Below are 53993 nucleotides of genomic sequence, written 5' to 3'. Positions count from 1 at the left end.
AGCAACAACCAGGATCGCGCCGTCCATCTGCGCAGCACCGGTGATCATGTTTTTAACATAGTCGGCGTGGCCTGGGCAGTCTACGTGTGCGTAGTGGCGAGTCGGGGTGTCATATTCAACGTGGGAAGTGTTGATGGTGATACCACGTGCTTTTTCTTCTGGTGCGTTATCGATCTGGTCGAATGCACGAGCAGAACCACCGTAGGTTTTAGCCAGAACGGTAGTGATTGCAGCAGTCAGGGTAGTTTTACCATGGTCAACGTGGCCGATAGTACCAACGTTGACGTGCGGTTTTGTACGTTCAAATTTTTCTTTAGACACGGCTATATTCCTTACTATAGTGCTCTCCCCTGTGGAGAGAGCACGGGACTTAGGTTTTAATCCTGTGGATTACTTACCACGGGCTTCAATAACGGCCTGAGCAACGTTGTTAGGCGCATCATCATACTTCAGGAATTCCATGGTGTATGATGCACGACCTTTGGTCAGAGAACGCAGCTGAGTTGCATATCCGAACATTTCAGACAGCGGAACTTCAGCGTGGATCTTAACGCCAGTTACTTCGGATTCCTGACCACGCAGCATACCGCGACGACGGCTCAAGTCACCGATAACGTCACCGGTGTTCTCTTCAGGAGTTTCTACTTCAACCTTCATGATTGGCTCAAGCAGAACTGGTTTTGCTTTCTTAAAGCCTTCTTTAAAGGCAATAGACGCAGCCAGTTTAAACGCCAGTTCAGAGGAGTCAACGTCGTGGTAAGAACCGAAGTGCAGACGAACACCCATGTCAACAACCGGATAGCCAGCCAGAGGGCCCGCTTTCAGCTGTTCCTGGATGCCTTTATCAACGGCTGGGATGTATTCGCCAGGAATTACACCACCTTTGATGTCGTTGATGAACTCGTAACCTTTCGGGTTAGAGCCCGGCTCCAGTGGGTACATGTCGATCACAACGTGACCGTACTGACCGCGACCACCAGACTGCTTAGCGTGTTTACCTTCAACATCGGTAACTTTCGCGCGAATCGCTTCGCGGTAAGCAACCTGAGGTTTACCCACGTTCGCTTCAACGTTGAATTCACGCTTCATACGGTCAACGATGATGTCCAGGTGCAGTTCACCCATACCAGCGATGATGGTCTGGTTAGATTCTTCATCAGTCCATACGCGGAATGATGGGTCTTCTTTCGCCAGACGGCCCAGAGCCAGACCCATTTTTTCCTGGTCAGCTTTGGTTTTTGGTTCAACTGCGATGGAGATTACCGGCTCAGGGAATTCCATACGCTCCAGAATGATCGGGTGATCCGGGTCACACAGGGTGTCACCAGTGGTCACGTCTTTCAGACCGATAGCTGCAGCGATGTCGCCCGCACGAACTTCTTTGATCTCTTCACGTTTGTTAGCGTGCATCTGTACGATACGGCCAAAACGTTCACGCGCCGCTTTCACGGAGTTCAGGATGGTGTCACCGGAGTTAACCACACCAGAGTAAACGCGGAAGAAGGTCAGGTTACCCACGAATGGGTCGGTAGCAATTTTGAACGCCAGTGCAGAGAATGGCTCTTCGTCGCTTGCGTGACGCTCAGCCGGAGTATCTTTACCGTCGTCCAGGATGCCGTTGATCGCAGGAACGTCAACTGGGGATGGCAGGTAGTCAACTACCGCATCCAGCATCGCCTGAACACCTTTGTTCTTGAACGCAGAACCACAGGTTACCAGGATGATTTCGTTGTTCAGAACGCGCTGACGCAGAGCTTTTTTGATCTCTTCTTCAGTCAGTTCTTCACCACCCAGGTATTTCTCCATCAGCTCTTCAGAAGCTTCAGCAGCGGATTCGATCAGGTTCTGGTGCCATTCGTCAGCCAGGTCCTGCATTGCAGCTGGGATATCTTCGTATTCGAAGGTAACGCCCTGGTCTGCATCGTTCCAGTTGATGGCTTTCATTTTCACCAGGTCGATAACGCCGGTGAAGCCTTCTTCAGCACCAATTGCCAGCTGCAGCGGAACAGGGTTCGCGCCCAGACGGGTTTTGATCTGGCCAACAACTTTCAGGAAGTTAGCACCCATACGGTCCATTTTGTTAACGAACGCGATGCGTGGAACTTTATATTTGTTCGCCTGACGCCATACGGTTTCAGACTGTGGCTGAACACCACCAACTGCGCAATAAACCATTACCGCGCCGTCAAGAACACGCATGGAACGTTCTACTTCGATGGTGAAGTCAACGTGCCCTGGGGTGTCGATGATGTTTACGCGATGCGGTTCGTACTGCTTAGCCATACCTGACCAGAATGCAGTAGTCGCTGCGGAGGTGATAGTGATACCACGCTCCTGCTCCTGTTCCATCCAGTCCATGGTGGCTGCGCCGTCATGAACTTCACCGATTTTATGGTTTACACCGGTGTAGAACAGAATACGTTCGGTAGTAGTGGTTTTACCGGCGTCGATGTGCGCACTGATACCGATGTTACGGTAGCGTGCGATGGGTGTTGTACGAGCCATTTGATTCCTCGTTTATATCTTTAGGCGTTCAGTTAAGTTACCCAGAGCGGGCGGCTTCTCTGAAGCGCCCGCCTGGTGACTAATACTCCGAAGGGATTACCAACGGTAGTGTGCGAACGCCTTGTTGGCTTCAGCCATACGGTGAACGTCTTCACGTTTCTTAACTGCAGTACCTTTGTTGTCTGCAGCATCAGAAAGTTCGTTCGCCAGACGCAGAGCCATGGATTTATCACCGCGTTTACGAGCAGCTTCAACGATCCAACGCATTGCCAGAGCATTACGACGAACCGGACGAACTTCAACTGGAACCTGATAAGTAGAACCACCAACGCGGCGGGACTTAACTTCTACGGTTGGGCGAACGTTGTCGAGAGCGACTTCGAAAGCTTCCAGTTCATTTTTACCAGAACGCTGAGCCAGGGTCTCAAGCGCGCTGTATACGATTGCTTCTGCAGTAGATTTTTTACCATCTACCATCAGGATATTTACAAATTTTGCCAGCAGTTCTGATCCGAATTTCGGATCTGGAAGGATTTTACGCTGACCAATGACGCGACGACGTGGCATGGGAATACTCCGTTGTTAATTCAGGATTGTCCAAAACTCAAAGAGTTTAGTTTGACATTAAGATAAATCAGTTTGGCCTTACTTAACGGAGAACCATTAAGCCTTAGGACGCTTCACGCCGTACTTGGAGCGAGCCTGCTTACGGTCTTTAACACCTGAGCAGTCGAGCGCACCACGAACGGTGTGGTAACGAACACCCGGAAGGTCTTTAACACGACCGCCACGGATCAGGATCACGGAGTGCTCCTGCAGGTTGTGACCTTCACCACCGATGTAGGAAGTCACTTCGAAACCGTTAGTCAAACGCACACGGCATACTTTACGCAGTGCGGAGTTTGGTTTTTTAGGAGTGGTGGTATATACACGAGTACATACGCCACGTTTCTGCGGGCAGGCTTCCAGCGCAGGCACGTTGCTCTTTGCAACTTTGCGTGCGCGTGGTTTGCGTACCAGCTGGTTAACTGTTGCCATTAAATAGCTCCTGGTTTTAGCTTTTGCTTCGTAAACACGTAATAAAACGACCTCATACAATATGAGGACGCGAAATTTTAGGGCTACGTCGAAAAGGTGTCAAGAAATATACAGCGATCTCAAATCACCAGTTCATTTGACTGGCGTGCGTCACAGTAAGATTGACGAAATCAGTATAGCCAACCACGTCAATTTTGGCTGAAATTTGACCAGAAAGACCCCGCGCATCCAGATCGTCCTTCAGCGCAGAGACTGTTATGGGGGCATTCGTGAGAATTTCAACGAAACGACTGCCGTCCAGTGCGGCAAGCACACCATCCTGAATCAGCAGCAGGTCATCACCTTCGCGCAGCATGCTCAGTAACGCATCGATATCACATTGCCACGGTGAATGGCTCAGAGTATGGAGCATGTCAGCCTCAGAAAGTCAGAACGGTGTCGTAGTGGGAAAGGTGTTCGCGCAGTGCAACAGAAGACAGGACTGTCACATCCAGCACGAAAGGCGTTGCCTCGTTTAAACCGCGCGCGGCCAGGGAGTCGGCACAGACATAGAAGGTTTCGATATCGTAAAGCGGTAATACTTTGAACGTCGCGATGTAATCACGCGCCAGAATGGCCTGAGGCTGTTGCCCCGCCAGAAGCTGAAATACGCCGTCGCCCAAAAAGAAGACACCGATATCTTCGGTCAATGCTGAGGTCGCGAGCAGCGCATCCAGCCCTTCTCTGCCGGACGCATTGCCGTGCGGTGCGGAGGAAAAAACAAACGCGACACGCTTCATCAGAATTGCACCACTCTGTCGCAGGTTAATGCCGCCTGTGCCAGTTCACCCAGACCACTCAACGAAAAGCCGGGCTGCAGGTTAGAACCCGATAAACCAAGACGCGCGGTTTCGGTTGCATCGGTCACGCCGCGGCGCAGTGCCGCCGCCACGCAGATGTGCAGTTCTACGCCCTGCTTTTCGTTTAATGCCTGCCAGGCGCGCACCAGATCGAACTCGTCGCTCGCCGGTGACGTAAACTGATTCGCGTTATACACCCCTTCCCGATAGAAGAAGACGCTCGCCAGCTCATGCCCGGCCGCCAGTAGCGCATGCGCAAACTGCAGCGCGCTGCTGGCCTGCTGAGTGCCGTACGCCGGGCCTGTCACCATTAACGCAAAACGCATTACTTGTCTTGTCCCTGGAAATCGCCGCTTTTGAACTGGCGAATATAGAGGTAGACCGTGTGCTTGGAGATGTTCAGACGATCGGCCACCTGGTTGATGGCGTCTTTAATATCAAAAATCCCTTTTTCGTAGAGATTGAGCACGATCTGGCGATTCTTGGCGTTGTTCGAGACGTTGCGATCGGCATTCACCTCTTCAATCGTAAACTCAAGCGTCTGCGTCACCAGATCTTCAACGGAGGAGGCAAAGTTAACAGAAGAGCCAACGTCCGGCGTTTCTGGTGGAATAAAGGTGCTCATGATTTGCGAGAATGGCACATCAAGGTTCATGTTGATGCACAGCAGCCCAATAACACGATGCTCGCGGTTTCGAATCGCGATGGTTTCTGATTTCATCAGCACGCCGCTTTTGGCGCGGGTGAAATAGCATTTTGAGACGCTGCTGTCCGCGCCGGTCATGTCATGCAGCATACGCAATGCAAGGTCGGTAATTGGCGAACCAATTTTACGGCCAGTATGTTCACCATTCGCAATGCGGATGGCGGAACACTTCAGATCTTGCAGGGAGTGCAATACGATTTCGCAGTGGGAGCCAATGAGCATCGCTAACCCGTCCACTACCGCTTCGTAGGATTTCAGAATATCGAAGTCGGTCTGATCGAAAGGACGTTGATCCAGCAAATCAAGTTCACTGGTTTCGTTGGTTAAAAGCGACCTGGACATGAAAAAAACACTCCTTTTCAGGAGCCTGTCGTTAGGTTTTCAGGGCAGGCTCATTATCTACACGGACAACTAAATTAATACAGCGTGCGTAGCGCTTTCCAGTGTTAATTATATCTGCCCCACAATAAAAAAACCGCCGCCTGAAAGGCGGCGGTTTTTTTCAACATTACTTCTTAGCAGCAGCGGCTTTATCGTCAGCCGGTGCGTCTGCTTTCGCATCCGCTTTCGGTGCCGGTTTGATATCCAGCAGCTCTACGTCAAAGACCAGCGTAGAGTTAGCAGGGATACCCGGAACGCCGGTTTTGCCATAGGCCAGATCCGGTGGGATAACCATCTTGATCTTGCCGCCTTTCTTGATGTTTTTCAGGCCTTCAGTCCAGCCAGGGATCACACCATCCAGACGGAAGGAGAGCGGCTCACCGCGGGTGTAAGAGTTATCGAACTCTTTACCGTCGATCAGCGTACCTTTGTAGTTCACAACCACGGTGTCGCTGTCTTTAGGCGCATCGCCGGTGCCTTCTTTCTCAACTTTGTACACCAGGCCGGTAGAAGAGGTTTTCACACCTTTCTCTTTGGCAAAGGTATCGCGGTAGGCTTTGCCTTTCGCTTCGTTGTCTTTAGCGTCCGCGTCCATCTTGGTCTGCGCGGCACCCTTCACGCGCGCTTCGAACGCCTGCAGAGTCTGTTCAATTTCCTGGTCAGACAGCTTGCTCTTATCTGCAAATGCGTCCTGAACGCCCGCGATCAGCTGAGCTTTATCCAGTTTGATGCCCAGTTTCTCTTGTTCTTTCAGAGAGTTTTCCATGTAGCGACCCAGAGATGCGCCCAGTGCGTAGGCGGATTTCTGGTCGTCATTTTTGAACGCCGCTTTGCTGTCTGCAGTGGCAGCAGGCTTCGCAGCAGTATCAGCAGCGAATGACAGCGGCGCGTTCAGCGCAACAGCCATCGTCGTCGCCAGCAGCGTTACTTTAAACAGTGATTTCATCCATATCTCCAGGGCCTGGGGACTCTCACCCCAGCGTTAAACGTAAATGAGTTACGTACTATAAAACGTTGCGGAAGAAATCTACAGACAGACACTTCCAATTCTCGCCACTTTTCAGACTATTTTTGTTTAAATAAGTTTCCTGCCAAGGGGATGCGGACTGTACTTAAGGATAAACTCAGTTAAACTGCGCCGCCGCAGGGCCATTATGGCGAATCTGAAATAAACGAGGTGAATGATGAAGGATACAGCAATAGAAGCGAGAATGGCTGAGCTGGAAAGCCGCCTGGCTTTTCAGGACATCACCATCGAAGAGCTAAACCAGACCGTGACCGCACATGAGCTCGAAATGGCAAAACTGCGGGATCATATGCGCCTGCTGACGGAAAAGCTGAAGGCCACGCAGCCGTCAAACATTGCCTCTCAGTCAGAAGAGACGCCACCTCCTCATTATTGAGGCGTAAAAAAAGCGGGATTATCCCGCTTTTTTTGTGCCCGGTGGCGCGAAGCTTACCGGGCCTACATACCAAATACCCTATGGATTTCGAGTCGCAGGAAGGCGGCAAGCTTGAAAACCCCCGGGAGCATAGATAACTATGTGACCGGGGTTTGAAAGCGCAGCCAACGCACCTGCGGCTTGAAAGACGACGGGTATTAGTGGCAACCGCAGCCGCCGTTACCGCAACCACCTTTACCGTGGTCGTGACCATGGTCGTGATCGTGGCCGTGACCACCGCAGCAGCCGTCGTGGCCGTGATCGTGGTCATGGTCGTGACCATGCGCACCGTGAACGTGGCCATGAGCCAGCTCTTCTTCGGTCGCTTCACGGATCGCAACAACTTCTACGTTGAACTTCAGGTTCTGGCCAGCCAGCATGTGGTTACCGTCAACCACGACGTGGTCATCTTCCACTTCGGTGATTTCAACAGGAACCGGGCCCTGGTCAGTTTCAGCCAGGAAGCGCATGCCAACCTGCAGTTCGTCAACGCCCATGAACACGTCTTTAGGAACGCGCTGAACCAGGTTGTCGTCATACTGACCGTAAGCGTCGTTCGCGCCTACAGCAACGTCAAATTTGTCGCCAACTTCATGACCTTCCAGCGCGTTTTCCAGGCCGGAAATCAGGGAACCGTGACCATGCAGGTAGTCAAGCGGCGCACTCACCGGAGACTCATCAACCAACACACCGTCTTCTGTACGTACCTGATAGGCCAGGCTGACCACCAGGTCTTTTGCTACTTTCATGATATCTCCTGAGCGTGGGAAAATTGCTGGCGCAGATTGTAGCGGAAATCTGCACCCGTGTACCCTTTAGCTTAAAAAAACTCAGGGCATATCGCTAGTCCGGATGAAAAATCCCGATAACTTGCTCTTCTTTGCGAACGTGATCGCGGGCCTCTTTATCGGCCTCACGCATCTGGTGACCGCACTTAACACACTCAACAACATCAACATTATTTTCCCGCCACATCGCCAGGGTATCTTGCGCCTGGCAGGTCGGGCATTTTGCACCCGCGATAAAGCGTTTACGTACAGCCATCTTTCGTTACCCTTTATTCAAATTCATCCCAGCCATCAAGCTGGCGTCGTTCCTGTTGCATCTCTCGCTGGAAGATCTCCTCCAGCTCGCGACGCGCTTCCCGCACGCGGGAGATCTGCGCCGTATCGGTATGTACCGGCATCAGCTCGCGCAACATCCGCATATCCAGCCGGCGGAAGTGCATCTGGGCGCGCTGCGCCTGATGCGGATGCATGCCGAGCGAGATCAGCGCCTTACGGCCCAGCTCCAGCGCACTGGAGAACGTCTCACGGGAGAAGTGTTTCACACCCGCCTGCAACAATTCGTGAGCTTCAACACGTCCCCGCGCACGCGCCAGAATATGCAGATGCGGGAAATGCTGCTGGCACAGATCCACCAGCTTCATCGTGTCTTCCGGATCGTTACAGGTAATCACGATGGACTCTGCCGCTTCCGCCCCCGCCGAGCGCAGCAGCTCGAGCTGGGTCGCATCGCCGTAGTAAACCTTGTAGCCATATTTACGCATCAGGTTGACCGCGCTGATATCCCGCTCCAGTACCGTAATGCGCATTTTGTTCGCCATCAGCAGGCGTCCAATCACCTGTCCAAAACGGCCAAAGCCCACCACAATCACCTGCGGCTTATCGTCTTCCACCCACGGCGCTTCGTCTTCATCGTCATTTGGGTTCAGGCGGCGCGACAGCAGTTTATCCACCAGCTTCATCAGCAGCGGCGTGGTCATCATAGACAGCGTGACCGTCACCAGCAAAAGCGCCATCTGATCGTCTTTAAACAGCTTCTGGGAGGATGCGGTCGAGAACAGCACAAACGCGAACTCGCCTCCCTGGCTTAACACGCTGGCAAACTGCATGCGTTCCGAACTGCGCAGCCCGTAGATACGTGACATCACGTACAACACCAGCATCTTCACCGCGACCAGAATGGCGACGCTCACTATCACCCACAGCAGATGGGTATAGAGGACGCCAAGGTTAAGCGCCATCCCCACCGAAATAAAGAACAGGCCTAGCAGCAGCCCTTTGAAGGGATCGATGGCAATTTCCAGCTCGTGCCGATACTCGCTCTCCGCCAGCAGCACCCCGGCGATGAAGGTCCCGAGCGCCATCGACAGCCCCAGCGCGTCCATAAACAACGCAGATCCCAGCACCAGCAGCAGCGTCGCGGCGGTAAACACCTCGCGAACGCCCGACGCGGCTATAAAGCGGAACACGGGACGTAGCAGGAAACGACCGCCAATCAGCATGCCCGCGAAGGCCAGCACCTTCATGGCGATTTTAGCCCAGTCGAAGTGATCGTCCCCGGACCCCGCCAGCAGCGGCACCAGCGCCAGCGCCGGGATCACCGCCAAATCCTGGAACAGCAGCACTGAAAAGCCCAGCTGACCGGCTTCGTTGCGATTCATCCCTTTGTCGCGCATCAGCTGCAGCGCCATCGCCGTCGACGACATCGCAAGCCCTATCCCGCCAATCACCGCCGCCTGCCATGAAAAGTTTGTCAGCATTAACAGGCCACCCAGGATCGCGGCGCTGAACAACACCTGCGCGGCGCCCACGCCAAAGATAGAGCGTCGGAGCTGCCACAATTTCGAAGGATTCAGCTCCAGGCCGATGATGAACATCAGGAACACCACGCCCAGCTCGGAGAAATGGAGGATCTCATCGACATCGCTGATGAATCCCAGCCCCCATGGCCCAATCGCGATCCCCGCCAGCAGATACCCCAGCACCGCACCGATACCAATACGGGCTGCAAGCGGCACCGCGACGACGGCCGCAAATAAAAACAGCACCCCGGCGAGGAGTAAATTCGATCCTTCCATTAACGACCTCCTGCCGGAATAGGTGACGCCAGCCATTCACCGTAGGCTCTGGCGTGGCTTGCCAGCTCTTTCGGATCCTGACGCCGCGCCCAGTAGACAATAATCGGGCTCATCCAGTGCATACGGCACATCGCCGCCGTCAGCTCGAATGGCCTGAGGATATCGCTCATCGGATAGCGGTTCAGCCCGTCGTGGCGGTAAGCGCTTTCGGGTTCACCGGTCGTAATCACACTACGCCAGTACTTTCCCGCCAGCTGGTTGCCCCCCACCCCGCTGGAGAAGCCCCGGCTCAACACGCGGTCCAGCCACTCTTTGAGCAGCGCCGGACAGCTATAGGTATAAAGCGGATGCTGGAACACAATCACGTCATGCTGACGCAGCAGCTCCTGCTCGTAAGGGATATCAATAAAGAAATCAGGATAGTGCGCGTAGAGATCGTGCACCGTTACGTTACTAAGCTGTGTGGCCGGCTTAAGCAGCACCCGGTTTGCCACCGAGTCCTGAGATTCCGGATGGGCATACAGCAGCAGCACTTTTGCTGTCTGAGACATCATTCCCCTCCCGGTCTTGTTTCTGTTTTTGTGTATCGTCGCTGTTTTGGGCTACCATGGCGGCCCGGTGCGGAAAATGGCCCACACCTTACATTATCATAATGACAAATTAACATAGTCGGAACATACGGCGCTTCTATGATTGTTTTCTCCTCGTTACAAATTCGTCGCGGCGTGCGCGTCCTGCTGGATAACGCCACTGCTACCATCAACCCGGGCCAAAAAGTGGGTCTGGTCGGCAAAAACGGCTGCGGTAAATCCACCCTGCTGGCGCTGCTGAAAAACGAGATTAGCGCGGATGGCGGTAACTTTACCTTCCCGGGAAACTGGCAGCTCGCCTGGGTAAACCAGGAGACGCCTGCGCTGAGCGAACCGGCACTCGACTATGTTATCGACGGCGACCGTGAATACCGTAAGCTCGAAGCGGAACTTCATTCTGCTAACGAGCGCAACGACGGTCACGCCATCGCCACCGTTCATGGCAAGCTGGACGCCATCGACGCGTGGACCATTCGCTCCCGCGCCTCCAGCCTGCTGCACGGCCTGGGCTTCAGCAACGAACAGCTGGAACGCCCGGTCAGCGACTTCTCCGGCGGCTGGCGTATGCGCCTCAACCTGGCGCAGGCGCTGATCTGCCGCTCTGACCTGCTGTTGCTCGACGAACCGACCAACCACCTCGATCTCGATGCGGTTATTTGGCTGGAGAAGTGGCTCAAGAGCTATCAGGGCACTCTGATTCTGATCTCCCACGACCGCGACTTCCTTGACCCGGTGGTGGATAAAATTATTCATATCGAACAGCAAACGATGTTCGAGTACACCGGCAACTACAGCTCCTTCGAGCGCCAGCGCGCGACGCGTCTCGCCCAGCAGCAGTCCATGTACGAAAGCCAGCAGCAGCGCGTGGCGCACCTGCAGAGCTTTGTGGATCGCTTTAAGGCCAAAGCCTCAAAAGCCAAACAGGCCCAGAGCCGCATCAAGATGCTGGAACGCATGGAGATGATTGCCCCGGCGCACGTGGATAACCCGTTCCACTTCAGCTTCCGCGAGCCGGAAAGCCTGCCGAACCCGCTGCTGAAGATGGAGAAGGTCAGCGCGGGCTATGCCGACCGCATTATTCTCGATTCCATCAAGCTCAACCTGGTGCCGGGTTCCCGCATTGGCCTGCTGGGGCGTAACGGCGCCGGTAAATCGACGCTGATCAAACTGCTGGCGGGCGAGCTTAACCCGATCAGCGGTGAAATCGGCCTGGCGAAGGGCATCAAGCTGGGTTACTTCGCCCAGCATCAGCTGGAATTTTTACGCGCGGATGAATCACCGATTCAGCACCTTGCGCGTCTGGCGCCGCAGGAGATGGAGCAGAAGCTGCGCGACTATCTCGGCGGCTTTGGCTTCCAGGGCGATAAGGTGACTGAAAACACCGAGCGCTTCTCCGGCGGCGAAAAGGCCCGCCTGGTGCTGGCGCTGATCGTCTGGCAGCGCCCGAACCTGCTGCTGCTCGATGAACCGACCAACCACCTGGATCTCGACATGCGTCAGGCGCTGACCGAAGCGCTGATTGAGTTCGAAGGCGCGCTGGTGGTGGTTTCGCACGACCGTCACCTGATCCGCTCCACCACGGACGATCTCTATTTAGTGCACGGCGGCAAAGTCGAACCGTTCGACGGCGATCTGGAAGACTATCAGCAGTGGCTGACGGACGTGCAGAAGCAGGAAAACCAGCCGGAAGAGTCAGCGAAAGACAACGCCAACAGCGCGCAGGCGCGTAAAGACCAGAAGCGCCGTGAAGCGGAGCTACGCACCCAGACGCAGCCCCTGCGTAAAGAGATTACCCGTCTCGAAAAAGAGATGGAAAAACTCAACGCCACGCTGGCTATCGTTGAAGAGAAGCTCGGCGATAGCGGCCTGTATGACCAGAGCCGCAAGGCTGAGCTGACCGACTGCCTGCAAACCCAGGCGAAGACCAAATCCAGTCTCGAAGAGTGCGAGATGGCGTGGCTCGACGCGCAGGAACAGCTGGAAGCGATGCTGCAGGCTGACTGACTTATTTACCCCGTTTGAAGAGCAGAATCCGTACCGGGTTCGGAAATCCAGCTTAAACGGGGTACAATTCGGAAAGTATCGTAAATTTCCGACAAGAATCAGCATCGCGCTTATGACCCAAATCATTCCATCAGACTTCGACATTGCGGCCGAAGACAGCACTGAGTTCGTGCCTATGCGCGGCGTGGCCAATCCGCATTTGCAGACCATGCTGCCGCGACTGATCCGCCGCAAGGTTCAGTTCACCCCGCACTGGCAACGGCTTGACCTGCCAGACGGTGATTTTCTGGATCTCGCCTGGAGCGAAGCGCCTGAACAGGCTCGCCATAAGCCGCGTCTGGTGGTTTTCCACGGTCTGGAAGGCAGCCTGCACAGCCCGTATGCGCATGGGCTAATTGAGGCGGCAAAAGCGCGCGGCTGGCTCGGCGTGGTGATGCATTTTCGCGGCTGCAGCGGTGAACCGAATCGTCAGAAACGCATTTATCACTCGGGTGAAACCGAAGACGGGACGTGGTTTTTACACTGGCTGCGGGAAAATTATGGCACCGTGCCAACGGCCGCCGTGGGCTACTCGCTGGGCGGGAATATGCTGGCCTGTCTGCTGGCCAAAGAGGGTGAAAGCGTACCGCTGGATGCCGCCGTCATTGTCTCCGCGCCGTTTATGCTCGAGCAGTGCAGCTACCACATGGATAAAGGCTTTTCCCGCGTCTACCAGCGCTACCTGCTCAACCTGCTGAAGGCCAACGCGGCGCGTAAGCTGAAGGCCTACCCGGATACCCTGCCGGTAAGCCTGCGCCAGCTGAAAAAGGTGCGTCGTATCCGCGAGTTCGACGACCTGATCACCGCGAAAATCCACGGCTTCGCCGATGCGATTGACTATTATCGTCAGTGCAGCGCCATGCCGCTGCTCAGCAAGATCACGCAGCCGACGCTGATTATTCATGCCAAAGATGACCCGTTTATGGATCATCACTCGATCCCCGCTCAGGAATTCCTGCCCGACAACGTTCACTATCAGTTGACGGAGCACGGCGGCCACGTCGGGTTTATCGGCGGCACGCTGCGCCGCCCGAAAATGTGGCTTGAGGCGCGTATTCCTGACTGGCTGACCCCTTATCTGGACGGTGCAAAATGATTATTCCCTGGCAGGATCTGGCTCCCGAAACGCTCGATAATCTGATTGAAAGCTTTGTATTACGCGAAGGCACCGATTATGGTGAACAGGAACGCTCGCTTGAGCAAAAGGTCAACGATGTTAAGCGCCAGCTGAAAAGCGGCGACGTGGTGCTGGTGTGGTCAGAACTGCATGAGACGGTCAATATCATGCCCCGCAACGCGTTTCACGGCTGATCTTCCACCCTTTTCAGTCAGGGAGTTGCTATGTCTGCCAGACATCCGGTTATTGCCGTTACGGGGTCGAGTGGTGCGGGAACCACCACCACCAGCCTCGCATTTCGCAAGATTTTCGCCCAGCTGAATCTCCGTGCGGCGGAGGTCGAAGGCGACAGCTTTCACCGCTACACGCGTCCGGAGATGGACATGGCCATTCGTAAGGCGCGCGATTCGGGTAAACACATCAGCTACTTCGGCCCGGAGGCCAATGACTTCGGCCTGCTGGAACAAACCTTTATAGAGTACGGTAAGAGCGGCAAAGGGCAGTCCCGCAAGTATCTGCACACCTATGATGAAGCCGTACCCTGGAATCAGGTGCCGGGAACCTTTACCCCGTGGCAGCCGCTGCCGGAACCCACCGACGTCCTGTTTTACGAAGGATTGCACGGCGGCGTGGTCACGCCTCAACACGACGTGGCGCGCCACGTGGATCTGCTGGTCGGCGTGGTCCCTATCGTTAACCTGGAGTGGATCCAGAAGCTGACGCGCGACATGAGCGAGCGCGGCCATTCGCGAGAGGCGGTGATGGACTCCGTGGTGCGCTCCATGGAGGATTACATTAACTTCCTGACGCCGCAGTTCTCCCGCACCCATATCAACTTCCAGCGCGTGCCGACGGTGGATACCTCGAATCCGTTTGCCGCTAAAAGCATCCCGTCGCTGGACGAGAGCTTTGTGGTGATCCATTTCCGCAATCTCGAAGGCATTGATTACCCCTGGCTGCTGGCAATGCTGCAGGGCTCGTTTATTTCGCACATGAATACGTTAGTCGTGCCGGGCGGGAAAATGGGGCTGGCGATGGAGCTCATCATGACGCCGCTGGTGGAGCGACTGATGGAAGGGAAGCAGATCGCGTGAGCATGTTCCCTCTCCCTGTGGGAGAGGGTTAGGGTGAGGGCATCAACACGCACGATGCCCCATCAATCACGCCTCGATCACTTCATACGAATGCGTGATTTTTACCGCTTTCTCCAGCATTAACGCCACAGAGCAGTACTTCTCCGCAGACAGGTCCACCGCACGCGAGACCGCCGCGTCTTTCAGCTCTTTACCGGTGACCACAAAGTGCAGGTTAATATGGGTGAACAGGCGTGGCGCCTCTTCGCGACGCTCTGACGTGAGTTTAACCTCACAATCCGTCACGTCATGACGTCCTTTTTGCAGAATCGACACCACATCAATTGCGCTGCATCCGCCTGCCGCCATCAGCACCATTTCCATTGGGCTGGGTGCTTTATCGCCGGAGTTACCGTCCATCAAAATCTGGTGTCCTGACGCGGACTCGCCCAGGAACGTTAAACCTTCAACCCATTTCACGCGCGCTTGCATATTCATTAACTCCAACGTTGCATTTTTGGTGACAGATTACGTGTGCGTTACATTTATCGCAATGGAAGGCGACCTGCATCATGCTGAAGCGAGACACCAGGAGACACGCGGCGAAAGCTATGCTAAAACACTCAGGATGCTACAGTAATACATTGACGTTACACGTGTATGCAGAGGACATCAAACTTTACTGGCTGCGAAACGTTACGGTAGCCGACTTCCCAGGGTATGGGTAAGAATTCGATTGCAACCCCAGAGTCCGGATGCATCTGATGACTCTGGTGACAGCTTATAACAGAGGATAACAGCGCATGGTGCTTGGCAAACCGCAAACAGACCCGACTCTCGAATGGTTCTTGTCTCATTGCCACATTCATAAGTACCCATCGAAGAGCACGCTGATTCACCAGGGTGAAAAAGCGGAAACGTTGTATTACATCGTTAAAGGCTCGGTGGCAGTGCTGATCAAAGATGAAGAAGGGAAAGAGATGATCCTTTCTTATCTGAACCAGGGCGATTTCATCGGTGAACTGGGCCTGTTTGAAGAGGGCCAGGAACGTAGCGCCTGGGTTCGAGCAAAGACAGCATGTGAAGTGGCTGAAATTTCTTACAAGAAGTTCCGTCAGCTGATTCAGGTTAACCCTGACATCCTGATGCGTCTTTCTTCCCAGATGGCGCGCCGTCTGCAGGTCACGTCAGAGAAAGTGGGTAACCTCGCCTTCCTGGACGTTACCGGCCGTATCGCACAAACCCTGTTGAACCTGGCGAAACAGCCAGACGCCATGACCCACCCGGACGGCATGCAAATTAAAATTACCCGTCAGGAAATTGGTCAGATCGTCGGTTGCTCCCGTGAAACAGTAGGCCGTATCCTGAAAATGCTGGAAGATCAAAACCTGATCTCCGCCCACGGTAAAACCATCGTGGTCTACGGAACGCGTTAATTCCGCTTAAACGGCGTGCCATCGCAAGGTGTCACGCCGTTTTTGTCTCTACTCCCCATGTGGCGCAGGCTGATCTATCACCCGGAAGTTAACTACGCACTGCGGCAAACGCTGGTGTTGTGTCTTCCTGTGGCCATAGGCCTGATCCTCGGACATCTTCAGCAAGGCCTGCTGTTTTCCCTCGTGCCCGCCTGCTGCAACATTGCCGGTCTGGACACGCCGCATAAGCGCTTTTTCAAACGCCTGATCGTTGGTGGCTGCCTGTTTGCGGGCTGTAGCCTCGCCGTACAACTCCTGCTTGCCCGGGATATCCCGCTGCCGCTGATCCTGACCGTGCTGGCGATGACGCTCGGCGTCACGGCGGAAATCAGTTCGCTGCACGCCCGCCTGCTTCCCGCCTCGCTGATTGCGGCCATTTTCACGCTGAGCCTCGCCGGGAACATGCCGGTGTGGGAGCCGCTGCTGATCTACGCCCTGGGGACATTATGGTACGGGCTGTTTAACTGGTTTTGGTTCTGGCTGTGGCGGGAGCAGCCGCTGCGTGAATCCCTGAGCCTGCTCTATGTGCAGCTTGCGGATTACTGCGAAGCCAAATACACCCTGCTCACCCAGCATACCGACCCGGAAAAATCCTTACCGCCGCTGCTGACGCGCCAGCAGAAGGTGGTGGATCTCATAAGCCAGTGCTATCAGCAGCTGCATATGCTCGCCGCCAACAAGAACCACGAGTACAAGCGGCTGCTGCGCACCTTCCAGGTCGGGCTGGATCTACAGGAGCATATCTCCGTAAGCCTTCACCACCCGCAGGAGGTGCAAAAGCTGGTCGAGCGCAGCCACGCCGAAGCGGTGATCCGCTGGAACGCGCAGACCGTATCGGCACGTCTGCGGGTGCTGGCCGACGATATTCTCTACCACCGCTACCCCACGCGCTTTAACATGGAAAAACAGCTGGGCGCGCTGGAGAAAATCGCCCGTCAGCATCCCGATAACCCGGTCGGCCAGTTTGCCGCCTGGCACTTCAGCCGCATCGCCCGCGTGTTGCGCACCCAGCGCCCGCTTTATCCCCGCGACCTGATGGCGGATAAGCAAAAACGGCTTCCGCTATTGCCCGCGCTCAAAAGCTATCTTTCTCTTAAATCGTCCGCTCTGCGCAACGCCGCAAGGATTAGCGTGATGCTCAGTACCGCCAGCCTGATGGGCATGGCGCTGCACCTGCCGAAACCCTACTGGATCTTAATGACCGTGCTGTTTGTCACCCAGAACGGCTACGGCGCCACGCGGGTGCGCATTCTGCATCGGGCTGGCGGAACGATGGCCGGGCTGATCATTGCGGGCGTAACGCTGCACTTCCACGTGCCGGAAGGCTATACCCTGGCAGGGATGCTGGCGATTACGCTGGTGAGTTATCTGATTATCCGCAAAAACTACGGCTGGGCGATGGTGGGCTTTACGGTGACGGCGGTATATACGCTGCAGTTGCTCACGCTCAATGGCGAACAGTTTATTGTCGCCAGACTGATTGATACCCTGATCGGCTGCCTGATTGCCTTTGGCGGCATGGTCTGGCTGTGGCCGCAGTGGCAGAGCGGGCTGCTGAGGCAGAACGCCCACGACGCGCTGGAAGCCGACCAGCAGGCTATTCGCCTGATCCTGAGCGACGATCCGCAGCCCTCCCCGCTGGCCTATCAGCGGATGAAGGTCAACCAGGCGCACAACGCCCTGTTTAACTCGCTCAACCAGGCGATGCAGGAGCCGGGCTTTAACTCGCACTATCTGGCAGACATGAAGCTCTGGGTGACGCACAGCCAGTTTATCGTCGAGCATATTAACGCCATGACCACGCTGGCGCGCGAGCACACGATGCTAACGCCGGATCTGGCGCAGCGCTATTTGCAGTCGTGTGAAATTGCGTTGCAGAGGTGTCAGCAGCGTCTGGAGTATGACGCGCCGGGCGAGTCGGGCGACTCAAACATTCTTGAAGCGCCGGAGACGTTGACCCACGGGCCAATGAGCACCCTGGAGCAGCATTTACAGCGCGTTCTGGGGCATCTGAACACCATGCACACCATTTCGTCGGTGGCATGGCGTCAGCGTCCGCATCACGGCATTTGGTTAACGCGCCGGCTAAAGCGAACCGAGTATTAGCCTTTTACGATCTTCTCGACCGCCGCGGCAAAGCGAGTTAAACCGTCTTCGATGTCTTTGTCTTCTACCACCAGCGACGGCGCAAAGCGCATCACGTCCGGCCCGGCATTAAGCACCATCACCCCTTCGTGTGCGGCGGCGTGCAGGAAGTCGCGCGCGCGGCCTTTGTACTGCGGCTTCAGTTCGGCGCCAATCAACAGCCCCATCCCGCGAATTTCGCTGAATACATCGTACTGTTCATCAATCTTTTGCAGGTGTTTTACGAACAGCTCGCGCTTCGCGCTCACGGCGTTCAACACCTCCGGCGTGTTGATAATGTCGAATGCGGCACCCGCCACGGCACTCGCCAGCGGGTTACCGCCGTAGGTGGAACCGTGAGAACCGACGTGGAACGCGGAGGCGATCTCCTGCGTCGTCAGTACCGCACTCACCGGGAAACCGCCGCCGAGCGCTTTGGCGCTGGTCAGGATGTCCGGCGTCACGCCGTAGTGCATATAAGCGAACAGATCGCCGGTACGCCCCATCCCGCACTGCACTTCATCAAAGACCAGCAGCGCCTGATGCTCGTCGCACAGCGCGCGCAGCCCTTTCAGGAATTCCGGAGTTGCCGCCGTCACGCCGCCTTCCCCCTGGATCGGCTCGACAACAACGGCGCAGGTATGGTCGTCCATGACCGCTTTCACCGCGTGCAGATCGTTAAACGGCACGTGGACAATGTCGGCCGGTTTCGGGCCAAACCCGTCGGAATACTTCGGCTGGCCGCCAACGGAGACGGTAAAGAAGGAGCGTCCGTGGAAGGCATTGTGGAAGGCGATGATTTTGGTTTTGTACGGGCTGTGGCGCGTTGTCGCGTAGTAGCGTGCCAGCTTAAACGCAGTTTCGTTGGCTTCAGTGCCGGAGTTCATAAACAGCACGCGCTCGGCAAAGGTCGCATCGATGATCTTGCGGCCCAGGCGCAGCGCCGGTTCGTTGGTGAACACGTTGCTGGTATGCCACAGGGTTTCGCCCTGGGTTTTCAGCGCCTCAACCAGCGCGGGATGGCAATGACCCAGCGCCGTGACCGCAATACCGCCCGCGAAATCCACATACTCTTTACCCTGCTGATCCCAGACGCGGCTGCCTTTTCCCTTCACCGGGATAAACTCAGCCGGTGCATAAATCGGCAGGATCACTTCATCAAATGTCGCGCGGGTAATTGCTGGTTGTTCAGTTGCCATGTCATGACCATCCATTTTTATGTCACAGTGATTGTGAAAATATAATCACAAAATATGCATAAAAAATCACAGCAAGGCAACAGATATTCAGCGATTGAGGAAATTTGCCAGCAGCGCGTGCCCCTGCTCGCTGAGGATGCTTTCCGGGTGGAACTGCACGCCTTCGAGGTCCCATTCGCGGTGGCGAATCCCCATGCTCTCCTGCGTATCGCTCCAGGCGGTCACCTCAAAGCAGTCGGGCAGCGTAGACGGGTCAATCACCAGGGAATGGTAGCGCGTCACGGTTAACGGGTTATTGAGCCCCGTGAATACCCCGGTGCCGGCGTGGGTGACCGGAGAGGTTTTACCGTGCATCACTTTCGCGGCGCGCACGATGGTGGCACCAAACGCCTGAGCAATCGCCTGATGGCCCAGGCAGACACCCAGTATCGGCAGCTTGCCGGCAAAGTGCTGGATCACATCCAGAGAAATACCCGATTCCGACGGCGTACACGGCCCCGGAGAAATCACGATTTTCTGCGGAGCCAGCGTCCCGATATCGGCCAGTCCGATCTCGTCGTTGCGGCGGACAACCACCTCTGCACCCAGTTCACAAAAATACTGGTAAAGGTTCCAGGTGAAGGAATCGTAGTTATCAATCAGCAGAATCATGGCGGCTCCCGAAAAAAATGCCGCCCTATTCTACTCAGATTCCCGCGCTTCGCTCACTACTTTGGCAAAGATAGCGTTGAGCGCGGTTAAATCTCCCGTTGCGCCGCTTCGGTTAGCCGTCACCCACTGGTCGGGATCGATATCGCGCCAGTCCAGCGAGTAGCCCGCGTGGAGCGCCAGCTGCTCGAAGAAAACGCGCTGGGCAATACCGTTGCCGCGCATAAACGGATGCAGCATGTTGATTTCGCAGTAATAGTGGCTAACCCGGTCAACAAACGCCGCTTTCTCAAGACCCACGAGATACTTTTCGCTTTCCAGCGCCGCCATCAGCTCGTTGCCCATCTTCTCGATGTATTCGAAATGGCAGAAAGGAATATCCCCTTTAAAAATATCGTCGGTACGGAGCTCGCCTGCCCGCTTCATCTCGCTGCGGTACAAATGACGATGAATGAGGCACAGATGGGGCAACCCGGGCGCGGACGGCCCAAGCTCCAGCGTCTCAATATGGGGCTCTGAGGGACCATTACCTTTTTCAAGGAGACAACTGGCCTGTAAATTGACGTTACGCTGCTGTTCCCAGAGACGGGATTTTTGCTTGTCGGTGAGCTTTTTCACTTAACGCCTCCCTGAATAGTCCGTTTGCCACAAGTATAAGCAGCAAAACGCGCTTTCGCAGGGAGGGTCATATAACGCGGGCAGAAGAAGCCCGCGCTCAGAAGAATTACGGCAGAACTTTTGCGGAGAGGATAACCACCGGTTTTGTCGGCACATTCTGGTACGGACCGACGTCGTGAGTAGGCACCTGAGAAATTTTATCGGCCACGTCCATGCCTTTCACAATCTTACCGAAAACGGCATAGCCAAAGTCGCGCTGACCGTGGTCGAGGAAGGCGTTATCCGCCACGTTCAGGAAGAACTGGCTGGTCGCGCTGTCTTTGTCTGCGGTACGCGCCATGGAGATGGTGCCGCGCTTGTTCAGCAGGCCGTTGTCCGCTTCGTTTTTGATTGGCGGGTTAGGCTGCTTCTGCTGCATCTGCTCGTTGAAGCCGCCACCCTGCACCATGAAGCCTGGGATCACGCGGTGGAAAGTGGTGTTGTTATAGAAACCACTGTTCACATAGTCGAGGAAGTTTTTTACGGAAACAGGGGCTTTCTGGCTATTCAGTTCCAGCTCAATATTCCCGGCAGAGGTGGTCAGCAGAACGTGAGGGTCCCCTTTGGCTGCCAGCGCAGCAGGGGAAACGGCAGAAAGAGCAAACACAGCTGCGACAGCCGCCAGTGTTGATTTGAGCATGAGAATTCCTTAACAAAGCGCAGTATAAAAAGCGAATGGCTTGATTCTAAAGAGCAGTATGAACGGAGACCAGCCTTTTACCTAATTTTACGAAGTTGAAACAATTATTACCGCGCAAACGATTGGTTACGCCGTCAATTAATGTGATTTAGATCACACTAAAACCTGCAATGACGTAATCATTGCCCTTAAAAGATAGGAATAGATCACTTTAGCGACTAAAATCTGCCCGCTCTCAGCGCCCCCGGGCGCTTTTCTTTTTCTGAACAGGCCAGACATGACTAACAGCAATCGCATCAAGCTCACATGGATCAGCTTCTTCTCCTACGCCCTGACCGGCGCGTTGGTGATCGTCACCGGGATGGTGATGGGGAATATCGCAGACTACTTCCAGCTGCCCGTTTCCAGCATGAGTAACACCTTTACCTTCCTCAACGCGGGGATCCTGATCTCTATCTTCCTGAATGCCTGGCTGATGGAAATCGTCCCGCTGAAAACCCAGCTGCGCTTTGGCTTTGTGCTGATGGTTGCCGCCGTGGCGGGCCTGATGCTGAGCCACAGCATCGCCCTGTTCTCCGCAGCTATGTTCGTGCTGGGTCTGGTCAGCGGGATCACCATGTCGATCGGTACGTTCCTGATTACCCACATGTATGAAGGCCGCCAGCGCGGCGCGCGTCTGCTGTTTACCGACTCCTTCTTCAGCATGGCCGGAATGATTTTTCCGATGCTCGCGGCGGTTCTGCTGGCGCGCAGTATTGAGTGGTACTGGGTCTATGCCTGCATCGGCCTGGTCTACGTGGCGATCTTTATTCTGACCTTCGGCTGCGACTTCCCGGTGCTGGGCAAGAAAGCACAAACCACCGCAGAGCCGGTTGCGAAAGAAAAGTGGGGCATCGGCGTGCTGTTCCTCTCCATCGCCGCGCTGTGCTACATCCTTGGCCAGCTGGGCTTTATCTCCTGGGTACCGGAGTACGCGAAAGGTCTGGGCATGAGCCTGAACGATGCGGGTAAACTGGTGAGCGATTTCTGGATGTCTTACATGTTCGGCATGTGGGCGTTTAGCTTCATCCTGCGCTTCTTCGACCTGCAGCGCATTCTGACCGTGCTGGCGGGGCTGGCGACCGTGCTGATGTACCTGTTCATCAACGGTTCACCGGAGCATATGCCGTGGTTCATTCTGACCCTGGGCTTCTTCTCCAGCGCCATTTATACCTCTATTATCACCCTGGGCTCCCTGCAGACCAAAGTGGCCTCGCCGAAGCTGGTTAACTTCGTCCTGACCTGCGGCACCATCGGCACCATGCTGACCTTCGTGGTCACTGGCCCGATCGTCGCCCACAGCGGTCCGCTGGCGGCGCTGCACACCGCAAACGGCCTGTATGCCGTGGTGTTTATCATGTGCTTCGTTCTGGGCTTCGTGACCCGCCACCGCCAGCACAACGCGGCAGCAGCGTCTCACTAACCCCTACGCCCCTTTGCGCTCGGCAGAGGGGCTGTTTCTGGCAAAGCTTACCTCTTCTCCTCCGATATCCATCTGGATCCACGTCTGCGCCAGCTGCGTCGTGGCGATCACCCGTCCCTGACGAATCGACCAGCGCACCGGCACCTGACAGCGCACTGCTTCAAACCCGCTCTCGGCAGGCAGAATAATCAGGTTCGCCGGGTTCCCCGTGGCAATACCGTAATCGCTCAGGCCGAAGGTACGGGCACTGTTATGGGTGATGAGATTCAGGCCGCTGTCGATTTGCGGATAGCCCATCATCTGACAGACGTGCAGCCCCATATGCAGCACCTGCAGCATGTTGCCGGTGCCGAGCGGGTACCACGGGTCGAAGACGTCGTCATGACCGAAGCAGACGTTAATGCCCGCTTCCTGCAGCTCTCTCACCCGGGTGATGCCGCGGCGCTTCGGATAGTCATCAAAGCGCCCCTGCAGATGGATATTGACCAGCGGGTTAGCGACGAAGTTAATTCCCGACATTTTCAGCAGACGGAAGAGCCGCGAGGTGTAAGCGCCGTTGTAGGAGTGCATGGCGGTGGTGTGGCTGGCCGTCACGCGCGGGCCGATGCCGGCCTCATACGCCAGCGCTGCCACCGTCTCGACAAACCGCGACTGCTCGTCGTCGATTTCATCGCAGTGGATATCCAGCGGACGGTCATATTTCTTCGCCAGTTCAAAAGCGATATGCAGCGACTGCACGCCATACTCGCGGGTGAACTCGAAGTGCGGGATCGCCCCCACCACGTCGGCCCCCAGCCTTAACGCCTCTTCCAGCAGCGCCGCGCCGTTCGGGTAAGAGAGAATACCTTCCTGCGGGAACGCGACGATTTGCAGCGTCACCCACGGGGCAACCTCCTGCTTCACCTCCAGCATCGCCTTCAGGGCGGTGAGCGTCGGGTCGGAGACATCCACATGGGTACGGACAAACTGGATGCCGTTGGCAATTTGCCACTTCAGCGTTTTCCAGGCGCGCGCTTTAACATCCTCATGGCTGAGCAACGCCTTGCGCTCCGCCCAGCGCTCAATGCCTTCGAACAGCGTGCCGGACTGGTTCCAGTTCGGCTCACCCGCGGTCTGGGTCGTATCAAGATGAATATGCGGCTCAATGAACGGCGGGATAGCAAGCCCGCCGCGCGCGTTCAATACTTCATAACTTTCGGCGTGGGTGTCGTCCATCGGGGTGATGTCACCAAATCGCCCGTTCTCAATGGCGAGCTGCCACAGCCCTTCCTGACCCGGTAAACGAACATTCTGAACAAGCCATAACGGTGTTGTAGACATACCCTTCCCCTAAAAAACGCCGCTGATATTCAGGCGTATCGATTTTGGCAAAACCGCCCCTGATTTGTACACAAATTCAACGAGCACGAAAAGCCTGCGATTTCCGCCACTTATAAAAATCCTGACAAATCAGTTATATACCACCTAAGGAGTAGGCGAAGACGTATTTGATTTGCATCAATAAGCGCCCCTGCTGAATCGTTAAGGTAGGCAATAATAGAAAAGAAATCGAGGCAATAATGAGCAAAGTCAGACTCGCTATCATCGGTAACGGCATGGTCGGCCACCGCTTTATTGAGGATCTTCTCGATAAGGCCGATGCTGAGCAGTTCGATATTACCGTGTTCTGTGAAGAACCCCGCAAGGCGTACGACCGTGTGCACCTGTCTTCCTACTTCTCCCATCATACCGCCGAAGAGCTCTCTCTGGTGCGCGAAGGTTTCTACGAGAAGCATGGCGTAAAAGTGCTGGTGGGCGAACGCGCTATCACCATCAACCGTCAGGAAAAAGTGATCCACTCCAGCGCCGGGCGTACGGTTTTTTACGACAAGCTGATCATGGCGACGGGCTCCTATCCGTGGATCCCGCCGATCAAAGGCTCGGAAACTCAGGATTGCTTCGTCTACCGTACCATTGAAGACCTCAACGCCATCGAATCCTGCGCCCGTCGCAGCCGTCGCGGCGCGGTCGTCGGCGGCGGCCTGCTGGGTCTGGAAGCGGCAGGCGCGCTGAAAAACCTCGGCGTTGAAACCCACGTCATCGAATTTGCCCCGATGCTGATGGCCGAACAGCTCGACCACATGGGCGGTGACCAGCTGCGTCGTAAAATCGAAAGCATGGGCGTGAAGGTTCACACCAGCAAAAACACCAAAGAGATCGTTCAGGAAGGGACTGAAGCGCGCAAAACCATGCGCTTTGCCGATGGCAGCGAGCTGGAAGTGGACTTCATCGTCTTCTCCACCGGTATTCGTCCGCGCGACAAGCTGGCGACCCAGTGCGGGCTGGCCGTGGCGCAGCGCGGCGGGATCATGATCAACGACGCCTGCCAGACCTCCGATCCGGATATCTACGCCATCGGCGAATGCGCCAGCTGGAACAACCGCGTCTACGGTCTGGTGGCACCGGGCTACAAAATGGCGCAGGTTGCCGTGGACCATATCCTCGGCAGCGAAAACGCGTTTACCGGTGCAGACATGAGCGCCAAGCTGAAGCTGCTGGGCGTGGACGTGGGCGGTATTGGCGATGCGCATGGCCGCACCCCGAATTCCCGCAGCTATGTCTATCTCGACGAAAGCAAAGAAGTCTACAAACGCCTCATCGTCAGCCAGGACAACAAAACCCTGCTCGGCGCGGTGCTGGTGGGCGACACCAGCGACTTCGGCAACCTGCTCCAGCTGGTGCTGAACGCCATCGAACTGCCGGAAAACCCGGACGCGCTGATCCTCCCGGCGCACGCGTCCAGCGGCAAGCCGTCTATCGGCGTGGATAAACTGCCGGACAGCGCGCAAATTTGCTCCTGCTTCGACGTCACCAAAGGCATGTTGATCTCCGCCATCAACAAAGGCTGCCACACCGTGGCGGCGCTGAAAGCGGAAACCAAAGCCGGTACCGGCTGCGGCGGCTGTATTCCGCTGGTCACTCAGGTGCTGAACGCCGAACTGGCGAAACAGGGCATCGAAGTGAACAACAACCTGTGCGAGCACTTCGCGTATTCTCGCCAGGAGCTGTATCACCTGATCCGCGTGGAAGGCATCAAGTCCTTCGACGAGCTGCTGGCGAAACACGGCCAGGGCTACGGCTGCGAAGTGTGTAAACCGACCGTCGGCTCCCTGCTGGCCTCCTGCTGGAACGAGTACGTACTCAATCCGGAACACACGCCGCTGCAGGACACCAACGACAACTTCCTGGCGAACATCCAGAAAGACGGCACCTACTCCGTTATTCCACGCTCAGCCGGTGGCGAAATCACGCCGGAAGGGCTGGTCGCCGTGGGCCGTATTGCGCGTGAATTTAACCTGTACACCAAAATTACCGGTTCCCAGCGTATCGGCCTGTTTGGCGCGCAGAAAGACGATCTGCCGGAAATCTGGCGTCAGCTGATTGAAGCTGGCTTCGAAACCGGTCACGCGTACGCCAAAGCGCTGCGCATGGCGAAAACCTGCGTGGGCAGCACCTGGTGCCGCTACGGCGTCGGCGACAGCGTGGGCTTCGGCGTGGAGCTGGAAAACCGCTACAAAGGCATCCGCACCCCGCACAAAATGAAGTTTGGCGTCTCCGGCTGTACCCGCGAATGTGCGGAAGCGCAGGGTAAAGACGTGGGTATTATCGCCACCGAGAAGGGCTGGAACCTGTACGTCTGCGGCAACGGCGGGATGAAGCCACGCCACGCGGACCTGCTGGCGGCGGATCTCGATCGCGACACGCTGATTCAGTATCTCGACCGCTTCATGATGTTCTATATCCGCACCGCCGATAAGCTGACCCGTACCGCCTCCTGGCTCGATAACCTGGAAGGCGGTATCGACTACCTGAAATCGGTCATCATCGACGACAAGCTGGGCCTGAACGAACATCTGGAAGCGGAGATGGCGCGCCTGCGCGAGGCGGTGATCTGCGAGTGGACGGAAACCGTCAACACCCCGGCGGCGCAGACGCGCTTCAAACACTTTATCAACAGCGCCCAGCGCGACCCGAACGTACAGGTTGTGCCGGAGCGTGAACAGCATCGTCCGGCGACACCGTATGAACGAATTCCGGTCACGCTGGTGGAGGAAAACGCATGAGCCAGTGGATAAACATTTGCGATATTAACGACATCATCCCGGCCACCGGCGTATGCGCGCTGCTGGGCAGCGAGCAGGTTGCGATTTTCCGCCCTCGCCACGATGAACAGGTTTTTGCCATCAGCAATATCGACCCGTTCTTCGAGGCCAGCGTGCTCTCCCGCGGACTGATTGCCGAGCATCAGGGCGAACTGTGGGTCGCCAGCCCGCTGAAAAAGCAGCGTTTCCGCTTAAGCGACGGATACTGCATGGAAGATGAGAGTCATTCAGTGAAGCACTATGACGTTCGCGTGAAGGACGGCAAGGTGCAGCTGAAAGGCTGATCCCCCGCCTTTTCAATACGAAAAGCTTATGACCCCTTATGGGTAACGGCAGGAAAAACCGTATGTTTTGTACGATTCCTGCTGTTATCCTGACGTCAATTCTTACCCCCTCCATGAAAGCTGCGAGGTAACGTCGTGGATCACCTGCCGATTTTCTGTCAATTACGCAACCGCGACTGCCTGCTCGTGGGCGGCGGCGACGTGGCTGAACGCAAAGCGCGCCTGCTGTTAGAGGCTGGCGCCCGGCTCACCGTCAACGCCCTCACCTTCGCCCCACAGTTTGAGGTCTGGGCTCAGGAAGGGATGCTCACGCTGGAACAGGGTGAGTTTGATGAATCCCTGCTCGATACCTGCTGGCTGACGATTGCCGCAACGGACGACGATGAAGTGAACCAGCGCGTCAGCGACGCCTGCGAAGCGCGCCGAATCTTCTGCAACGTGGTGGATGCGCCGAAAGAGGCCAGCTTTATCATGCCCTCGATTATTGACCGCTCGCCGCTGATGATTGCGGTGTCGTCCGGTGGACGCTCGCCGGTTCTCGCCCGCCTGCTGCGGGAAAAGCTGGAGGCCGTGCTGCCGCAGCACCTTGGTCAGATTGCGCATTACGCCGGGCAGCTCCGCTCCCGCGTGAAGCAAACCTTCTCGACCGTGGGCGAGCGCCGTCGCTTCTGGGAAAAATTCTTTGTGAACGACAGGCTGGCGCAGTCGCTGGCGAATCAGGACACCAAAGCCGTAGAAGAGACGACCGAACAGCTGCTCAGCGAGCCGCTGGACCATCGCGGCGAAGTGGTGCTGGTGGGCGCAGGCCCCGGCGATGCGGGCTTGCTGACGCTGAAAGGGCTACAGCAGATCCAGCAGGCCGATACCGTAGTTTACGATCGCCTGGTCTCTGATGACATCATGAACCTGGTACGCCGCGATGCCGACCGCGTATTCGTTGGTAAACGGGCGGGCTATCACTGCGTGCCGCAGGAGGAGATTAACCAGATCCTCCTGCGCGAGGCGCAGAAAGGTAAGCGCGTGGTGCGCCTTAAGGGTGGCGATCCGTTTATCTTTGGTCGCGGCGGTGAGGAGCTGGAAACCCTGTGTGACGCGGGTATTCCGTTCTCCGTCGTGCCGGGCATTACGGCGGCATCCGGCTGCTCAGCTTACTCTGGCATTCCGCTGACCCACCGCGACTATGCCCAGAGCGTGCGTCTGGTGACGGGCCATCTGAAAACCGGCAGCGAGCTGGACTGGCATAACCTGGCCGCGGAAAAGCAAACGCTGGTCTTCTACATGGGGCTGAACCAGGCCGCGACGATTCAGGCGAAGCTGCTGGAGCACGGCATGGAGGCTGATATGCCGGTTGCGCTGGTGGAAAACGGTACGTCCATCAAGCAACGCGTGGTGAATGGTGTACTGACGCAGCTCGGTGAGCTGGCGCAGCAGGTCGAAAGCCCGGCGCTGATTGTGGTGGGTCGCGTGGTTGAGCTGCGCGATAAGCTGAACTGGTTCTCGAATCACTAACGCATATTCTTCCTTTGCGGAGTAGTCCTTATGCGGACTACTCCCCTCTTACCGCTGTCGATAACATACCGCCCCGAAGTGGAATTTCTCCCTTTATTCCCTTGAGTTACATCAAACTTTCGTTTTTAAGACAAGGAATGCGTATGTTCAAACTGGCAAAAGCCGCCGTTCTGGTTGGCCTGTTATCGACTCTGACTGCCTGTACCGGTCATGTACAGAACACCAAAAATAACTGCAGCTACGATTACCTGCTGCACCCGGCGATCTCCATTTCGAAGATCATCGGCGGTTGCGGCCCGGCGGCGGATCAGTAAGCGTTTTTCAGGCGTAAAAAAACCGGGATATCCCGGTTTTTTTGTGTAGGGAAGTGCGGCCTGATGCCCTCACCCTGACCCTCTCCCACAGTGAGAGGGTACAACCCTAAAAACGGTAACGTGGTTACCGTTTTGCTTTTACCTACGGTTTACCCACAAACCCAATCGCTTCGTATACCGCTTTCAGAGTTTCGGACGCGCGTGCGCTGGCTTTTTCCGCGCCGTCTTTCATCACCTTCTGCAGGAAAGCTTCGTCGTTACGGTAGCGGTGATAACGCTCCTGAAGCTCGGTCAGCATGCCGGAAACGGCGTCTGCCACTTCACCTTTCAGGTGGCCGTACATCTTGCCTTCGAAGTGTTTTTCCAGTTCAGGAATGCTCTGGCCGGTCACGCCGGAGAGGATATCCAGCAGGTTGGAGACGCCCGCTTTGTTCTGCACGTCGTAGCGCACTACAGGCGGCTCGTCGGAGTCGGTGACTGCGCGCTTGAGCTTTTTGACGACGGATTTCGGATCTTCCAGCAGGCCGATAACGTTGTTGCGGTTATCGTCAGACTTGGACATCTTCTTGGTCGGCTCCAGCAGCGACATCACGCGCGCACCGGACTTCGGAATGAATGGCTCTGGCACTTTAAACACATCGCCGTAAATCGCGTTAAAGCGCTGGGCGATATCGCGGCTCAGCTCCAGGTGCTGCTTCTGGTCTTCACCTACCGGTACCTGGTTGGTTTGATACAGCAGGATGTCCGCCGCCATCAGCACCGGATAGTCGAACAGACCGGCGTTGATGTTTTCAGAGTAGCGCGCGGATTTATCTTTGAACTGGGTCATGCGGCTCAGCTCGCCGAAATAGGTGTAGCAGTTCAGCGCCCAGCCCAGCTGCGCGTGCTCCGGCACGTGAGACTGAACGAAAATGGTGCTCTTCTCAGGATCGATGCCGCAGGCCAGATACAGCGCCAGGGTGTCCAGGGTGGCTTTACGCAGCTTCTCAGGATCCTGACGCGCGGTAATCGCATGGAGATCGACGATGCAGTAAATGCAATGGTACTCATCCTGCATGCTGACCCACTGACGTAACGCACCCATGTAGTTACCAATGGTCAATTCACCTGAAGGCTGTGCGCCACTAAAAACGATGGGCTTAGTCATTATTCAATTCCTGATGTTCACTGTGCGAAAGCCCGAGTGCGGGCAACAAATCTTTGAAGTGGTCGAAGACCACATCCGGCTCACTTAATGTGATGGCTTCACCGTAGTTGTAGCCATAGGTTAATCCGACGGAAGGACACCCAGCCGCTCGGGCAGCCAGAATATCATTGCGCGAATCCCCGACAAAGAGCAGCTCCGCAGGCGTTAAGGATAATTTTCCTGCCACCAGCAACAGCGGTTCCGGATGCGGCTTTTTGTTCTGTACGTCGTCGCCGCCCACAATCACGGAGAAATACTTCGCGATATCGAGCGCTTCCAGCAGCGGTGCAACAAACGGCGTCGGTTTGTTGGTCACCAGCCCCAGCGGAATGCCCTTCGCGTGCAGCGCGCTCAGCGTTTCCTGAACGTCCGGGAACAGGAAACTGCCCTCCTCGACGGTCTCTTCATAGAAACGATCGAACAGTTTGCGCAGAATCCGCAGCTGTTCATCCTTAGGGATGTCAGCGTGGTCAACGCTCGGTTTACCCTGCGCGGAACGCTGCGACGCGCGCTCCTGACGCGCCCACATCAACGCGCGCTCCATCAGGACATCGGCGCCGTTGCCAATCCACGTTACCACGCGCTCTTCCCCCGCAACGGGGAGTTCAAGGGCGTACAGCGCCTGGTCTACGGCGCTCGTTAAGCCCGGCGCGCTGTCGACCAGCGTGCCGTCGAGGTCAAATGCGATACCCCGAATTGCCTGCAATTTATCCATGACTTACCTTCGCCAGCTCACGGCGCATTTCATCAATGACTTTTTTGTAATCCGGTTGGTCGAAAATTGCCGAACCTGCAACGAACATATCCGCGCCGGCTGCCGCAATTTCACCAATGTTATTCACTTTCACACCGCCGTCCACTTCCAGGCGAATATCGTAACCTGACTCATCAATACGACGGCGCACTTCACGCAGCTTATCCAGCGTGTGGGGAATGAACGACTGACCGCCAAAGCCCGGGTTAACGGACATCAGCAGAATCACGTCCAGCTTGTCCATGACATAGTCGAGATAGCTCAGCGGCGTGGCCGGGTTAAACACCAGGCCCGCCTTACAGCCGTTCTCTTTGATCAGCTGCAGCGTGCGGTCCACGTGTTCAGAGGCTTCCGGATGGAAAGTGATGATGCTGGCACCCGCTGCGGCGAAGTCAGGCACGATGCGATCAACAGGCTTAACCATCAGGTGAACGTCGATCGGCGCGGTAATGCCATAGTTACGTAATGCCTTGAGCACCATTGGGCCAATGGTCAGGTTAGGGACGTAGTGGTTGTCCATAACGTCGAAATGGACGACATCTGCGCCAGCCGCGAGAGCTTTGGCGGTGTCTTCACCCAGGCGGGCAAAATCGGCCGACAGAATTGAGGGAGCAATCAAAAACTGTTTCATCCGCTTCTCCTTGAAATGTGTTTACCGGCGGGCAAAACGGCTCAGGGGCGATAAAGAGCCAGAAGTTCGTCCACCTTTTTACGTGTGCCGCCGTTGCTGCTAATGCTACGCCGCACTTTGACCTGAAAATGCTTCGCGGCTTTATACCATTCGCGCGTATCAGGCGTGTCGTGATTCGAAATTAACACCGGAATTCTTTTGCTGACCAGCTTTTCTGCCATCTCCGCCAGACGGGCCTGTTCGGCCGGGCTGAAGCTGTTGGTGTGATAAGCGGTGAAATTCGCCGTTGCAGACAGTGGTGCGTAAGGCGGGTCACAGTAAACCACCGAGTTTACGCCTGCCAGCTCCATACACTCTTCATAGGAGAGGCAATGAAACTCTGCGTTCTGCGCTTTTTCGGCAAAGTGGTACAGCTCGTCCTGCGGGAAATACGGGCGCTTATAGCGACCAAACGGCACGTTAAACTCCCCGCGCAGGTTATAGCGGCACAGGCCGTTGTAACCATGACGGTTGAGATAGAGGAACAGCAGCGCCCGACGGAACGGATCCTGACTCTGATTAAACTCAGTGCGGAACTGGTAGTAAACGTCCGGCTGATTATTCTCCGGCGTAAACAGTTTGCGCGCCTCTGCGACATACTCTTCGGTACGCAGCTTAACAATGTTATAGAGGCTGATGAGGTCGTTGTTGATATCCGCCAGGATATAACGAGAAAAATCAGTGTTCAGGAACACCGATCCTGCGCCCACGAAAGGCTCGATTAGACACTCGCCTTTTGGCAGGTGCTTTTTAATATCATCGAGCAGGGGGTATTTCCCCCCTGCCCATTTCAGAAAAGCGCGATTTTTTTTCATGCTGACTAACTGATTACACCTTCTCCGGCTGTGGAGAAAGCTCCGACAGCATCCTGCGCTTTAAACATTACTTCAGATCGGCCTGAACCTGATGAATCGGCTTCGCCCAGGGATTTTTTGCCTGAACATCCGCTGGCAGTGCCGCTACGGCACGTTTCGCTTCATCTTTGGACGAATAAACGCCGCTGACCAGCACATACCACGGCTGACCGTTACGGGTCGTCTGATAAACAACATAGTCTTTCAGATTTGATTTCTTCGCCCAGCTGTTGAGGTTGTCATAGTTAGACGAACTGCTCAGCTGCAGCGTGTAATTGCTGGATGGCGCAGACTTCATCGAGCCAACGTTACCTGCAGTTTTGCCTGCGGCGCTGCTGGAGGCTGTTGCCGTGGCTGCCGGAGCCGTTGCTGCAGGTGCCGCTGTGGTTGCCGTTGCTTTCGGCGCAGTCTGCGTGACTGGCGCTTTAGCAGGCTCGCTCACCGCAGCCGTTTCGGTGCGTTTCGGCTGTGCCGGTACGGCTTTCATTTCAGGCGCTTTTACGACTGCCTGAGGTTTGGTTTCACGCTTAGGCTCAATCACCGCCTGCTTACGTTCAGGACGCGTCGCAGTTTGCGTCTGGCGCGGTTTGGTTTCCGTCGCAGCCGTTTGTGGCTGAGCGTTACCACCGCGAATCGGGGCAACGGTTGCCGGCTCAGTTGGCAGCGTGGAGTTAACCACGACGTTATCAACCTGCTGCTGGTTCTGCGGCTGCGTCAGCGCATTGTTCAGATCTCCCTGAACTTCTACGCGCTGCTGGCCTTCAGGCGTGGCAGGTGCCTGACCCTGAGCAGGGGTTGAAGAAACGGGCGGCAGAGAAACATCCTGCGGCGCTGTGGTGTTACCTGCGGTCTGCTCTGCGGAAGTCGCACCCGGTGCAGGCTGTGCGCCATTCGCCTGATTGGTCGCATCGTTACCGGACAGGTTGATGCTCTTCTCAGCGGAAGCAGTTTGCTCGGTTGAGTTCGTTGACGGTGCTTTAAGCGCGGAGCCAATGCCGACAATCAGCAGCACAAGCACCAGAACGCCCAGGCCCATCATGATGTACTGGCGGGAAGCCGGTTTCGGCGCAGCGGCTTTTTTACGTTTACGTGGGCGACGCTCTACAGGCTGTTCGTCCATTGAATCTTCTTCGGACTCATAATCCTCTTCTGCTCGCTCTTCGTGCGCGTTGCGGCTGCGCGAAGGGCGACGATCGTCTGCATCCAGATCAACATCGTCAAAGTTGATCTGCGGCTCGTTATCACGTTCTGAAGATTGACGAGAACGACCAGTACGACGATCGCTGGGATCGGGTTTCAGCTCGTCTTCTGGTTTGAATTCATCCATTTAACACCCCACTCAAAGGCTTATGCTAACGACTTTGCATTTCACCTGAAGCTAAACGACCACCGGCGACAGTGGCCTGACCTTTCTAGTTGTTACGCCTGCTGACAATCAGCGATAGCGCCAAGAACGACATCGTGCGGCACTCCGCCGCGCACTTCACTCTTCCCTATTGCAAGCGGGAGTACAAGACGCATCTCACCTGCCAATACTTTTTTATCGCGCATCATGTGGGGTAAATACGCTTGCGCCGACATCTCCTGCGGCCCGGTTACCGGCAAACCTGCACGCTCAAGCAGCGCAATGATGCGTGCCGTCTCTTCAGGTTTAAACTGCCCCAGACGTTCAGAGGTGCGCGCTGCCATGACCATACCGGCCGCGACGGCTTCACCGTGCAGCCAGTTGCCGTAACCCATCTCGGCTTCAATGGCGTGGCCAAACGTATGCCCAAGATTCAGTAAAGCACGTAAGCCCGTTTCACGCTCGTCTGCAGCGACAACTTCTGCTTTCAGTTCACAACAACGACGAATGCAGTATGCCAGTGTAGCCTCATCCAGGCACAGCAGCGCATCCATATTCTCTTCAAGCCAGCTAAAGAACTCGCCATCCAGAATAATGCCGTATTTGATCACTTCCGCCAGACCCGAAGCCAGTTCGCGCTTCGGCAGGGTTTTCAGACAGTCGAGATCCACCACCACCGATGCGGGCTGGTAGAACGCGCCAATCATGTTTTTGCCGAGCGGATGGTTAACTGCCGTTTTGCCACCCACAGAGGAGTCGACCTGGGACAGCAACGTGGTCGGGATTTGAATAAAACGGACGCCACGTTGATAGCTTGCGGCCGCAAAGCCGGTCAGATCGCCCACAACACCGCCGCCCAGGGCAAGCAGTGTTGTATCGCGACCGTGCGGTTTTTGCAGCAATGCGGTAAAGACGGTATCCAGTACCGTCAGGCTTTTATACTGCTCGCCATCGGGGAGAATCACACTGTCGACTTTTACGCCCGCCTGCTCAAGCAGGTGGCGTACGCGGTCGAGATAAAGCGGAGCCAGCGTCTCATTGGTGACCAGCATCGCCTGATCACCCGCTTTCAGTGGTAAAAAGGAAGCTGGGTCGTTAAACAAACCAGCCGCGATGGTGATAGGGTAACTACGTTCCCCGAGAGTAACTGTAATCCTCTCCATGACGCGACATCCACCTTTAATGCTTTTACCCGCAGGCGAGTGTATATAAAGCCAGAATCAGTTGCTTTCCAGCATATGAATAATCTGGTTTGCAACCACTTTAGCGCTCTGGTCGTCAGTACGAATGGTCACGTCGGCAATCTCTTCATACAGCGGATTGCGTTCATCGGCCAACGCTTCCAGAACTTCGCGTGGTGGCGTTTCAACCTGCAGCAGCGGGCGCTTTTTATCGCGCTGCGTACGTGCCAGCTGTTTCTCAATGGTCGTCTCAAGATAGACCACTACGCCACGGGCGGAGAGACGGTTACGGGTTTCGCGAGATTTCACAGAACCGCCGCCTGTTGCCAGAACGATGCCCTGTTTTTCCGTGAGTTCGTTGATCACTTTTTCTTCTCGGTCACGGAAACCTTCTTCGCCTTCTACATCGAAAACCCAGCCCACATCAGCTCCGGTTCGTTTCTCAATCTCTTGATCAGAATCGTAAAATTCCATATTGAGTTGTTGAGCTAACTGACGCCCAATAGTGCTTTTGCCGGCACCCATAGGCCCAACCAGAAAGATATTGCGTTTCTCTGCCATTTTATCGGTACTACTAAGACTATTCGTTAATGGTAATTCCCGCTTCGCAGACACCCAGCGTAGCAGGACATGAACTGAAACCTCATATGCAATAGAGCGAGAGTCAGACTAAAAATTATCTCAATACTCCGGCTTGTTTGGCAACTGATTAAATCACCGCGCCGGGCGCATAAGGTAATAAGACGTAAGTCCAACTCAAATCGGTACTCCTTGTATGCTAATTCATGCCCCACGTCAAACATCTGCAACAAACTGAATGCAAAATCATTGCGGGGATCGTTACCCGTCAGCGAATACCGACCAGACGTGGTGTAATAAACACCACTAGCTCGCGCCGTTCATTATCCTTCCCATCGTGGCGAAAAAGCTGCCCAAGCCAGGGGATTTTCCCCAGCCCCGGCACGCTGTCGCTGCCAGTTTTGTTCTTCTGCGAAAAAATTCCGCCCAACGCCAGCGTTTCTCCACTTTTTACCTCCACCTGGGTTTCTATCTCCTGTTTGTCGATCGCCAGCGTTTCGCCGTCAGCCTGCTGCAGGACTTGTCCCGGCATATTTTCACTGATGTGCAATTTCAGGCGCACGCGCCCTCCCGGTAAGACCACCGGCGTGACCTCCATCCCTAATACCGCCTCTTTAAACTCAACGGAGGTTGCGCCACTTTCGCCGCTTGAGACCTGATACGGAATTTCACTCCCCTGCTTGATGCTGGCCGGTTGCATATGCGAGGCCAGCAGCCGCGGGCTGGCGATGATATCGACCTGCTGTTTTTGCTCCAGCGCAGAAAGCTCCAGATCCAGCAGCCGACCATTGATCCGTCCGATGTTAAAACCCACGTGGCTGGTGGCGCTGGCGACGGAAAGATCGCTACCAAGCGTGGTGAGCTGACCAACCTTGCCCGCGTCGGCGGCGTCGGCGAGATTCCATTTCACCCCTAGCTCACGCAGGCTTTTTTCATTAATGGTCACAATATGCGCCGCCAGCTCGACCTGTTCGACGGGTATATCCATCTGAGCGGCCCAGCGCTGCAGCGTCTCCACCACCGTCTGGTTATCGCGAATCAGTAGCCGGTTGGTGCGTTTGTCGAGAGACAAACTTCCCTTTGGGCTCAGGAGTTTTTCCGCGTCTTTTTGCAGCTCTCCGGCATCGGCATAGGAGAAAGCGAGGCTGTGAGAAACCAGCGGTGCCTCAAGCTGTCGACGCGTTCGCTCCTGTTCTGAGCGCTCCTGCTGTTCACGCTGCCAGGCCGCGGTATGCACATAAAAAATGCCGCCCTCCTCTCGCAAAACGACGCCAGCGCTGGTGACAACCGTTTGTAACGCTTGACGCCAGGGGACCCGCGTCAGGTTGAGCGAAAGCGTGCCGCCGACGTCAGGCGATATCACCAGATTTCGGTTCTCCTGTGCGACCAGGCTCTGCAGCACCTGGACTACAGGCACGTCATCCACCACCAGCGTGACCGGTTTTGGCGCGGCGGCCCACAGCGGATGGCTGAACGCCAGCAGCCACAGCATTATCCGTAAATTCATTCTTATCCGTTCCTTCTCGTTGCCACGTCCATGTTCCTGGTTCACATGTGTCACCCACATCAACAACCAGTTCCGTTTCATTGATGGCTGTTATCGTCCAGCCCGCCGGGAAGCGTTCATGCGTTTTCAGCCGGTACCAGCGCTTTTGCCCATCCTGCAAAATGCCGATAGCCTGCTGTCCTCCCACCATGCCGCGATAGCGCCACTGCGCCAGCTCGCCAATGGCACAAGGATCGTCCGGCGGGCGAAACGGATCGCGCATGCCGGTCAATAGCAGCGCTGAGCAAACCAGCAAATATCTCGCGCTATTTCGCATGTTCCAGCTCCAGCCGCAGGCGCAACGCTGTACCTTGTGGTGCAATCGCGAAAGCGGCGATCTGCACATCCCGCTGCGCCAGCCGGGAAAAAAGCGCCGGGAGAGCCTGCCACTCCACCTCCAGCATCAGTTCCCCTCCGTTCTGCAGCGGCTTCCAGTGAACCAGCGTTGCGTTATCACCCTGAAAATCGAGCGGGGAAAACGGCGTCAGCTCGCGTACTTCCGTTGTTTCCGTACGAAACGGCAACTTTCTGACGGCAGGCCATAACGCCGCGTTCGTCCTCGCGTCCTGAATCAGCTGTCGCTGTCGTTCAGCACACTGCCTGTCTAGCGGTCTGAGCAAGGTGCCCCACGCGGCCAGTCCTGCCAGGAGGCTCCCCAGACACCACAAAAGCACCCGATACCAGGGACGGCTTTCGCACCAGCGTTCTAACAAGGTATCCATGCGTTACCCCTCGCTTTTAAGATGGAGGGTGAACATCCAGCGCCCCTGGCTGTCCTGCCGAAGCTCACCCGCCGTTCCGGGCGTAAAACCCGCTATTTGGCCCAGCGCATCGCGCAGAGCAGACAGGGCTGGCAGGGTTATGGCATACCCGGTCAACATCAGAGCAGGAGGCTGATAGCGAAGCTCTGTCAGCCAGACCTGTGAAGGAGTGGCACGGGAAAGGGATTCCAGCACCGGCTGCCATGCGCGTTGTTGACGTGTCTGCGCTGGCTTCTGCGCCTGTGAGGCGAGTTTCTGCCGGGAGGCAAGCGCGTGCTGCACGGTCTGCATTCCCGTCAGCTCCGTTTGCAGCGCGTGCAGCCTCATAACAGGGTTTATCCGCAGGCAGAAAATGACCGCGAACATCAACAGCACGGTGCCGACACACATTGCCCACCAGAAACGCAGGCATCGTGCGCGCCGCTGCTGTCGCCAGGGCAGAAAGTTCATGAGGCTCATCCGGGCACCTCGCTCATGGCCAGCGCCAGCGCAACGGTATAATCAGCGCCGCAGTCCGGTAGCGGGGCATGGCAGCGCTCCAGGATTTCCCACGGGTCACGTCGGCTATCAAACAGCGCGATGTCATCCGGACCAAGCGCCAGCAGCGCCGCCAGCTCGGCCACGCTTTCGGCTTCTGTCGTAAAGCGGCGTCCCCACTGGTGGCGCATCGCCCACAGCCACTGCCGGTCGTCGCGCCAGGCGACGCACGTCGCTGGCGCCACCGCAGGAAGAAGATTCGCCAGCGCGCTGGCATCCGGCGTAATGGCCACCAGCCGCAAACGCAGCGTTTTCGCCAGCGCCAGTAGGGTATCAACCTCGTTGTTTTGCGCGGCGGTCACGTGAAAGGTATTGCTGAAGGTATCCTGCGCGTAATCGAAACAGAGCGTATCGGCAGACATCTCCAGTTCGCGCGCGAGCGCCGCGCCAAGCCATGAGAGCTGCTCGCTGTCACGCAGCGCAACAGTCGGGCGGGGGAGCGTCCGTTGCAGGGTGCGTGCTGCCGGGAAAGAGAGGAACACCCGGTGGTAGTGCGGCAGCGTTTTGCGCCAGTCACGTAACGCATCAACCAGCTGTTCTGGCTGACAAATTTTGCCGTCACGAATGATGCCCTCGGCCAGAGGAATCGCCCACCAGCGGCGCAAGCACCAGCCCGACTTCTCCCGGGCCAAGGCGACGATCTGCACCCTATCCTGTTGAATATGAACGCCCGTTTGCCATGTTTTGAAAGCCATGCTTCACGATCTCCTTATCGCCCGTCGTCTTGACGGCTATATCAATGAATCAGGCTTGCCTTTATACTACCGCGCGATTGTTTAGAAACTGCCCAAGTGAAACCAAATGGGAAATCTCCGGTGAAGTTCGTAAAGTATTTATTCATCCTTGCAGTCTGTTGCATTCTGCTGGGAGCAGGCTCGATTTACGGTTTATACAAATATATTGAGCCACAGCTACCTGATGTCGCCACGCTTCGCGATGTGCGCCTCCAGATCCCGATGCAAGTCTATAGCGCCGATGGCGAGCTGATGGCGCAGTATGGCGAGAAGCGTCGTATTCCGCTGACCTTAAACCAAATCCCCCCCGTGATGGTGAAAGCCTTTATCGCCACGGAGGACAGCCGTTTTTACGAGCACCACGGTGTCGATCCGGTGGGGATTTTCCGTGCCGCGAGCATTGCGTTGTTCTCTGGTCACGCCTCTCAGGGGGCGAGTACCATTACGCAGCAGCTGGCGCGTAACTTCTTCCTCAGCCCTGAAAAGACGCTGATACGCAAGATCAAAGAGGTGTTCCTCGCGATCCGTATTGAGCAGCTGCTGAGCAAAGACGAAATCCTTGAGCTGTACCTCAACAAAATCTACCTGGGTTACCGCGCCTATGGCGTGGGGGCTGCCGCACAGGTGTACTTCGGTAAGCCCGTTGAGCAGCTCACCTTAAGCGAAATGGCAACCATCGCCGGTCTGCCGAAAGCGCCGTCCACGTTTAACCCGCTCTACTCGCTCGATCGCGCCACCGCGCGCCGTAACGTCGTTTTGTCACGTATGCTGAGCGAAGGCTACATCAGCCAGAGCGAGTACGACCAGGCGCGTAACGATGTCATTGACGCTAACTACCACGCCCCTGAAATCGCCTTCGCGTCCCCTTACCTGACCGAAATGGTTCGCCAGGAGATGGTGAATCGCTATGGTGACAAGGCCTACGAAGATGGCTATCGCGTGTACACCACCGTCACCCGTAAGGTCCAGCAGGCGGCTCAGGAAGCGGTGCGGAACAACGTGATGGACTACGATATGCGTCACGGCTATCGCGGCCCGTCAAACGTGCTCTGGAAAGTGGGCGAAAGCGCGTGGGACAGTAAAAAAATCACCAGTACGCTGAAGGCGCTGCCAACCTATGGTCCGCTCCTTCCTGCCGTGGTGACGCAGGCCGATCCTCAGGAAGCCGTTGCGACGCTCGCGGACGGTACTTCCGTCTCGCTGCGTATGGACGGTATCCGCTGGGCGCGTCCTTACCGCTCGGATACGCTGCAGGGCGCAACGCCGCGTAAAGTGACCGATGCCGTCCAGACCGGGCAGCAAATCTGGGTGCGCAAGGTAGGCGAATCCTGGTGGCTGGCACAGGTGCCGGACGTCAACTCAGCCCTGGTCTCTATCAATCCACAGAACGGTGCTATCCTGGCCCTGGTCGGCGGGTTTGATTTCAACCAGAGCAAATTTAACCGCGCTACCCAGGCGCTGCGTCAGGTCGGTTCCAATATCAAACCGTTCCTCTACACGGCAGCGATGGATAAAGGCTTGACCCTAGCCAGCATCCTTAACGACGTGCCAATCTCCCGCTGGGATGCCGGTGCCGGTTCCGACTGGCAGCCGAAGAACTCCCCTGCGGAGTATGCCGGCCCAATTCGTCTCCGTCAGGGCCTGGGACAGTCGAAAAACGTGGTGATGGTGCGCGCCATGCGCGCGATGGGCGTCGACTATGCCGCAGAGTATCTGCAGCGCTTCGGTTTCCCGGCGCAGAACATCGTTCGCACCGAGTCGCTGGCGTTAGGCTCCGCCTCGTTTACGCCGCTTCAGGTCGCACGCGGGTACTCGGTGATGGCTAACGGCGGCTTCCTGATTGACCCGTACTTCATCAGCAAGATCGAGAACGATCAGGGCGGCGTGCTGTTCGAAGCGAAGCCGAAAATTGCCTGCCCTGACTGCGATATTCCGGTGATTTATGGCAATACGCCGAAATCCGAGGTGCTTGAAAACAAGGACATGGAAGACCCTGCCGTGTCTCAGGAGCAGCAGAGCGGCGTCGTGCCGCAGCCGCAGCTTGAGCAGGCTAACCAGTCGCTGGTGGCACAGACCGGCGCGCCGGAGTATGCCCCGCACGTGATCAACACGCCGCTGTCGTTCCTGATCAAAAGCGCGCTGAACACCAACATCTTCGGTGAACCGGGCTGGCAGGGCACAGGCTGGCGCGCAGGGCGCGATTTGCAGCGTCATGACATCGGCGGTAAAACGGGGACAACCAACAGCTCGAAAGACGCGTGGTTCTCCGGCTACGGTCCGGGCGTGGTGACGTCGGTCTGGATCGGTTTCGACGATCACCGCCGTGACTTAGGTCGTACAACGGCCTCCGGCGCGATTAAGGATCAAATTTCCGGCTACGAAGGCGGTGCGAAGAGCGCGCAGCCGGCCTGGGACGCCTACATGAAGTCCGTTCTTGAAGGCGTGCCGGAGCAGCCGTTAACGCCACCGCCAGGCGTGGTGACGGTTAATATCGACCGCAGCACGGGTCAGCTCGCCAACGGCGGTAATAGTCGCGAAGAGTATTTCATCGAGGGCACGCAGCCAACCACGCAGGCGGTGCACGAGGTGGGGACAGAGATTATTGATAACGGCGAGACGCACGAGCTGTTCTGACAACAAAGCAAAACGGCAACCTCTGGTTGCCGTTTTTGTGTTTGCTCTCTCTCCCGTGGGAGAGGGTTGGGGTGAGGGCATCAGGCCACTACAGTCGCCCCTGCCCCTTCAACCACTCCCGTACCAGGAACAGCGCGCTCACGTTGCGAGCCTCATTAAAGTCAGGGTCTTCAAGCAGATCCATCAGGTGCGCTAGCGGCCAGCGAACCTGCGGCAGCGGCTCCGGCTCATCCCCTTCCAGCGATTCAGGATAGAGATCTTCAGCCACCACGATATTCATTTTGCTGGAAAAATAGGACGGCGCCATGCTTAGCTTTTTCAGGAATGAAAGCTCATTCGCACCGAAGCCGACCTCTTCTTTCAGCTCGCGGTTTGCCGCTTCAAAGACGGTTTCACCCGGGTCGATAAGCCCTTTCGAGAACCCAAGCTCGTAAGATTCCGTTCCCACAGCGTATTCGCGGATCAAAATCAGATGATCGTCGACAATGGGAACAATCATCACCGCTTCGCGCGAAGAGGGGCGCATACGTTCATAAACGCGACGCACACCGTTGCTGAACTCCAGGTCCACACTTTCGACATTAAACAGGCGCGATTTGGCGACAGTTTCAACATTCAGAATGGTGGGTTTTTGTAATGGTTTGCTCATCTTGATGGGTCTTAGCAGTGAGAACTGGCGTTATTGTGCGATATGCCGCACGGTTTCGGCAATGTCAATCGTTCTTTATTTACATTTGTGCAACGTATCAGGGATCAATCCTCAATTCAAAACAAATGTCAAGAGGTTGAAATGTTTCCAGGAATTTGCTGATATCGCGCCATAACAGGCTTTGCTATCATCACCGGTCACTGGGATGCGCTTCAGAATGCTCAAGTTCGACTCCATACTTGCCGATAGCCAGCCACAGACTCTCATTCAATGTAAAGGTGCTACTGACTACACCTGTAAGAAGATAAGTAAGATGGGGAAAGCATGAGCACCATTTTGATTGTTCTCGCTGCTATGCTGGCCGGCGCGTTGGTTGCAGGGTGGTTGTACAGGCGCCGCGTACAGCGCCGTTATCGTCTGCCCTTTTTAAACGCATTTGCGGGTGCGAGCACGCGTAAACTCACGCAGGACGAGCGCGATGCGGTTGAAAACTATCTCGAAATCCTGAACCGTACTCAGTTAACGCCTGGGCCAACGGGAGCCACCGCTGCGCCCGTCGCGCTAAAGCTTAATGCGCAAAGTGATACCGTGCTCTGCGTGACGCGCTCCATCACGCGCTATGGCATCACCACTGATGACCCCAACAAATGGCGCTATTACCTTGATTCCGTCGAAGTGCATCTGCCCCCGTCCTGGGAGCAATACATTAATGACGAAAACAGCGTTGAGCTGATTCACACCGATTCGTTGCCTCTGGTAATCACGCTTAACGGCCATACGCTGAATGAATACCTTCAGGAAGCCCCGCGTTTTGCGCTGGAACGCGCGAGTTCAACGCAGGCGTCCATTCGTGGCGAAGAGACAGAGCAGATCGAACTGCTGAACATTCGCCAGGAGACGCATGAAGAGTACGCCCTGAGCCGCCCGGACGGCATCCGTGAAGCCATTCTGATCGTTGCTGCCTTCCTGCTCTTTTTCATCTGCCTGCTGACGCCGGATGTGTTTGTCCCCTGGCTGGCTGGCGGCGCGGTGCTGCTGCTGGCCGGCGGGCTTTGGGGTCTCTTTGCTCCACCGGCTAAAACCTCGTTGCGCGAGATCCACTGCCTGCGCGGTACCCCAAAGCGCTGGGGCCTGTTCGGTGAAAACGATCAGGAGCATCTCAACAATATTTCGCTCGGTATTATCGACCTGATCTACCCGCGCCACTGGCAGCCGTGGATCGCACAGGATTTAGGGCAGAAAACCGATATTGATATCTACCTTGACCGCCACGTTGTGCGTCAGGGGCGCTTCCTGTCTCTGCATGATGAAGTGAAAAATTTCCCGCTTCAGCACTGGCTACGCAGTACGGTCATTGCCGGCGGCGCCGCGCTGGTCTTAGCCATGCTGCTGCTTTTCGTGCCGCTGGATATGCCCATTAAATTCACCCTGTCATGGATCAAAGGGGCGCAAACCATTGAAGCGACAAGCGTCAACAAACTGGATGAAGCCGGTGTACGCGTGGGGGACACGCTGCGCCTGAAGGGAACCGGGATGTGTAATATTCACACCCCGGGGGCGTGGAACACGCGTCAGAGCTCGCCGTTCATGCCGTTCGACTGTTCGCAAATTATCTGGAACGACGCGCCGCCGCTGCCGCTGCCGGAATCCGAAGTGGTGAATAAGGCCACGGCTCTCACCCAGACGGTTAACCGCCAGCTGCACCCGAAACCGGACGATGATTCGCGCGTCAGCCCCGCGCTGCGCTCGGCCATTCAGAAATCAGGCATGGTTCTGCTGGATGATTTTGGTGACATCGTCCTGAAAACGCAGGATTTATGCTCCTCTCAGGATGAGTGCATACGCCTTAAAAACGCCCTGGTAAACCTGGGGAACAGCAAAGACTGGGACTCGCTGGTAAAACGCGCCGAAGCGGGACGACTGGATGGCGTTAACGTGCTGCTGCGTCCGGTGAGCGCGGAATCGCTGGATAACCTGGTCGCCACCTCGACGTCGCCGTTCATGATGCGCGAGACCACCCGTGCGGCTCAGGCGCTGAACAGCCCGGCGCCGGGTGGCTTTGTGATTGCAAGCGATGAAGGCAGCGACCTTGTCGATCAACCCTACCCGCAGGTTGCGCTTTATGACTACCCGGCGCAGGAGCAGTGGAGCCAGTTCCAGCGCCTTGCGCAGATGCTGATGCAAACGCCGTTCAGCGCCGAAGGGATTGTCACGAGTATTTATACCGACGCCAACGGCACTCGCCATATCGGCCTGCACCGGATGCCGGATAGCGCAGGCTTGTGGCGTTACATCGGCACCTCTCTGCTGATGACCGCGATGCTGATCGCCATTTTCTGGAACGGCTTTATGGCCCTGCGCCGCTACCAGCGCTCGCGCACCCGGCTTGCCGACATTCAGCAGTATTATGAAAACTGCCTCAATCCAAAGCTGATCCCCTCGTCTGAGAGCCTGATCTGATAACGTCGTTGCGCGGCAAGATGTGCTACCCTGTCGCGCACGTTTCTTCTGGCTGGAGTTCCCCCTTATGCATCTTGATATCGCCTGGCAGGAGGTAGATACCGTTCTGCTGGATATGGACGGCACGCTGCTCGATCTCGCCTTTGATAACTATTTCTGGCAAACGCTGGTTCCTGAAACCTATGGCGAGCAGCAGGGGATCTCCCCGGCAGAAGCGCAGGCATTCATTCGTTCGCAATATAGCGCGGTGCAACATACGCTAAACTGGTACTGTCTTGACTACTGGAGCGAGCGCCTCGGTTTGGATATTTGTGCCATGACCACCGCCCAGGGGCCGCGCGCCGTTCTGCGCGAGGACACCGTGCCCTTTCTGGATGCGCTGAAAGCGAGCGGCAAGCGCCGTATTTTGTTGACCAACGCGCATCCACATAATCTGGCGGTGAAGCTGGAGCATACCGGTCTGGCGTCGCACCTTGATTTATTACTTTCCACCCACACATTTGGTTATCCGAAAGAGGATCAGCGGTTGTGGCATGCGGTGAAGGAAGAGACGGGTTTGCAGCCAGAACGTACGTTGTTCATTGATGACAGCGAGCCCATTCTGGATTCCGCGGCAAGGTTTGGCATTCGCTACTGTCTGGGCGTGACCAATCCTGACTCTGGCCTGGCTGAAAAAAGCTATATGCGCCACCCTGGACTGAACGACTATCGCCAGATGATCCCCTCACTGACCGTGAAGGAGACGCCATGAAAGAAAAACCCTCTGACGGGGTAAGACTGGATAAATGGCTGTGGGCAGCGCGTTTTTATAAAACACGCGCCCTTGCCCGCGAGATGGTTGACGGCGGAAAAGTGCGTTACAACGGCCAGCGCAGCAAACCGAGCAAGCTGGTTGAGCTGAATGCCACCTTAACGCTGCGTCAGGGCAACGATGAACGTACGGTGGTGATTAAAGCCATTACCGAACAGCGTCGACCTGCAGCGGAAGCCGTACTGCTTTATGAAGAGACGGCGGAGAGCATTGAAAAGCGCGAGAAGACCGCGCTGGCGCGCAAAATGAACGCGCTGACGATGCCCCACCCGGACCGGCGACCGGATAAAAAAGAGCGTCGCGATCTGATGAAATTTAAACACGGTGAGACTGATTAACCTCACCCGCACGAGAGATGAAAATGGCCCAACACGACCAATTACACCGCTATCTGTTTGAACAATTCGCCGTGCGCGGCGAGCTGGTCACCGTATCCGAAACCTGGAAACAGATTCTGGAAAACCACAACTACCCGCTGCCGGTGAAGACCCTGTTGGGCGAACTGCTGGTTGCCACCAGCCTGCTGACGGCGACGCTGAAGTTTGCCGGTGATATCACCGTGCAGCTGCAGGGTGACGGCCCGATGACGCTGGCGGTGATCAACGGCAATAACCAGCAGCAGATGCGCGGCGTGGCGCGCGTTCAGGGCGACGTGCCTGAAAATGCAGACCTCAAAACGCTGGTGGGTAATGGCTACCTGGTGATCACCATCTCCCCTGAGGAAGGTGAGCGCTATCAGGGCGTGGTGGGTCTGGAAGGCGATACCCTGGCAGCCTGCCTGGAAGATTACTTCATGCGTTCTGAACAGCTGCCGACGCGTCTCTTCATCCGCACCGGTGAAGTGGGCGGTCAGCCTGCTGCGGGCGGTATGCTGCTGCAGGTTCTGCCTGCGCAGGACGCACAGACCAATGACTTTGAGCACCTGGCGACGCTGACCGAAACCATCAAAGCGGAAGAGCTGTTCAACCTGTCGGCGACCGACGTGCTGTGGCGTCTGTACCACGAAGAAGAAGTGACGGTTTACGATCCGCAGTCCGTGGAATTTAAGTGCACCTGCTCACGCGAGCGCTGTGCTGGCGCGCTGAAAACCCTGCCGGATGAAGAGATCGACAGCATCATGGCGGAAGACGGCGAAATCGATATGCACTGTGACTACTGCGGTACGCACTACGTGTTCAATTCGATGGATATCGCTGAGATCCGCAATAACGCCTCCCCGGCGGATCCGCAGGTTCACTAAACCTCTTTCCCCTCACCCTAACCCTCTCCCCAAAGGGGAGAGGGAACTTGAACCCCCTCTCCCCTTTGGGGAGAGGGCTGGGGTGAGGGGTAAAAAACTCCCCCCAAGCTGAATCGTTTTCCTTATGTAACTCTTACGTAATTTTCTTACGTGTATGCGATTACATTCACATTCTTTCCGATAAAATCACCACTCTTTAACCTTTTCGGAACATTTTCCACAACCAAAAAGCGATTCCTGCGATAATCCGCCTGCGCTGTGACTGGAGTCGCAGCGTTTTCCGTTAGTAAGGGTTTTGTCCAGATGCGTAAATCTATGAGCCCCGTCGCGGTTAACAACCTCAGAAAAACCCTACAATTTCAGGCAGTACATATTGGCTAAGGAGCAGTGATATGCGTGTTACTGGTTTAACCCCGCAAGATCTCAAGGCTTATGGTATTCACGACGTCCAGGAAATCGTCTACAACCCCGACTACGATACGCTGTATCAGGAAGAGCTCAATCCAGCACTGGAAGGATACGAGCGTGGTGTGTTGACGAATCTTGGTGCTATCGCCGTCGATACCGGTATTTTTACCGGTCGTTCGCCGAAAGATAAGTATATCGTCCGAGACGAAACCACCCGCGATACGCTGTGGTGGGCTGACAAGGGCAAAGGGAAGAACGACAACAAACCGCTCTCCCCGGAAACCTGGCAGCACCTGAAAGGGCTCGTCACCCATCAACTTTCCGGCAAGCGTCTGTTCATTGTCGACGCTTTCTGCGGCGCTAACGCCGATACCCGTCTCTCCGTGCGTTTTATCACTGAAGTGGCCTGGCAGGCGCATTTTGTGAAAAACATGTTTATTCGTCCAACCGACGAAGAGCTGCAGGATTTCACCCCGGATTTCATCGTGATGAACGGTGCGAAATGCACGAACCCACAGTGGAAAGAGCAGGGTCTGAACTCCGAAAACTTTGTGGCCTTCAACCTGACCGAGCGTATCCAGCTGATAGGCGGTACCTGGTACGGCGGCGAAATGAAGAAAGGGATGTTCTCGGTCATGAACTACCTGCTGCCGCTGCGGGGCATCGCCTCCATGCACTGCTCGGCTAACGTCGGTGAAAAAGGCGACGTGGCGGTATTCTTCGGCCTGTCCGGCACCGGGAAAACCACCCTGTCCACCGATCCAAAACGTCGCCTGATTGGCGATGACGAACACGGCTGGGATGACGACGGCGTGTTCAACTTTGAAGGCGGCTGCTACGCGAAGACCATTCGCCTGTCTGAAGAGGCCGAGCCTGATATCTTCCACGCGATCCGTCGCGATGCGCTGCTGGAAAACGTCACCGTGCGTGCCGACGGCTCCATCGACTTCGACGATGCGTCGAAAACGGAAAACACCCGCGTTTCTTACCCGATCTACCACATCGACAATATCGTGAAGCCGGTGTCAAAAGCGGGTCATGCCACGAAGGTCATTTTCCTGACCGCGGATGCGTTCGGCGTGCTGCCTCCGGTGTCTCGCCTGACGGCCAGCCAGACGCAGTACCACTTCCTCTCCGGTTTTACCGCCAAGCTGGCGGGTACCGAGCGTGGCGTGACGGAGCCAACCCCAACCTTCTCCGCCTGCTTCGGCGCGGCCTTCCTGTCGCTGCACCCGACGCAGTACGCTGAAGTGCTGGTGAAACGCATGCAGGCATCCGGCGCGCAGGCATACCTGGTGAACACCGGCTGGAACGGTACCGGCAAACGTATCTCCATCAAAGATACCCGCGCGATTATCGACGCCATTCTGGATGGTTCTCTGGACGACGCCGAAACCTTTACGCTGCCGATGTTTGACCTGGCGATCCCAACGTCGCTGCCGGGTGTGGATACGCATATCCTCGACCCGCGCAACACGTACGGTTCTCCGGAGCAGTGGCGCGAGAAAGCGGAATCGCTGGCGAAGCTGTTTATCGAGAACTTCGAGAAGTATACCGATACCCCGGCGGGTGCTGCGCTGGTGAGCGCGGGACCGAAGCTGTAGGTCAAAGCAAAAAGGCAACGAAAGTTGCCTTTTTTATTGTTTTCTCCCTCTCCCGTGGGAGAGGGCCGGGGTGAGGGCATCAGGCCGCACCTTTTTTTAACCCTCTTTCACCTGCCCCCGCGTCACCGGTACCGGCAGCCAGGCGCGAATGCTCAGCCCACCCCGCTCGCTGGTGCCAATCTCCAGCAGTCCGTTGTGGTTATCGATAATACGCTGAACAATTGCCAGGCCTAAGCCCGTGCCGCTGGTGCTGCGCGCGCTGTCGCCGCGCACAAACGGCTGGAACAGATGCTTACGCTGCTCGGGCTTGATGCCCGGACCGTCGTCTTCCACCTGGAACCAGGCGCGGTTGAGTTCAGACCCGCTGCTGACTTTAATCCAGCCATTGCCGTAGCGCGCCGCGTTGACCACCATATTCGCCACTGCACGTTTGATGGAGAGCGGGTGCATGCGTACCTGAATTTCACCCGCCTGCAGGTCGGTATCAATCTCGCGCTCGTAGCCGCTTTCCGCCGCCACCACTTCGCCCAGCACCGCGTTCAGATCCGCCATCTCCATTGGCATCTCTTGCCCGGTGCGCAGGTAGTCGATGAACTGCTCGATGATGGCATTACACTCTTCGATGTCCTTGTTAATGGACTCGGCGAGATAACCGTCCTCTTCCCCCATCATCTCAGTTGCCAGACGAATACGCGTTAGCGGCGTGCGAAGGTCATGGCTGACGCCCGCCATCAGCAGCGTACGATCGTCCGCCAGCTGCTTCACGCCTGCCGCCATATGGTTAAACGCGCGCGTCACCGAACGGACTTCCGAGGCGCCATACTCGCGCAGCGGAGGTGGAATAATCCCTTTACCGACCTGCAGCGCAGCGTGCTCCAGGTCGACCAGCGGTCGGTTCTGTATACGGATAAATAGCCACGCGCCGCCTATCGCCAGCAGCATAATCGCCAGGGTGTAGCGGAACAGCGGCGAGAAGTCGCCCTGATGGATTTCGGTCAGCGGGACGCGCACCCAGATATTGGGTGACAGCCAGGTTTTCAGCCAGACGACGGGCGAGCTTTTGTTGACCTCAACGCGTACTTCCGTTGGGCCGCCCAGCTGCTGCGCCATCTGCTGGCTGAGGAATTCGTAGTGCTGCGCCCAGCGCAGGCCAGCGTCTTCCGCCGCTTCGTTGGAGTAGAGCGAAATGCCCAGCTCACGGTAGATTTCACGGCGAAACGCCGGGGGAACGACGAGCTGCGTGCCGTCCTCCAGCTGCAGTTTGTCGGTCATCAGCATACGGACTTCGTAGGCCAGGACCTTATTAAACTGCTGGAGGCTCGGCAGGATCGCAAAGTTCAGCACCACCAGATAGGTCGTCACCAGGCTGACGAACAGCAGGGTGACGATCAGCAACAGGGTGCGGGCAAACGAGCTACGCGGCGAGAAGCGCATTCGCCTCATGCTTTAGAGCCGTCCGGGACGAACACGTAGCCCAGACCCCATACGGTCTGAATATAACGAGGATGCGCAGGATCTTCTTCCACCATGCGGCGCAGGCGGGAGATCTGCACGTCAATGGAGCGTTCCATTGCGGAGTATTCGCGACCGCGTGCCAGGTTCATCAGCTTGTCACGGGAAAGCGGTTCACGCGGGTGGCTGACCAGCGCTTTCAGAACCGCAAACTCGCCGCTGGTGAGCGGCATTGGCTCATCTTCACGGAACATCTCGCGCGTGCCGAGGTTCAGCTTGAACTTGCCGAAGGCAATGACGGCTTCTTCCTGCGACGGTGCGCCAGGCAGTTCGTTCGCCTGACGGCGCAGCACAGCGCGAATACGCGCCAGCAGTTCACGCGGGTTAAACGGTTTTGGAATGTAGTCATCTGCGCCGATTTCGAGGCCGACGATACGGTCAACTTCCTCACCCTTCGCCGTCACCATAATGATCGGCATCGGGTTGCTCTGGCTGCGCAGACGGCGGCAAATAGAAAGCCCGTCTTCGCCAGGCAGCATCAGGTCGAGAACCATCAGGTGGAAAGATTCACGGGTCAGCAGACGGTCCATCTGCTCAGCGTTCGCGACGCTACGAACCTGGAAGCCCTGCTCGGTCAGATAACGCTCCAGCAGCGCGCGCAGGCGCATGTCGTCATCCACGACCAGAATTTTGTAGTTCTCTTGCATTGTGTGTACTCCCAAAGGTTCGGATAGTCTTTGTAACAGCGTATTCTAAAAAAGTGCACGTATTCGACCAGTTAATTCTGGTATAAATTCTAGTCGAAATTGTTACAAAGCATATTTAACAGCAGCTTATCTGCTCATTTCATCACATAAATCATTATTAATCCTGTCTGTTACACTGTGCGGTACGTATTGTGCGCAAGACAGTTAACCGGCAGGCAGCAAAGGCTTTACCATGAAAACGCCCCTGATCACCCGCGAAGGGTACGAAAAGCTCAAAAAAGAGATGGATTACCTCTGGCGCGAAGAGCGTCCTGAAGTAACCAAAAAGGTGACCTGGGCGGCAAGCCTGGGCGATCGCAGCGAAAACGCTGACTACCAGTACAACAAAAAGCGGCTGCGCGAAATTGACCGCCGGGTTCGCTATCTGACGAAGTGTCTCGAGAATCTCAAAATTGTCGATTACTCCCCGCAGCAGGAGGGCAAAGTGTTCTTCGGCGCGTGGGTGGAAATTGAAAACGACGATGGCGACACTCTGCGTTTTCGCATTGTCGGCTACGATGAAATTTTTGGTCGTAAGGACTACATCTCCATCGACTCCCCGATGGCTCGCGCGCTGCTGAAAAAGGAAGTGGGCGATCTGGCCGTCGTTCAGACTCCAGCCGGTGAAGCCAGCTGGTACGTCAATGAGATCGTCTACGTAAAATAGTCCGAGAGCGCCCTCCCCGGCTGGCATTTTGCCGTGTCAGCCCGTATAACTATCCCCTGATTTTTCGACTCAACAGATGATAAAGCCATGATGAAAGATTCGCTCTGCCGCATTATTGCGGGTGATATTCAGGCCAGAGCCGAACAGGTAGAAGCTGCCGTTCGCCTGCTTGATGAAGGGAACACCGTGCCGTTTATTGCACGCTATCGTAAGGAAGTCACCGGCGGTCTGGATGACACGCAGCTGCGTAACCTGGAGACCCGTCTGGGCTATCTGCGCGAGCTGGAAGAACGTCGTCAGGCGATCCTCAAATCCATAGGCGAACAGGGCAAGCTGACCAGCGAGCTTGAAAGCGCCATCAACGGCACCCTGAGCAAAACCGAACTCGAAGATCTCTATCTGCCGTATAAACCGAAGCGCCGCACGCGCGGGCAGATTGCGATTGAAGCGGGTCTTGAGCCGCTGGCCGACCTGCTGTGGAACGAGCCGTCCCACGATCCGGAAACCGAAGCTGCCAAATTTATCGACGCCGACAAAGGCGTAGCGGACACCAAGGCCGCCCTCGACGGCGCGCGCTACATTCTGATGGAGCGCTTCGCCGAAGAGGCCGCCCTGCTCGCTAAAGTGCGTGATTACCTGTGGAAGAATGCCCACATCGTCTCTACCGTCGTCGCGGGTAAAGAGGAAGAAGGCGCGAAATTCCGCGACTACTTCGATCACCACGAACCGATTTCTACCGCCCCTTCACACCGCGCGCTGGCGATGTTCCGCGGCCGCAACGAAGGCGTACTCCAGCTCTCCCTGAACGCCGACCCGCAGTTTGACGAGCCGCCGAAAGAGAGCCACTGCGAGCAGATCATTATCGACCATCTCGGCCTGCGCCTGAACAACGCCCCGGCGGACAGCTGGCGCAAAGGCGTGGTGAGCTGGACCTGGCGCATCAAGGTGCTGATGCACCTCGAAACCGAGCTGATGGGCACCGTGCGCGAGCGCGCCGAAGATGAAGCGATTAACGTCTTCGCCCGTAACCTGCACGACCTGCTGATGGCCGCCCCTGCCGGCCTGCGCGCGACCATGGGTCTCGATCCGGGCCTGCGTACCGGCGTGAAGGTCGCTGTGGTTGACGGCACCGGCAAGCTGGTGGCGACCGATACCATCTATCCGCACACCGGCCAGGCAGCGAAAGCGGCCGTCGTGGTAGCGGCGCTGTGCGAAAAATACAACGTGGAGCTGGTTGCTATCGGCAACGGTACGGCCTCACGCGAAACCGAGCGTTTCTACCTCGACGTGCAGAAGCAGTTCCCGAAAGTGACGGCGCAGAAAGTAATCGTCAGCGAAGCGGGAGCATCCGTCTATTCCGCGTCCGAGCTGGCGGCCCAGGAGTTCCCGGACCTGGACGTTTCCCTGCGCGGTGCGGTCTCTATCGCACGCCGCCTGCAGGATCCGCTGGCGGAGCTGGTGAAGATCGACCCGAAATCCATCGGCGTGGGCCAGTATCAGCACGACGTGAGCCAGACTCAGCTGGCGCGCAAGCTGGATGCGGTGGTGGAAGACTGCGTAAACGCCGTCGGCGTTGACCTGAACACCGCTTCCGTTCCCCTGCTGACCCGCGTGGCGGGCTTAACCCGCATGATGGCGCAGAACATCGTCGCCTGGCGTGATGAGAACGGCCAGTTCCAGAACCGTCAGCAGCTGCTGAAGGTGAGCCGTCTGGGGCCAAAAGCCTTTGAGCAGTGTGCGGGCTTCCTGCGCATCAACCACGGCGATAACCCGCTGGATGCCTCCACCGTTCACCCGGAAGCGTACCCGGTTGTGGAGCGCATTCTGGCCGCCACCCAGCAGGCGCTGAAAGATCTTATGGGTGACAGCAGCGCCCTGCGCAACCTGAAAGCCGTTGATTTCACCGACGACAAATTTGGTGTTCCCACCGTTACCGACATCATCAAAGAGCTGGAAAAGCCGGGCCGCGATCCGCGCCCTGAGTTCAAAACGGCGACCTTTGCTGACGGCGTGGAAACCATGAACGACCTGCTGCCCGGCATGGTGCTGGAAGGCGCGGTGACCAACGTCACCAACTTTGGCGCGTTTGTGGATATCGGCGTGCATCAGGACGGTCTGGTGCAT

54 protein-coding genes (1 of these 54 only partly in view) are annotated in these 53993 nt (G+C 56.4%); 20 read left to right on the top strand and 34 right to left on the bottom strand.

Annotated features, from left to right (window positions below; all coding sequences use genetic code 11):
* The 9 genes from USF70_RS16925 to fkpA all read right to left on the bottom strand — a co-directional run.
* Positions 1–321: GTP-binding protein (locus tag USF70_RS16925; RefSeq protein ID WP_040176433.1), on the bottom strand; the 321-nt coding region annotated here is incomplete at its 3' end.
* A 69-nt stretch (positions 322–390) separates the two neighbouring features.
* The gene (gene fusA / locus USF70_RS16920; RefSeq protein ID WP_033146789.1) at positions 391–2505 is read right to left on the bottom strand and encodes an elongation factor G; all 2115 of its coding nucleotides are present in this window, start codon (positions 2503–2505) and stop codon (positions 391–393) included.
* A 96-nt stretch (positions 2506–2601) separates the two neighbouring features.
* Entirely contained in the window at positions 2602–3072 is a 471-nt protein-coding gene (gene rpsG, locus USF70_RS16915; protein WP_004106370.1) for a 30S ribosomal protein S7, read from the bottom strand.
* Between the two features lie 96 nt (positions 3073–3168).
* On the bottom strand, positions 3169–3543 hold the full coding sequence (gene rpsL / locus USF70_RS16910; RefSeq protein WP_000246815.1) for a 30S ribosomal protein S12: 375 nt from the start codon (positions 3541–3543) through the stop codon (positions 3169–3171).
* Between the two features lie 124 nt (positions 3544–3667).
* Entirely contained in the window at positions 3668–3955 is a 288-nt protein-coding gene (tusB, locus tag USF70_RS16905; RefSeq protein ID WP_033146790.1) for a sulfurtransferase complex subunit TusB, read from the bottom strand.
* A 7-nt stretch (positions 3956–3962) separates the two neighbouring features.
* Complete coding sequence (tusC, locus tag USF70_RS16900) at positions 3963–4322, bottom strand: sulfurtransferase complex subunit TusC (protein ID WP_048976244.1); 360 nt, start codon at positions 4320–4322, stop codon at positions 3963–3965.
* Entirely contained in the window at positions 4322–4708 is a 387-nt protein-coding gene (gene tusD / locus USF70_RS16895) for a sulfurtransferase complex subunit TusD (protein ID WP_213788086.1), read from the bottom strand. The genes tusC and tusD overlap by 1 nt, the downstream gene beginning before the upstream one ends.
* Positions 4708–5430, bottom strand: coding sequence for a transcriptional regulator (locus tag USF70_RS16890; protein WP_014171909.1), 723 nt, complete (start codon positions 5428–5430; stop codon positions 4708–4710). Before USF70_RS16890 ends, tusD begins: the two co-directional genes overlap by 1 nt.
* A 166-nt stretch (positions 5431–5596) precedes the next feature.
* Positions 5597–6415, bottom strand: a complete 819-nt coding sequence (fkpA, locus tag USF70_RS16885) for an FKBP-type peptidyl-prolyl cis-trans isomerase (RefSeq protein ID WP_023309460.1) — start codon at positions 6413–6415, stop codon at positions 5597–5599.
* A gap of 238 nt (positions 6416–6653) precedes the next feature.
* On the opposite strand from fkpA, the gene USF70_RS16880 reads away from it, so the two are divergent.
* Positions 6654–6872 carry a protein SlyX gene (locus USF70_RS16880; RefSeq protein WP_023309461.1) on the top strand — a complete coding sequence of 73 codons (219 nt, stop codon included), beginning with the start codon at positions 6654–6656 and terminating at the stop codon, positions 6870–6872.
* A 197-nt stretch (positions 6873–7069) separates the two neighbouring features.
* Here USF70_RS16880 and slyD read toward each other — a convergent pair whose 3' ends face one another.
* The 4 genes from slyD to kefG all read right to left on the bottom strand — a co-directional run bounded on the left by slyD (position 7070) and on the right by kefG (position 10328).
* The gene (slyD, locus tag USF70_RS16875) at positions 7070–7660 is read right to left on the bottom strand and encodes a peptidylprolyl isomerase (RefSeq protein ID WP_014833521.1); all 591 of its coding nucleotides are present in this window, start codon (positions 7658–7660) and stop codon (positions 7070–7072) included.
* A 94-nt stretch (positions 7661–7754) separates the two neighbouring features.
* Positions 7755–7955 (bottom strand): YheV family putative zinc ribbon protein, encoded by a 201-nt coding sequence (locus tag USF70_RS16870; RefSeq protein ID WP_033146793.1) that lies wholly within the window; start codon positions 7953–7955, stop codon positions 7755–7757.
* A 13-nt stretch (positions 7956–7968) separates the two neighbouring features.
* Positions 7969–9774, bottom strand: coding sequence for a glutathione-regulated potassium-efflux system protein KefB (gene kefB, locus USF70_RS16865; RefSeq protein ID WP_126797321.1), 1806 nt, complete (start codon positions 9772–9774; stop codon positions 7969–7971).
* Entirely contained in the window at positions 9774–10328 is a 555-nt protein-coding gene (gene kefG / locus USF70_RS16860) for a glutathione-regulated potassium-efflux system ancillary protein KefG (protein WP_021242220.1), read from the bottom strand. Before kefG ends, kefB begins: the two co-directional genes overlap by 1 nt.
* A 135-nt stretch (positions 10329–10463) precedes the next feature.
* On the opposite strand from kefG, the gene USF70_RS16855 reads away from it, so the two are divergent.
* The 4 genes from USF70_RS16855 (at position 10464) to USF70_RS16840 (ending at position 14618) form a co-directional block, all read left to right on the top strand.
* Positions 10464–12368 (top strand): ABC transporter ATP-binding protein, encoded by a 1905-nt coding sequence (locus USF70_RS16855; protein ID WP_182382773.1) that lies wholly within the window; start codon positions 10464–10466, stop codon positions 12366–12368.
* 112 nt (positions 12369–12480) lie between these two features.
* The gene (locus USF70_RS16850) at positions 12481–13503 is read left to right on the top strand and encodes a hydrolase (protein WP_039263094.1); all 1023 of its coding nucleotides are present in this window, start codon (positions 12481–12483) and stop codon (positions 13501–13503) included.
* Positions 13500–13718, top strand: coding sequence for a YheU family protein (locus USF70_RS16845; protein ID WP_008503016.1), 219 nt, complete (start codon positions 13500–13502; stop codon positions 13716–13718). Before USF70_RS16850 ends, USF70_RS16845 begins: the two co-directional genes overlap by 4 nt.
* A 30-nt stretch (positions 13719–13748) precedes the next feature.
* The gene (locus USF70_RS16840; RefSeq protein WP_023309465.1) at positions 13749–14618 is read left to right on the top strand and encodes a phosphoribulokinase; all 870 of its coding nucleotides are present in this window, start codon (positions 13749–13751) and stop codon (positions 14616–14618) included.
* A 66-nt stretch (positions 14619–14684) separates the two neighbouring features.
* On the opposite strand, the gene USF70_RS16835 is transcribed toward USF70_RS16840, so the two are convergent.
* Positions 14685–15089 (bottom strand): OsmC family protein, encoded by a 405-nt coding sequence (locus USF70_RS16835; RefSeq protein ID WP_008503018.1) that lies wholly within the window; start codon positions 15087–15089, stop codon positions 14685–14687.
* Between the two features lie 311 nt (positions 15090–15400).
* Between USF70_RS16835 and crp the strand changes: the two genes are divergently transcribed.
* Positions 15401–16033, top strand: a complete 633-nt coding sequence (gene crp / locus USF70_RS16830; RefSeq protein WP_000242758.1) for a cAMP-activated global transcriptional regulator CRP — start codon at positions 15401–15403, stop codon at positions 16031–16033.
* 57 nt (positions 16034–16090) lie between these two features.
* Entirely contained in the window at positions 16091–18178 is a 2088-nt protein-coding gene (locus USF70_RS16825; protein WP_217073234.1) for a YccS/YhfK family putative transporter, read from the top strand.
* Here USF70_RS16825 and argD read toward each other — a convergent pair.
* The 4 genes from argD to ppiA form a co-directional block, all read right to left on the bottom strand.
* On the bottom strand, positions 18175–19395 hold the full coding sequence (gene argD / locus USF70_RS16820) for a bifunctional acetylornithine/succinyldiaminopimelate transaminase (RefSeq protein WP_172421409.1): 1221 nt from the start codon (positions 19393–19395) through the stop codon (positions 18175–18177). The genes USF70_RS16825 and argD overlap by 4 nt on opposite strands.
* Before the next feature lie 87 nt (positions 19396–19482).
* The gene (gene pabA, locus USF70_RS16815) at positions 19483–20046 is read right to left on the bottom strand and encodes an aminodeoxychorismate synthase component 2 (RefSeq protein ID WP_320735832.1); all 564 of its coding nucleotides are present in this window, start codon (positions 20044–20046) and stop codon (positions 19483–19485) included.
* Positions 20047–20076: 30 nt separating this feature from the next.
* Positions 20077–20661 carry a putative adenosine monophosphate-protein transferase Fic gene (locus USF70_RS16810; RefSeq protein ID WP_069303363.1) on the bottom strand — a complete coding sequence of 195 codons (585 nt, stop codon included), beginning with the start codon at positions 20659–20661 and terminating at the stop codon, positions 20077–20079.
* A 106-nt stretch (positions 20662–20767) separates the two neighbouring features.
* Complete coding sequence (ppiA, locus tag USF70_RS16805; protein ID WP_064673712.1) at positions 20768–21340, bottom strand: peptidylprolyl isomerase A; 573 nt, start codon at positions 21338–21340, stop codon at positions 20768–20770.
* Positions 21341–21617: 277 nt separating this feature from the next.
* Here ppiA and tsgA point away from each other — a divergent pair, with 277 nt between their 5' ends.
* Complete coding sequence (gene tsgA / locus USF70_RS16800; RefSeq protein WP_210867489.1) at positions 21618–22802, top strand: MFS transporter TsgA; 1185 nt, start codon at positions 21618–21620, stop codon at positions 22800–22802.
* A gap of 3 nt (positions 22803–22805) precedes the next feature.
* Here tsgA and USF70_RS16795 read toward each other — a convergent pair whose 3' ends face one another.
* Entirely contained in the window at positions 22806–24122 is a 1317-nt protein-coding gene (locus USF70_RS16795; protein WP_058841977.1) for a cytosine deaminase, read from the bottom strand.
* A gap of 239 nt (positions 24123–24361) precedes the next feature.
* Here USF70_RS16795 and nirB point away from each other — a divergent pair, with 239 nt between their 5' ends.
* The 4 genes from nirB (at position 24362) to USF70_RS16775 (ending at position 29051) form a co-directional block, all read left to right on the top strand.
* On the top strand, positions 24362–26905 hold the full coding sequence (gene nirB / locus USF70_RS16790; RefSeq protein WP_320735831.1) for a nitrite reductase large subunit NirB: 2544 nt from the start codon (positions 24362–24364) through the stop codon (positions 26903–26905).
* The gene (gene nirD, locus USF70_RS16785) at positions 26902–27228 is read left to right on the top strand and encodes a nitrite reductase small subunit NirD (RefSeq protein WP_023309475.1); all 327 of its coding nucleotides are present in this window, start codon (positions 26902–26904) and stop codon (positions 27226–27228) included. Before nirB ends, nirD begins: the two co-directional genes overlap by 4 nt.
* A gap of 135 nt (positions 27229–27363) precedes the next feature.
* Positions 27364–28737 (top strand): siroheme synthase CysG, encoded by a 1374-nt coding sequence (gene cysG / locus USF70_RS16780; RefSeq protein ID WP_039263087.1) that lies wholly within the window; start codon positions 27364–27366, stop codon positions 28735–28737.
* Positions 28738–28880: 143 nt separating this feature from the next.
* Positions 28881–29051 (top strand): YhfL family protein, encoded by a 171-nt coding sequence (locus USF70_RS16775; protein WP_033146806.1) that lies wholly within the window; start codon positions 28881–28883, stop codon positions 29049–29051.
* 142 nt (positions 29052–29193) lie between these two features.
* Here USF70_RS16775 and trpS read toward each other — a convergent pair whose 3' ends face one another.
* The 12 genes from trpS to pilM form a co-directional block, all read right to left on the bottom strand.
* A complete protein-coding gene (gene trpS / locus USF70_RS16770; protein ID WP_023309477.1) occupies positions 29194–30198 on the bottom strand; it encodes a tryptophan--tRNA ligase in 1005 nt (334 codons plus the stop codon).
* The gene (gph, locus tag USF70_RS16765; protein WP_320735830.1) at positions 30191–30952 is read right to left on the bottom strand and encodes a phosphoglycolate phosphatase; all 762 of its coding nucleotides are present in this window, start codon (positions 30950–30952) and stop codon (positions 30191–30193) included. The genes trpS and gph overlap by 8 nt, the downstream gene beginning before the upstream one ends.
* A complete protein-coding gene (gene rpe / locus USF70_RS16760; RefSeq protein ID WP_024907923.1) occupies positions 30945–31622 on the bottom strand; it encodes a ribulose-phosphate 3-epimerase in 678 nt (225 codons plus the stop codon). The genes gph and rpe overlap by 8 nt, the downstream gene beginning before the upstream one ends.
* A 41-nt stretch (positions 31623–31663) precedes the next feature.
* A complete protein-coding gene (dam, locus tag USF70_RS16755) occupies positions 31664–32476 on the bottom strand; it encodes an adenine-specific DNA-methyltransferase (protein WP_033146808.1) in 813 nt (270 codons plus the stop codon).
* A 67-nt stretch (positions 32477–32543) separates the two neighbouring features.
* Entirely contained in the window at positions 32544–33842 is a 1299-nt protein-coding gene (gene damX, locus USF70_RS16750) for a cell division protein DamX (RefSeq protein WP_213788088.1), read from the bottom strand.
* Between the two features lie 92 nt (positions 33843–33934).
* On the bottom strand, positions 33935–35023 hold the full coding sequence (aroB, locus tag USF70_RS16745) for a 3-dehydroquinate synthase (RefSeq protein ID WP_033146810.1): 1089 nt from the start codon (positions 35021–35023) through the stop codon (positions 33935–33937).
* Positions 35024–35080: 57 nt separating this feature from the next.
* Positions 35081–35602: a shikimate kinase AroK gene (aroK, locus tag USF70_RS16740; protein WP_003861630.1), complete on the bottom strand. Its 522-nt coding sequence runs from the start codon at positions 35600–35602 to the stop codon at positions 35081–35083.
* A gap of 286 nt (positions 35603–35888) precedes the next feature.
* Complete coding sequence (gene hofQ, locus USF70_RS16735) at positions 35889–37112, bottom strand: DNA uptake porin HofQ (RefSeq protein ID WP_232104817.1); 1224 nt, start codon at positions 37110–37112, stop codon at positions 35889–35891.
* Positions 37039–37443 carry a HofP DNA utilization family protein gene (locus USF70_RS16730; protein WP_033146812.1) on the bottom strand — a complete coding sequence of 135 codons (405 nt, stop codon included), beginning with the start codon at positions 37441–37443 and terminating at the stop codon, positions 37039–37041. The genes hofQ and USF70_RS16730 overlap by 74 nt, the downstream gene beginning before the upstream one ends.
* A complete protein-coding gene (locus USF70_RS16725; RefSeq protein WP_064673705.1) occupies positions 37433–37888 on the bottom strand; it encodes a hypothetical protein in 456 nt (151 codons plus the stop codon). Before USF70_RS16725 ends, USF70_RS16730 begins: the two co-directional genes overlap by 11 nt.
* A 3-nt stretch (positions 37889–37891) precedes the next feature.
* Positions 37892–38386: a PilN domain-containing protein gene (locus tag USF70_RS16720; protein ID WP_320735829.1), complete on the bottom strand. Its 495-nt coding sequence runs from the start codon at positions 38384–38386 to the stop codon at positions 37892–37894.
* Entirely contained in the window at positions 38383–39159 is a 777-nt protein-coding gene (gene pilM, locus USF70_RS16715) for a pilus assembly protein PilM (RefSeq protein ID WP_320735828.1), read from the bottom strand. The genes USF70_RS16720 and pilM overlap by 4 nt, the downstream gene beginning before the upstream one ends.
* A gap of 120 nt (positions 39160–39279) precedes the next feature.
* On the opposite strand from pilM, the gene mrcA reads away from it, so the two are divergent.
* A complete protein-coding gene (gene mrcA, locus USF70_RS16710; protein ID WP_094934889.1) occupies positions 39280–41832 on the top strand; it encodes a peptidoglycan glycosyltransferase/peptidoglycan DD-transpeptidase MrcA in 2553 nt (850 codons plus the stop codon).
* An 88-nt stretch (positions 41833–41920) separates the two neighbouring features.
* Here the strand turns inward: mrcA and nudE are convergent, their stop codons facing one another.
* Positions 41921–42481: an ADP compounds hydrolase NudE gene (nudE, locus tag USF70_RS16705; RefSeq protein ID WP_008503041.1), complete on the bottom strand. Its 561-nt coding sequence runs from the start codon at positions 42479–42481 to the stop codon at positions 41921–41923.
* Between the two features lie 324 nt (positions 42482–42805).
* Between nudE and USF70_RS16700 the strand changes: the two genes are divergently transcribed.
* From USF70_RS16700 to pckA, 5 genes are all read left to right on the top strand, one after another.
* A complete protein-coding gene (locus USF70_RS16700; RefSeq protein ID WP_033146817.1) occupies positions 42806–44941 on the top strand; it encodes an intracellular growth attenuator family protein in 2136 nt (711 codons plus the stop codon).
* Positions 44942–45008: 67 nt separating this feature from the next.
* A complete protein-coding gene (gene yrfG / locus USF70_RS16695) occupies positions 45009–45692 on the top strand; it encodes a GMP/IMP nucleotidase (protein ID WP_033146818.1) in 684 nt (227 codons plus the stop codon).
* Entirely contained in the window at positions 45689–46090 is a 402-nt protein-coding gene (gene hslR / locus USF70_RS16690; RefSeq protein WP_320735827.1) for a ribosome-associated heat shock protein Hsp15, read from the top strand. Before yrfG ends, hslR begins: the two co-directional genes overlap by 4 nt.
* A gap of 17 nt (positions 46091–46107) precedes the next feature.
* The gene (gene hslO, locus USF70_RS16685) at positions 46108–46992 is read left to right on the top strand and encodes an Hsp33 family molecular chaperone HslO (RefSeq protein ID WP_120785278.1); all 885 of its coding nucleotides are present in this window, start codon (positions 46108–46110) and stop codon (positions 46990–46992) included.
* A 392-nt stretch (positions 46993–47384) separates the two neighbouring features.
* On the top strand, positions 47385–49004 hold the full coding sequence (pckA, locus tag USF70_RS16680) for a phosphoenolpyruvate carboxykinase (ATP) (protein ID WP_023309493.1): 1620 nt from the start codon (positions 47385–47387) through the stop codon (positions 49002–49004).
* 96 nt (positions 49005–49100) lie between these two features.
* On the opposite strand, the gene envZ is transcribed toward pckA, so the two are convergent.
* A complete protein-coding gene (envZ, locus tag USF70_RS16675; protein WP_010436407.1) occupies positions 49101–50447 on the bottom strand; it encodes a two-component system sensor histidine kinase EnvZ in 1347 nt (448 codons plus the stop codon).
* The gene (gene ompR / locus USF70_RS16670) at positions 50444–51163 is read right to left on the bottom strand and encodes a two-component system response regulator OmpR (protein WP_001157751.1); all 720 of its coding nucleotides are present in this window, start codon (positions 51161–51163) and stop codon (positions 50444–50446) included. The genes envZ and ompR overlap by 4 nt, the downstream gene beginning before the upstream one ends.
* 232 nt (positions 51164–51395) lie before the next feature.
* Here ompR and greB point away from each other — a divergent pair, with 232 nt between their 5' ends.
* Positions 51396–51869, top strand: a complete 474-nt coding sequence (gene greB / locus USF70_RS16665; protein WP_014885539.1) for a transcription elongation factor GreB — start codon at positions 51396–51398, stop codon at positions 51867–51869.
* 87 nt (positions 51870–51956) lie between these two features.
* Positions 51957–53993, top strand: the 5' portion of a protein-coding gene (locus USF70_RS16660; protein ID WP_320735826.1) for a Tex family protein. Its footprint extends 294 nt past the window's final position; 2037 of the gene's 2331 nt are visible here — the first part of the coding sequence; the start codon lies at positions 51957–51959; its stop codon lies off the right edge, out of view.

The organism is Enterobacter sp. 237C8, assembly GCF_034106865.1.
Classification (GTDB): domain Bacteria; phylum Pseudomonadota; class Gammaproteobacteria; order Enterobacterales; family Enterobacteriaceae; genus Enterobacter; species Enterobacter asburiae_B.
The sequence above is the reverse complement of the archived record's forward strand: the minus strand, read 5'-3'. Positions and strand labels throughout refer to the sequence as shown.

Excerpts from the sequence above, each read along its gene's own strand:
- USF70_RS16720 (WP_320735829.1), bottom strand. The coding sequence starts at position 38,386 with ATGAGCCTCATGAACTTTCTGCCCTGGCGACAGCAGCGGCGCGCACGA.
- dam (WP_033146808.1), bottom strand. The coding sequence starts at position 32,476 with ATGAAAAAAAATCGCGCTTTTCTGAAATGGGCAGGGGGGAAATACCCC.
- aroK (WP_003861630.1), bottom strand. The coding sequence starts at position 35,602 with ATGGCAGAGAAACGCAATATCTTTCTGGTTGGGCCTATGGGTGCCGGC.
- USF70_RS16890 (WP_014171909.1), bottom strand. The coding sequence starts at position 5,430 with ATGTCCAGGTCGCTTTTAACCAACGAAACCAGTGAACTTGATTTGCTG.
- USF70_RS16845 (WP_008503016.1), top strand. The coding sequence starts at position 13,500 with ATGATTATTCCCTGGCAGGATCTGGCTCCCGAAACGCTCGATAATCTG.
- nudE (WP_008503041.1), bottom strand. The coding sequence starts at position 42,481 with ATGAGCAAACCATTACAAAAACCCACCATTCTGAATGTTGAAACTGTC.
- USF70_RS16850 (WP_039263094.1), top strand. The coding sequence starts at position 12,481 with ATGACCCAAATCATTCCATCAGACTTCGACATTGCGGCCGAAGACAGC.
- hofQ (WP_232104817.1), bottom strand. The coding sequence starts at position 37,112 with ATGCTGTGGCTGCTGGCGTTCAGCCATCCGCTGTGGGCCGCCGCGCCA.
- tusB (WP_033146790.1), bottom strand. The coding sequence starts at position 3,955 with ATGCTCCATACTCTGAGCCATTCACCGTGGCAATGTGATATCGATGCG.
- hslO (WP_120785278.1), top strand. The coding sequence starts at position 46,108 with ATGAAAATGGCCCAACACGACCAATTACACCGCTATCTGTTTGAACAA.
- crp (WP_000242758.1), top strand. The coding sequence starts at position 15,401 with ATGGTGCTTGGCAAACCGCAAACAGACCCGACTCTCGAATGGTTCTTG.
- slyD (WP_014833521.1), bottom strand. The coding sequence starts at position 7,660 with ATGAAAGTAGCAAAAGACCTGGTGGTCAGCCTGGCCTATCAGGTACGT.
- aroB (WP_033146810.1), bottom strand. The coding sequence starts at position 35,023 with ATGGAGAGGATTACAGTTACTCTCGGGGAACGTAGTTACCCTATCACC.
- USF70_RS16870 (WP_033146793.1), bottom strand. The coding sequence starts at position 7,955 with ATGGCTGTACGTAAACGCTTTATCGCGGGTGCAAAATGCCCGACCTGC.
- USF70_RS16855 (WP_182382773.1), top strand. The coding sequence starts at position 10,464 with ATGATTGTTTTCTCCTCGTTACAAATTCGTCGCGGCGTGCGCGTCCTG.
- greB (WP_014885539.1), top strand. The coding sequence starts at position 51,396 with ATGAAAACGCCCCTGATCACCCGCGAAGGGTACGAAAAGCTCAAAAAA.
- ppiA (WP_064673712.1), bottom strand. The coding sequence starts at position 21,340 with ATGCTCAAATCAACACTGGCGGCTGTCGCAGCTGTGTTTGCTCTTTCT.
- USF70_RS16700 (WP_033146817.1), top strand. The coding sequence starts at position 42,806 with ATGAGCACCATTTTGATTGTTCTCGCTGCTATGCTGGCCGGCGCGTTG.
- nirD (WP_023309475.1), top strand. The coding sequence starts at position 26,902 with ATGAGCCAGTGGATAAACATTTGCGATATTAACGACATCATCCCGGCC.
- nirB (WP_320735831.1), top strand. The coding sequence starts at position 24,362 with ATGAGCAAAGTCAGACTCGCTATCATCGGTAACGGCATGGTCGGCCAC.
- kefB (WP_126797321.1), bottom strand. The coding sequence starts at position 9,774 with ATGGAAGGATCGAATTTACTCCTCGCCGGGGTGCTGTTTTTATTTGCG.
- tsgA (WP_210867489.1), top strand. The coding sequence starts at position 21,618 with ATGACTAACAGCAATCGCATCAAGCTCACATGGATCAGCTTCTTCTCC.
- damX (WP_213788088.1), bottom strand. The coding sequence starts at position 33,842 with ATGGATGAATTCAAACCAGAAGACGAGCTGAAACCCGATCCCAGCGAT.
- fusA (WP_033146789.1), bottom strand. The coding sequence starts at position 2,505 with ATGGCTCGTACAACACCCATCGCACGCTACCGTAACATCGGTATCAGT.
- gph (WP_320735830.1), bottom strand. The coding sequence starts at position 30,952 with ATGGATAAATTGCAGGCAATTCGGGGTATCGCATTTGACCTCGACGGC.
- pabA (WP_320735832.1), bottom strand. The coding sequence starts at position 20,046 with ATGATTCTGCTGATTGATAACTACGATTCCTTCACCTGGAACCTTTAC.
- hslR (WP_320735827.1), top strand. The coding sequence starts at position 45,689 with ATGAAAGAAAAACCCTCTGACGGGGTAAGACTGGATAAATGGCTGTGG.
- USF70_RS16835 (WP_008503018.1), bottom strand. The coding sequence starts at position 15,089 with ATGCAAGCGCGCGTGAAATGGGTTGAAGGTTTAACGTTCCTGGGCGAG.
- tusC (WP_048976244.1), bottom strand. The coding sequence starts at position 4,322 with ATGAAGCGTGTCGCGTTTGTTTTTTCCTCCGCACCGCACGGCAATGCG.
- kefG (WP_021242220.1), bottom strand. The coding sequence starts at position 10,328 with ATGATGTCTCAGACAGCAAAAGTGCTGCTGCTGTATGCCCATCCGGAA.
- USF70_RS16825 (WP_217073234.1), top strand. The coding sequence starts at position 16,091 with ATGTGGCGCAGGCTGATCTATCACCCGGAAGTTAACTACGCACTGCGG.
- pckA (WP_023309493.1), top strand. The coding sequence starts at position 47,385 with ATGCGTGTTACTGGTTTAACCCCGCAAGATCTCAAGGCTTATGGTATT.
- USF70_RS16795 (WP_058841977.1), bottom strand. The coding sequence starts at position 24,122 with ATGTCTACAACACCGTTATGGCTTGTTCAGAATGTTCGTTTACCGGGT.
- rpsL (WP_000246815.1), bottom strand. The coding sequence starts at position 3,543 with ATGGCAACAGTTAACCAGCTGGTACGCAAACCACGCGCACGCAAAGTT.
- fkpA (WP_023309460.1), bottom strand. The coding sequence starts at position 6,415 with ATGAAATCACTGTTTAAAGTAACGCTGCTGGCGACGACGATGGCTGTT.
- USF70_RS16840 (WP_023309465.1), top strand. The coding sequence starts at position 13,749 with ATGTCTGCCAGACATCCGGTTATTGCCGTTACGGGGTCGAGTGGTGCG.
- envZ (WP_010436407.1), bottom strand. The coding sequence starts at position 50,447 with ATGAGGCGAATGCGCTTCTCGCCGCGTAGCTCGTTTGCCCGCACCCTG.
- trpS (WP_023309477.1), bottom strand. The coding sequence starts at position 30,198 with ATGACTAAGCCCATCGTTTTTAGTGGCGCACAGCCTTCAGGTGAATTG.
- ompR (WP_001157751.1), bottom strand. The coding sequence starts at position 51,163 with ATGCAAGAGAACTACAAAATTCTGGTCGTGGATGACGACATGCGCCTG.
- pilM (WP_320735828.1), bottom strand. The coding sequence starts at position 39,159 with ATGGCTTTCAAAACATGGCAAACGGGCGTTCATATTCAACAGGATAGG.
- tusD (WP_213788086.1), bottom strand. The coding sequence starts at position 4,708 with ATGCGTTTTGCGTTAATGGTGACAGGCCCGGCGTACGGCACTCAGCAG.
- yrfG (WP_033146818.1), top strand. The coding sequence starts at position 45,009 with ATGCATCTTGATATCGCCTGGCAGGAGGTAGATACCGTTCTGCTGGAT.
- USF70_RS16880 (WP_023309461.1), top strand. The coding sequence starts at position 6,654 with ATGAAGGATACAGCAATAGAAGCGAGAATGGCTGAGCTGGAAAGCCGC.
- USF70_RS16725 (WP_064673705.1), bottom strand. The coding sequence starts at position 37,888 with ATGGATACCTTGTTAGAACGCTGGTGCGAAAGCCGTCCCTGGTATCGG.
- argD (WP_172421409.1), bottom strand. The coding sequence starts at position 19,395 with ATGGCAACTGAACAACCAGCAATTACCCGCGCGACATTTGATGAAGTG.
- USF70_RS16775 (WP_033146806.1), top strand. The coding sequence starts at position 28,881 with ATGTTCAAACTGGCAAAAGCCGCCGTTCTGGTTGGCCTGTTATCGACT.
- rpsG (WP_004106370.1), bottom strand. The coding sequence starts at position 3,072 with ATGCCACGTCGTCGCGTCATTGGTCAGCGTAAAATCCTTCCAGATCCG.
- USF70_RS16730 (WP_033146812.1), bottom strand. The coding sequence starts at position 37,443 with ATGCGAAATAGCGCGAGATATTTGCTGGTTTGCTCAGCGCTGCTATTG.
- rpe (WP_024907923.1), bottom strand. The coding sequence starts at position 31,622 with ATGAAACAGTTTTTGATTGCTCCCTCAATTCTGTCGGCCGATTTTGCC.